This window comes from Mesorhizobium sp. B2-8-5, assembly GCF_006440675.2.
Lineage (GTDB): Bacteria > Pseudomonadota > Alphaproteobacteria > Rhizobiales > Rhizobiaceae > Mesorhizobium.
In genome coordinates this window covers 1,765,172-1,821,027 of record NZ_CP083951.1, presented here as the reverse complement: position 1 = coordinate 1,821,027, position 55,856 = coordinate 1,765,172, and the positions used below count along the sequence as shown (strand labels likewise).

At 64.2% G+C, this 55,856-nt stretch carries 52 protein-coding genes and 1 pseudogene (2 of these 53 running past the window's edge); 30 read left to right on the top strand and 23 right to left on the bottom strand.

Annotation, left to right across the window (positions count from 1 at the left end):
• The 3 genes from FJ430_RS08820 to FJ430_RS08810 all read right to left on the bottom strand — a co-directional run.
• Positions 1–774, bottom strand: the 5' portion of a protein-coding gene (locus FJ430_RS08820) for a carbohydrate ABC transporter permease (RefSeq protein ID WP_140709593.1). Its footprint begins 159 nt before the window's first position; 774 of the gene's 933 nt are visible here — the first part of the coding sequence; the start codon lies at positions 772–774; its stop codon lies off the left edge, out of view.
• Positions 767–1,660 carry a carbohydrate ABC transporter permease gene (locus FJ430_RS08815; protein ID WP_140709591.1) on the bottom strand — a complete coding sequence of 298 codons (894 nt, stop codon included), beginning with the start codon at positions 1,658–1,660 and terminating at the stop codon, positions 767–769. Before FJ430_RS08815 ends, FJ430_RS08820 begins: the two co-directional genes overlap by 8 nt.
• Before the next feature lie 79 nt (positions 1,661–1,739).
• Entirely contained in the window at positions 1,740–2,978 is a 1,239-nt protein-coding gene (locus tag FJ430_RS08810; RefSeq protein ID WP_140709589.1) for an ABC transporter substrate-binding protein, read from the bottom strand.
• A gap of 387 nt (positions 2,979–3,365) precedes the next feature.
• Between FJ430_RS08810 and FJ430_RS08805 the strand changes: the two genes are divergently transcribed.
• On the top strand, positions 3,366–4,412 hold the full coding sequence (locus FJ430_RS08805) for a LacI family transcriptional regulator (RefSeq protein WP_140709587.1): 1,047 nt from the start codon (positions 3,366–3,368) through the stop codon (positions 4,410–4,412).
• On the opposite strand, the gene gndA is transcribed toward FJ430_RS08805, so the two are convergent.
• From gndA to FJ430_RS08775, 6 genes are all read right to left on the bottom strand, one after another.
• On the bottom strand, positions 4,409–5,836 hold the full coding sequence (gndA, locus tag FJ430_RS08800; protein ID WP_140709585.1) for an NADP-dependent phosphogluconate dehydrogenase: 1,428 nt from the start codon (positions 5,834–5,836) through the stop codon (positions 4,409–4,411). The genes FJ430_RS08805 and gndA overlap by 4 nt on opposite strands.
• 121 nt (positions 5,837–5,957) lie before the next feature.
• Positions 5,958–7,595 (bottom strand): copper resistance CopC/CopD family protein, encoded by a 1,638-nt coding sequence (locus FJ430_RS08795; RefSeq protein WP_140709583.1) that lies wholly within the window; start codon positions 7,593–7,595, stop codon positions 5,958–5,960.
• Between the two features lie 52 nt (positions 7,596–7,647).
• A complete protein-coding gene (locus FJ430_RS08790) occupies positions 7,648–8,163 on the bottom strand; it encodes a YcnI family protein (RefSeq protein ID WP_140709581.1) in 516 nt (171 codons plus the stop codon).
• Positions 8,164–8,193: 30 nt separating this feature from the next.
• Positions 8,194–8,748, bottom strand: coding sequence for a copper chaperone PCu(A)C (locus FJ430_RS08785; protein ID WP_140709579.1), 555 nt, complete (start codon positions 8,746–8,748; stop codon positions 8,194–8,196).
• A 90-nt stretch (positions 8,749–8,838) separates the two neighbouring features.
• The gene (locus FJ430_RS08780) at positions 8,839–9,186 is read right to left on the bottom strand and encodes a hypothetical protein (RefSeq protein ID WP_140709576.1); all 348 of its coding nucleotides are present in this window, start codon (positions 9,184–9,186) and stop codon (positions 8,839–8,841) included.
• A gap of 296 nt (positions 9,187–9,482) precedes the next feature.
• Positions 9,483–10,385 carry a GntR family transcriptional regulator gene (locus FJ430_RS08775; protein WP_140709574.1) on the bottom strand — a complete coding sequence of 301 codons (903 nt, stop codon included), beginning with the start codon at positions 10,383–10,385 and terminating at the stop codon, positions 9,483–9,485.
• A 470-nt stretch (positions 10,386–10,855) separates the two neighbouring features.
• On the opposite strand from FJ430_RS08775, the gene FJ430_RS08770 reads away from it, so the two are divergent.
• From FJ430_RS08770 to FJ430_RS08750, 5 genes are all read left to right on the top strand, one after another.
• Positions 10,856–12,361: a UxaA family hydrolase gene (locus FJ430_RS08770; protein ID WP_140709572.1), complete on the top strand. Its 1,506-nt coding sequence runs from the start codon at positions 10,856–10,858 to the stop codon at positions 12,359–12,361.
• 337 nt (positions 12,362–12,698) lie between these two features.
• Positions 12,699–13,694 (top strand): ABC transporter substrate-binding protein, encoded by a 996-nt coding sequence (locus FJ430_RS08765; protein WP_140709570.1) that lies wholly within the window; start codon positions 12,699–12,701, stop codon positions 13,692–13,694.
• A gap of 159 nt (positions 13,695–13,853) precedes the next feature.
• Positions 13,854–15,407: a sugar ABC transporter ATP-binding protein gene (locus FJ430_RS08760; RefSeq protein WP_140644614.1), complete on the top strand. Its 1,554-nt coding sequence runs from the start codon at positions 13,854–13,856 to the stop codon at positions 15,405–15,407.
• Positions 15,404–16,369 (top strand): ABC transporter permease, encoded by a 966-nt coding sequence (locus FJ430_RS08755; protein WP_140644615.1) that lies wholly within the window; start codon positions 15,404–15,406, stop codon positions 16,367–16,369. Before FJ430_RS08760 ends, FJ430_RS08755 begins: the two co-directional genes overlap by 4 nt.
• Before the next feature lie 70 nt (positions 16,370–16,439).
• Positions 16,440–17,459, top strand: a complete 1,020-nt coding sequence (locus tag FJ430_RS08750; protein WP_140644616.1) for a zinc-binding alcohol dehydrogenase family protein — start codon at positions 16,440–16,442, stop codon at positions 17,457–17,459.
• Positions 17,460–17,754: 295 nt separating this feature from the next.
• Here the strand turns inward: FJ430_RS08750 and phnF are convergent, their stop codons facing one another.
• Positions 17,755–18,531, bottom strand: a complete 777-nt coding sequence (gene phnF / locus FJ430_RS08745; protein WP_140709568.1) for a phosphonate metabolism transcriptional regulator PhnF — start codon at positions 18,529–18,531, stop codon at positions 17,755–17,757.
• A 92-nt stretch (positions 18,532–18,623) separates the two neighbouring features.
• On the opposite strand from phnF, the gene phnG reads away from it, so the two are divergent.
• From phnG to phnE (FJ430_RS08685), 12 genes are all read left to right on the top strand, one after another.
• The gene (gene phnG, locus FJ430_RS08740; protein ID WP_140709566.1) at positions 18,624–19,085 is read left to right on the top strand and encodes a phosphonate C-P lyase system protein PhnG; all 462 of its coding nucleotides are present in this window, start codon (positions 18,624–18,626) and stop codon (positions 19,083–19,085) included.
• Positions 19,085–19,696: a phosphonate C-P lyase system protein PhnH gene (gene phnH / locus FJ430_RS08735; RefSeq protein WP_140709564.1), complete on the top strand. Its 612-nt coding sequence runs from the start codon at positions 19,085–19,087 to the stop codon at positions 19,694–19,696. The genes phnG and phnH overlap by 1 nt, the downstream gene beginning before the upstream one ends.
• A 1-nt stretch (position 19,697) precedes the next feature.
• The gene (locus FJ430_RS08730; protein ID WP_140709562.1) at positions 19,698–20,813 is read left to right on the top strand and encodes a carbon-phosphorus lyase complex subunit PhnI; all 1,116 of its coding nucleotides are present in this window, start codon (positions 19,698–19,700) and stop codon (positions 20,811–20,813) included.
• Between the two features lie 253 nt (positions 20,814–21,066).
• On the top strand, positions 21,067–21,966 hold the full coding sequence (locus FJ430_RS08725) for an alpha-D-ribose 1-methylphosphonate 5-phosphate C-P-lyase PhnJ (protein ID WP_140709559.1): 900 nt from the start codon (positions 21,067–21,069) through the stop codon (positions 21,964–21,966).
• Positions 21,963–22,739, top strand: coding sequence for a phosphonate C-P lyase system protein PhnK (phnK, locus tag FJ430_RS08720; RefSeq protein WP_140544515.1), 777 nt, complete (start codon positions 21,963–21,965; stop codon positions 22,737–22,739). Before FJ430_RS08725 ends, phnK begins: the two co-directional genes overlap by 4 nt.
• Before the next feature lie 68 nt (positions 22,740–22,807).
• Positions 22,808–23,515: a phosphonate C-P lyase system protein PhnL gene (phnL, locus tag FJ430_RS08715; RefSeq protein WP_140654423.1), complete on the top strand. Its 708-nt coding sequence runs from the start codon at positions 22,808–22,810 to the stop codon at positions 23,513–23,515.
• Positions 23,512–24,123: a DapH/DapD/GlmU-related protein gene (locus FJ430_RS08710; RefSeq protein ID WP_140709557.1), complete on the top strand. Its 612-nt coding sequence runs from the start codon at positions 23,512–23,514 to the stop codon at positions 24,121–24,123. Before phnL ends, FJ430_RS08710 begins: the two co-directional genes overlap by 4 nt.
• 115 nt (positions 24,124–24,238) lie before the next feature.
• Positions 24,239–24,949: a DUF1868 domain-containing protein gene (locus tag FJ430_RS08705; RefSeq protein ID WP_140709555.1), complete on the top strand. Its 711-nt coding sequence runs from the start codon at positions 24,239–24,241 to the stop codon at positions 24,947–24,949.
• A 116-nt stretch (positions 24,950–25,065) separates the two neighbouring features.
• Complete coding sequence (gene phnC, locus FJ430_RS08700; protein WP_140654418.1) at positions 25,066–25,923, top strand: phosphonate ABC transporter ATP-binding protein; 858 nt, start codon at positions 25,066–25,068, stop codon at positions 25,921–25,923.
• 140 nt (positions 25,924–26,063) lie between these two features.
• Entirely contained in the window at positions 26,064–26,972 is a 909-nt protein-coding gene (phnD, locus tag FJ430_RS08695; protein WP_140644626.1) for a phosphonate ABC transporter substrate-binding protein, read from the top strand.
• Between the two features lie 58 nt (positions 26,973–27,030).
• Positions 27,031–27,984, top strand: coding sequence for a phosphonate ABC transporter, permease protein PhnE (gene phnE / locus FJ430_RS08690; RefSeq protein WP_140709553.1), 954 nt, complete (start codon positions 27,031–27,033; stop codon positions 27,982–27,984).
• Positions 27,985–27,991: 7 nt separating this feature from the next.
• Positions 27,992–29,350, top strand: coding sequence for a phosphonate ABC transporter, permease protein PhnE (gene phnE / locus FJ430_RS08685; protein WP_413467867.1), 1,359 nt, complete (start codon positions 27,992–27,994; stop codon positions 29,348–29,350).
• Between the two features lie 288 nt (positions 29,351–29,638).
• Here the strand turns inward: phnE (FJ430_RS08685) and FJ430_RS08680 are convergent, their stop codons facing one another.
• From FJ430_RS08680 to FJ430_RS08670, 3 genes are all read right to left on the bottom strand, one after another.
• A complete protein-coding gene (locus tag FJ430_RS08680) occupies positions 29,639–30,490 on the bottom strand; it encodes a sugar phosphate isomerase/epimerase family protein (RefSeq protein ID WP_140709549.1) in 852 nt (283 codons plus the stop codon).
• 217 nt (positions 30,491–30,707) lie between these two features.
• The gene (locus FJ430_RS08675; protein ID WP_140709546.1) at positions 30,708–31,895 is read right to left on the bottom strand and encodes a Gfo/Idh/MocA family protein; all 1,188 of its coding nucleotides are present in this window, start codon (positions 31,893–31,895) and stop codon (positions 30,708–30,710) included.
• 145 nt (positions 31,896–32,040) lie between these two features.
• Positions 32,041–33,096, bottom strand: a complete 1,056-nt coding sequence (locus FJ430_RS08670) for a sugar phosphate isomerase/epimerase family protein (protein WP_140709544.1) — start codon at positions 33,094–33,096, stop codon at positions 32,041–32,043.
• A gap of 400 nt (positions 33,097–33,496) precedes the next feature.
• On the opposite strand from FJ430_RS08670, the gene FJ430_RS08665 reads away from it, so the two are divergent.
• The 4 genes from FJ430_RS08665 to FJ430_RS08650 all read left to right on the top strand — a co-directional run bounded on the left by FJ430_RS08665 (position 33,497) and on the right by FJ430_RS08650 (position 37,373).
• Complete coding sequence (locus FJ430_RS08665) at positions 33,497–34,384, top strand: sugar phosphate isomerase/epimerase family protein (RefSeq protein WP_140644632.1); 888 nt, start codon at positions 33,497–33,499, stop codon at positions 34,382–34,384.
• 57 nt (positions 34,385–34,441) lie between these two features.
• On the top strand, positions 34,442–35,611 hold the full coding sequence (locus FJ430_RS08660) for a mandelate racemase/muconate lactonizing enzyme family protein (RefSeq protein ID WP_140644633.1): 1,170 nt from the start codon (positions 34,442–34,444) through the stop codon (positions 35,609–35,611).
• A 2-nt stretch (positions 35,612–35,613) separates the two neighbouring features.
• Positions 35,614–36,330, top strand: a complete 717-nt coding sequence (locus FJ430_RS08655; protein ID WP_140709542.1) for a FadR/GntR family transcriptional regulator — start codon at positions 35,614–35,616, stop codon at positions 36,328–36,330.
• Between the two features lie 62 nt (positions 36,331–36,392).
• Positions 36,393–37,373 carry a hydroxyacid dehydrogenase gene (locus FJ430_RS08650; protein ID WP_140709540.1) on the top strand — a complete coding sequence of 327 codons (981 nt, stop codon included), beginning with the start codon at positions 36,393–36,395 and terminating at the stop codon, positions 37,371–37,373.
• 91 nt (positions 37,374–37,464) lie between these two features.
• Here FJ430_RS08650 and FJ430_RS08645 read toward each other — a convergent pair whose 3' ends face one another.
• On the bottom strand, positions 37,465–38,760 hold the full coding sequence (locus tag FJ430_RS08645) for an amidase (RefSeq protein ID WP_140709538.1): 1,296 nt from the start codon (positions 38,758–38,760) through the stop codon (positions 37,465–37,467).
• Between the two features lie 118 nt (positions 38,761–38,878).
• On the opposite strand from FJ430_RS08645, the gene FJ430_RS08640 reads away from it, so the two are divergent.
• The gene (locus FJ430_RS08640; protein WP_140709536.1) at positions 38,879–39,232 is read left to right on the top strand and encodes a GFA family protein; all 354 of its coding nucleotides are present in this window, start codon (positions 38,879–38,881) and stop codon (positions 39,230–39,232) included.
• A 63-nt stretch (positions 39,233–39,295) separates the two neighbouring features.
• Here the strand turns inward: FJ430_RS08640 and FJ430_RS08635 are convergent, their stop codons facing one another.
• On the bottom strand, positions 39,296–40,513 hold the full coding sequence (locus FJ430_RS08635; RefSeq protein WP_140709534.1) for an MFS transporter: 1,218 nt from the start codon (positions 40,511–40,513) through the stop codon (positions 39,296–39,298).
• A gap of 170 nt (positions 40,514–40,683) precedes the next feature.
• Between FJ430_RS08635 and FJ430_RS08630 the strand changes: the two genes are divergently transcribed.
• Both FJ430_RS08630 and FJ430_RS08625 read left to right on the top strand, forming a co-directional pair.
• Positions 40,684–41,652 carry an AraC family transcriptional regulator gene (locus FJ430_RS08630; protein WP_140644639.1) on the top strand — a complete coding sequence of 323 codons (969 nt, stop codon included), beginning with the start codon at positions 40,684–40,686 and terminating at the stop codon, positions 41,650–41,652.
• 104 nt (positions 41,653–41,756) lie between these two features.
• Positions 41,757–42,153: pseudogene (locus tag FJ430_RS08625) on the top strand (DUF4437 domain-containing protein).
• On the opposite strand, the gene FJ430_RS08620 reads toward FJ430_RS08625, so the two are convergent.
• From FJ430_RS08620 to FJ430_RS08590, 7 genes are all read right to left on the bottom strand, one after another.
• On the bottom strand, positions 42,131–43,234 hold the full coding sequence (locus FJ430_RS08620) for an ABC transporter ATP-binding protein (protein WP_140709531.1): 1,104 nt from the start codon (positions 43,232–43,234) through the stop codon (positions 42,131–42,133). The pseudogene FJ430_RS08625 and the gene FJ430_RS08620 sit on opposite strands and share 23 nt — an antisense overlap.
• The gene (locus FJ430_RS08615) at positions 43,234–44,337 is read right to left on the bottom strand and encodes an ABC transporter ATP-binding protein (RefSeq protein ID WP_140644641.1); all 1,104 of its coding nucleotides are present in this window, start codon (positions 44,335–44,337) and stop codon (positions 43,234–43,236) included. The genes FJ430_RS08620 and FJ430_RS08615 overlap by 1 nt, the downstream gene beginning before the upstream one ends.
• Complete coding sequence (locus FJ430_RS08610; protein WP_140644642.1) at positions 44,334–44,570, bottom strand: hypothetical protein; 237 nt, start codon at positions 44,568–44,570, stop codon at positions 44,334–44,336. Before FJ430_RS08610 ends, FJ430_RS08615 begins: the two co-directional genes overlap by 4 nt.
• A complete protein-coding gene (locus FJ430_RS08605; protein WP_140644643.1) occupies positions 44,567–45,526 on the bottom strand; it encodes a carbohydrate ABC transporter permease in 960 nt (319 codons plus the stop codon). Before FJ430_RS08605 ends, FJ430_RS08610 begins: the two co-directional genes overlap by 4 nt.
• Before the next feature lie 3 nt (positions 45,527–45,529).
• Positions 45,530–46,435 carry a carbohydrate ABC transporter permease gene (locus FJ430_RS08600; protein ID WP_140644644.1) on the bottom strand — a complete coding sequence of 302 codons (906 nt, stop codon included), beginning with the start codon at positions 46,433–46,435 and terminating at the stop codon, positions 45,530–45,532.
• A gap of 70 nt (positions 46,436–46,505) precedes the next feature.
• Positions 46,506–47,822 carry an ABC transporter substrate-binding protein gene (locus tag FJ430_RS08595; protein ID WP_140644645.1) on the bottom strand — a complete coding sequence of 439 codons (1,317 nt, stop codon included), beginning with the start codon at positions 47,820–47,822 and terminating at the stop codon, positions 46,506–46,508.
• A gap of 353 nt (positions 47,823–48,175) precedes the next feature.
• On the bottom strand, positions 48,176–48,859 hold the full coding sequence (locus FJ430_RS08590; RefSeq protein ID WP_140709529.1) for a TetR/AcrR family transcriptional regulator: 684 nt from the start codon (positions 48,857–48,859) through the stop codon (positions 48,176–48,178).
• 156 nt (positions 48,860–49,015) lie between these two features.
• On the opposite strand from FJ430_RS08590, the gene FJ430_RS08585 reads away from it, so the two are divergent.
• Genes FJ430_RS08585 through FJ430_RS08575 form a run of 3 tightly spaced genes read left to right on the top strand, consistent with a single transcriptional unit; the run spans position 49,016 to position 51,548 of the window.
• Positions 49,016–50,212: a Tm-1-like ATP-binding domain-containing protein gene (locus tag FJ430_RS08585; protein WP_140709527.1), complete on the top strand. Its 1,197-nt coding sequence runs from the start codon at positions 49,016–49,018 to the stop codon at positions 50,210–50,212.
• A gap of 12 nt (positions 50,213–50,224) precedes the next feature.
• Positions 50,225–51,127, top strand: a complete 903-nt coding sequence (locus FJ430_RS08580; protein ID WP_226892119.1) for a phosphoenolpyruvate hydrolase family protein — start codon at positions 50,225–50,227, stop codon at positions 51,125–51,127.
• 4 nt (positions 51,128–51,131) lie between these two features.
• The gene (locus FJ430_RS08575) at positions 51,132–51,548 is read left to right on the top strand and encodes a cupin domain-containing protein (protein WP_140709525.1); all 417 of its coding nucleotides are present in this window, start codon (positions 51,132–51,134) and stop codon (positions 51,546–51,548) included.
• A 127-nt stretch (positions 51,549–51,675) separates the two neighbouring features.
• Here the strand turns inward: FJ430_RS08575 and FJ430_RS08570 are convergent, their stop codons facing one another.
• Complete coding sequence (locus tag FJ430_RS08570; RefSeq protein ID WP_140709523.1) at positions 51,676–52,866, bottom strand: M24 family metallopeptidase; 1,191 nt, start codon at positions 52,864–52,866, stop codon at positions 51,676–51,678.
• Between the two features lie 333 nt (positions 52,867–53,199).
• Here FJ430_RS08570 and FJ430_RS08565 point away from each other — a divergent pair, with 333 nt between their 5' ends.
• Together FJ430_RS08565 and FJ430_RS08560 are read left to right on the top strand one after the other, a co-directional pair.
• On the top strand, positions 53,200–54,810 hold the full coding sequence (locus tag FJ430_RS08565) for an ABC transporter substrate-binding protein (protein ID WP_140709521.1): 1,611 nt from the start codon (positions 53,200–53,202) through the stop codon (positions 54,808–54,810).
• A 273-nt stretch (positions 54,811–55,083) separates the two neighbouring features.
• Positions 55,084–55,856, top strand: the 5' portion of a protein-coding gene (locus tag FJ430_RS08560) for an ABC transporter permease (RefSeq protein WP_140709519.1). Its footprint extends 214 nt past the window's final position; the window shows 773 of its 987 coding nt (coding positions 1–773); it begins with the start codon at positions 55,084–55,086; the stop codon falls past the right edge of the window.

The following is a 55,856-nucleotide window of genomic DNA, read 5'->3' as shown; positions in this document are numbered from 1 at the left end:
CGTCATCGGATAGGTGTCGGGGCGCGTGTAGACGACGCCGAACAGGAAGTCGTTCCAGATGCCGGTCACCTGCAGGATGATGGCGACCACGAAGATCGGCAGCGACATCGGCAGCATGATGCGCAGATAGATGCCCCAGAAACCGGCGCCGTCGACGCGCGCGGCGCGGAACAGTTCCTCCGGCATCGAGGTGAAATAGTTGCGGAAAAGCAGCGTCAGGATCGGCATGCCGAAGATCGAATGCACGATTACCAGGCCGGTCAGCGTGCCGTAGATGCCGATCTCGCGCAGGATGATGACGATCGGATAGATCATCACCTGGTAAGGGATGAAGGCGCCGACGATCAGGATGATGAAGAAGGTGTCGGCGCCCTTGAAGCGCCAGTTGGCCAGGGCATAGCCGTTCACCGAGGCGATCGCGATCGACAGGATCACCGACGGCACGGTGATGCGCACCGAGTTCCAGAAACCGCGCGAAAGCCCGTCGCAGTTGAGCCCCGTGCACGCTGTCGCCCAGGCTTTCACCCAGGGTTCGAAGGTGATTTCCACCGGCGGCGAGAAGATGTTGCCGAGGCGGATTTCCGGCATGCCCTTCAGCGACGTGACGATCATCACGTAGAGCGGCAAAAGGTAATAGAGCGCCACCACGATCAGCGTGCCGTAAAGGAAGATATTGCGGCGCGACAGCACGCGCCGCGGCTTGGGCCCGCTCGGGCCGATGGCATTGCGCCCGAGCGCTTCGGCACCGGTGGACAGGGAGGCGACGTCAGCCACGCTTCTTGCCTCCGAATTCGAGATAGGCCCATGGCACGATGACGATCACCACCGACAACAGCATCATGGTCGAGGCGGCGAAACCCTGGCCGAGATTCTGGGCGAAGAACATGTAGTCGTAGACATATTTCGCCGGCACTTCGGAGGCGATGCCGGGGCCGCCGCTGGTCTGCGCCACGACCAGGTCATAGACCTTGACGATACCGGCGGCGATGATCACCAGCGTGGTGATGAAGACCGGCCGCATCATCGGGATGACGATGAAGAGATAGGTCTTCCAGGCCGGAATGCCGTCCACCCTCGCCGCCTTCCAGATGTCCTCGTCAATGCCGCGCAGTCCGGCGAGCATCAGGCACATGATCAAGCCCGTGCCTTGCCAGAGCGCCGCGATCGAAATGCCGTAGATGACGATGCTGGAATTGTAGAGCGGATCGAAGCTGAAGCTCGTCCAGCCGAGGTCGCGCACGACGCGCTGGACGCCGAAATCCGGATTGAGCAGCCACTGCCAGACCAGCCCGGTGACGATGAAGGATAGCGCGAAGGGATAGAGGAAGATGGTGCGGAACGCGTCCTCGAAACGGATCTTCTGGTCGAGAAGGGCTGCAAGCAGGAAGCCGATGACCAGCGAGAACACCAGCGAGATCACGCCGTAGATCAAAAGGTTCTCGATCGACACCAGCCAGCGCGATGTCGACCACAGCCGGTGATACTGGTCGAGCCCGACGAAATTGAGCCGCGGCAACAGCTTCGAATTGGTGAAGGAGTAGAGCACCGTCCACGCCGTGCCGCCGACGAACACCACCAGCGCGGTGAGCACCATCGGGATCGATGCGACCTTGGCGTTCAGGTTGCGGAAAAGCTTACTCGGGCGTTCGCTGCTGCTCATCTCGGCCGGCCGGGCAATGAGGACATCGAGCTCCCGACCCCGATAGGCTGGGGTCGGAAGCCGGCGGGGGCGCCGGTCGTCAGTCCGCCGAGCCGATGATCTCGGCGAAGCGCTTCTGCGCCTCTTCGATTGTCATGTCGGGCTTGGCGAAGAATTCGGAGAACAGGTCTTCCTTCTGCTTCTGGGTGTCCTGCGAAAGCAGTTGGTCCGTCCACGGCATGACGGCGCCTTTGGCGAGAATGGCGAGGCCCTTCTTCATGCAGTCGTTCGCCGTATTGAGGTCGACGTCGCCGCGCACCGGCAGCGAACCCTTCTTGAGGTTGAAGGCGACCTGGGTCTTCGGATCGAGCAAGGTCTCGGCAAGCACCACCTGCGCCTTCGCCTTCGCCTCGTCCTTGAGCAGCGGGAAGTAGAAGGCGTCGCCGCCGGTGGCGATGACTTCGTTCAAGCCGAGGCCGGGCAGGCAGGTATAGTCCTTGCCGGCGGTCTTGCCGGCGACCTGGAACTCGCCCTGCGCCCAGTCGCCCATGATCTGGCCGCCGGCCTTGCCGGTGATGACCAGATTGGTCGCCTGGTTCCAGTCCTGCACATTGGTGTTCTTGGCCATCTTGCGGGCGTCGTCCGCCGCCTTGAACACCTTGGCGATCTCCGGGCCGGCCGCGAAGGTGGCGTCCTTGTCCTTGTAGACCTTGAGGAACGTGTCGGTGCCGCCGACAGCGGCCATCAGCACGTCGAAGGCGCCGGAGGCCTGCCAGGCCTGTCCGCCGACCGCGAGCGGAATGATGCCGGCCTTTTCCAGCGCCGGCGCATCCGCCACGAATTCATTCCAGTCCTTCGGCAGCGGCAGGCCGGCTTTCTGGAAGGCCTCGTTGGACAGCCACAGCCACTGCCAGGAATGGATGTTGACCGGCACGCAATAGATCTTGCCGTCGATGGTGCAGCTATCGAGCAGGCTCTTCGGCCGCACGATTTCCGTCCACTTGTCCTTGGTGGCGATATCGGTGAGGTCGCGCATCAGCCCGGCCTGCACCAGCTCCTCCGCCTGGCGGCCGTGGTTGAACTGGGTGGCGCCCATCGGGTCGCCGCCGGTGATGCGGCTGATCATGATCGGCCGGGCCGTGCCACCGGAGCCTGCAATGGCGCCGTCGACCCAGTGATTGCCTGTCGCGTCGAACGCCTTGGCAAGCTCGGACACCGCCGCCGCCTCGCCGCCGGAAGTCCACCAATGGGTGACTTCCAGGTCGGTCGCGGCCGCCGGACCGGCGAAGTTGAGCGCAACCGTCGCGGCGAAGGCGGCAGTCAGGAATTTATATCTCATTTCGGCTTCCTCCCAGAATCTGAAACGTTACAGATTTTCGATACGGCAAATGATCCGCATAGGCAACCCCTCGCCTTGAAGCCAATCAGGATTTTTTCGAGGCGCGAACAAAATCTTTCTTCCGAGGCGGCAATGCCCGCGCCGGAACAGTCGATTGGTGGCAAAAGTAGGCCTGGATCGATATTTCTTTGTGATTCCAGCGACTTTCGGTTCATCGCCGCACCCGCGATGCAAAGGGGCGCGACCTTGCCGGTCGATCACGAAGATTGGCAATCTGTAACGTTTCAGTATATTGAACCGAGCCACAAGCTGAAGGTCGCGCAAATGTCACCGCCGCACGATTGCCGGTCGGCCCTGCGGCTGCTATGCGCCTGACGGGCGGGACGAATGGATAGACGGGTAACGAAGACGGGCGACGACGCCGCGTCGGGCAAGGAACGGCCGACGCTGAAGACGCTTGCCTTCATGACCGGGCTCGGCGTCACGACGGTCTCGCGCGCGCTGAAGGATGCACCTGAGATCGGCGCCGAGACCAGGCGTCGCGTCCAGCTCGTCGCCAAGCAGATCGGCTACCGCCCGAACCGCGCCGGCGTCAGGCTGAGAACAGGCAAGACCAACGTCATCTCGCTTGTGCTGAACACCGAGCACGAGCTGATGAGCTTCGTCTCCGACATCATCTACGGCGTCACCGAGGTGATCGCCGACACGCCCTACCACCTGATCGTCACGCCCTATTCGCGCTCGCAGGATCCGCTGGATCCGGTGCGCTATCTGGTCGAGACGGGCTCTGCCGACGGCGTCATCATCTCGCGCACCCAGCCCAACGATCCGCGGGCGCGCTACATGCTGGAGCGCGGCATTCCCTTCGCCACGCATGGCCGCACCGACATGGGGCTGGTGCATCCCTATCACGACTTCGACAATTACGCCTTTGCCGGCGAAGCCGTGCGCTATCTCGCCGGCCGGGGCCGCAACCGGCTTGCCCTTGTGACGCCGCCGGTCGGCCTCACCTATTACGGCCATACGGTGAACGGCTTTGCCGATGCGCTGAGCGAGGTGGGCGTTAGCGAGGTGCCGTTCAACACCGTCTCCATCGACCAGTCGATCGAACAGATCAGGATGCGCACAGCGCAATTGATGCGTCGCAAGGACCGGCCCGACGGCTTCGTCAGCAGCGCCGCCGCAGCGACGCTCGCCATCGTGGCCGGCATCGAGGACGCCGGGCTGAAACTCGGCCGCGACGTCGACGTGGTGTCGAAACAGTCGTCGGAGCTGCTGCATCTGTTCCGGCACGAACTGCTGGTCGTCAACGAAAACTTCCGGCTGGCTGGCTCCGAGCTCGCCCGCGCGGTGCTCGGCTGGATCGGCGGTGCCGACCCCGGCTCGCTGCAATCGCTCAGTACCCCGGGCGAGGTTCTGCCCTATCGGGGTTAATGCCCCGCGCCGCTGCCCCACGGGCCATGAAACGCCCCCTGCTCGCCGATACGCTCGAAGCCGTGCGCGCCGAAGAAATCGCGCTGCGCCTGGATCAGGTTCGACGTGCCGCGCCCCTGCCGGTAGCTGTCGAAATAGGCAAGCGCCGACGACAGTGCCGGCACCGGCGACCCGGCCTCGGAGGCACGCGCCACGATGCGCCTGAGCGACGGATGCGCCTCCTTCATCAAGGCGATGAAGGCCGGCGCCATCAGCAGGTTGGTGGAAGCGCTGCCTGAACCGAACGCCTCGGCCATCGTGTCCAGCATCTGCGAGCGGATGATGCAGCCGGCGCGCCAGATCTTGGCGATGGTCGACATCGGCAGGTTCCAGTTGAATTCCTTCGAGGCGCCGCTCATCACCGCGAAGCCTTGCGCGTAAGCCGCGATCTTGCCGGCGAACAGCGCCAGCTCGAGATCCTTGAGCAACCCCGCCTTGTCGCCGGCAATCTTCTCGACACCGATATTGCCATAGGCCTTCTCGGCTGCCTGCCGCTCGTCCTTGATCGACGACAGAACGCGCGCCGCGACCGCCGCCTCGATCGCCGTCGCTGGAATGCCGAGCTGCTGCGCTTCGATGACCGACCATTTGCCGGTGCCCTTCTGTCCGGCGCGATCGAGGATGATATCGACCACCGGCTTGCCGGTCTTGGGATCGTCGGCGGCCAGCACCTTGGCGGTGATCTCGATCAGGTAGGAGTTGAGCCGACCCTTGTTCCAGCCGTCGAAGACCTTGCCGATCTCCTTTGGCGCCATGTCGAGCCCGTCGCGCAGGATGCCGTAGATCTCGGCGATCATCTGCATGTCGGCATACTCGATGCCGTTGTGGATGGTTTTCACGAAATGGCCGGCGCCGTCGGTGCCGAGCCAGGCGGCGCAAGGCTCGTCCTTGAACTTGGCCGAGATCGCGGTCAGCACCTTCTCGACGCGCTTCCAGGACTCCTCGGTGCCGCCGACCATGATCGACGGCCCATGGCGCGCGCCCTCCTCGCCGCCCGAAACGCCCATGCCGATGAAGGTCAGGCCCGAGCCGGACAATTCCGAGAAGCGGCGCATCGTGTCGCGGAAATTGGCGTTGCCGGCATCGATCACGATGTCGTTGGCCGACAGCACGCCGCGCAGCGCCGCGATCTGCTCGTCGACCGGTTTGCCGGCCAGCACCATGATGATGATCGGCCGCGGCGGCCGGATCGCCGCGGCGAGCTCCTCCAGGCTGTAGCAGGGAACGACCATGTTCTTCAGCGAACCGGCGCTCTCGATAAAGGCGTCTGTGCGCGACGGCGTGCGGTTGAAGACGGCGATGCGGTGCCCGTGCTCGGCGATGTTGAGCGCCAGGTTGGAGCCCATCGTGCCAAGGCCGATCAGGCCGATTTCGGCTTTTTCCATCGTTTCTTCCCTGCGTTCGGATGCTTGTTGAAGGCAGCGTCCTGGAGAACGCCTTTCCCAGATGAATGACGGGCCTTGGCGGCGGCGTCAACCGTCTCGCCGAATTGTGTCGGCGGGTTGGTTATTGCGCCCTGATCTCTATGGGAGCCTCGATCTTCACCACCTCGAAGTCCGAGACGAGGATGTCGAGCCGCGCATTCCAGCGGCCGGGCAGCGGGATGACGAGGTTGTCGACGCGCCATGTTCCGTCGCCCGGCTTGGTCGCTGGCCGCTTGATCGGCTCGATACCGGAATCCGGCTTCGACAGCACCAGCGTCACCGCCTTGGCATCGAGCAGTCCGAAATCGCCGGTCATGATCATCATCGAAGCGGCGACCTCGCCGGCATGCCCCGGCGTGATGCTGAGATCGGCCATCGCCTTCAGCGTGTGGATGTGGATCGACGCCGGCTGCGCCGCCGCGATCGCCAGCGCGCGCGGCGGCGGGGTGAAGCGCCAGCCGGCGGCGACGCCGAAGATGGCAAGCACGATGACCACCTCGATGCGGATGGAGCGCGCCAGCCGCCGCTGCACCTCGGTGTCGCCGGCCTCGGCGGGCGCCGTCAGCGTCCAGCGATTGACCGCTGCAAGCGTGAACAGGAAGAGCAGCAGAGCCAGCTTCAAGAGCAGCAGCCGGCCATAGGACGTGTCGATCAATGCTGCCGGCTGCTGCACCTGGATGATCGCCAGCACGATACCGCTTGCGGCAAGCAGGATGACGACCGGCAGGATCGCGCGGGAGAAGCGGCGCAGAAAGGCTTTCGCTTCCGCCGGCTGCCGCCGCAATGCCAGGCCGAGCGGCGTCAGCGAACCGGCCCAGAATGCGATTGCCGCGCCATGCAGGAACACCAGCGGCCGCGTCAGCCATTGCGGTTCGGCCGCACTGGCGTGGCCGCTCGCGGCAAGGGCGCCGCCGACGCAGAGCAGCGCCGCGCTTGCCGACAGCTTGCGAAGAGCCGAAGGTCCGGAAAGCGAAAGCAAAGCGAGACCAAGCGCAATCAGGCCGATCAGCACCGTCCAGACGAAGCTCGTTTCCAGCGCGGTCTTCCAGACGGCCGGTGTCGCAAACCGGGCGAGCGGGGCGCCAAGGCCGTCCAGCCCCTGCAAGCCGAGCGACAACGGCGCGCCGGCGAGGCCGAGAAGCAGTGCCGCGGCGACAAAGCGCTGGCCGCAGCGCCGGTCCTCGGCCAGCCAGGCGAGCGCGAACGCGCCGCCGACGCCGAGAAAGAGGCCGGCATACACAAACAGCCTGGCCGCCCAGATCGCCGCGCGCAACGTCCAGTCGACGGCTTCGCCCGCCACCGGCGCAGCGCTTGGCGCGCCGATGGAAAACAGCGCCGAGCCACCGACAGGATGACCATCGACCGACACCACCCGCCAACTCAGCACATGCGTGCCGGGTTTGAGCGTTTCGGGATTGTCGATCTCGACCGTCTGGTCGTTGAGACGGAAGGATGTCAGCGCAAGCTGCGAGCCGTCCGGCCGCACAAGCGTCAGAACCAGTGGCGAGACGGGCTCGCTGAAGCTCAGCGAGAATTGCGCCGGGCTTTGCGTCAGCACGGCGCCGTCGGACGGATCGGTCGCGACCAGCGCCGCATGCGCGAAGGCACGACTGGGCAGCGCCAACACCGATATAGCCACGAGCGAAACGAACAGCCAGGCAAGCAGGCCGATATGTCGGCCCGCGGTCCGGTTCGTCGACGAAGGCTGTGCTGCGTTCATGCCATCATGACAGGAAATGGTGGCGCGCCCCGATGGCGCGCGCCAACAGAGATCATTTCTTCGGCAGCAGTTTGATGCCGGGCGCCGGAGTTTCCAAGGCGTCCTCATCCTGGCCCGCCGCGGGGATCTCGATCCAGCGGTCGGTGGCGTCGCCGCATTCCTGCACCACCGGGAAATAGAGCATCTGGCCGGCCGGCAGATCGGCCGCCAGCGAGGCGCGGAAAACGAACTCGTCATAGAACTCGTCGGGCAAATTGCCGCCGCTCCAGTCCACTTCCTTGACGCCGGTGGTCAGCGTCTCGCCATAGAGCTGGTAGGATTTCTCGTACTTGCCCTTCTTGGTCTGCAGCGTCCAGCCCGGCTTGGGCATCGGCTTCACCGAGATCACGCCTTCGGGGATCTGCACGCGCACGGCGGTCGTCGCCTTGCCCTCGCAGCCATGCGGCACCCGAAAGACCGCCTTGTAGGTGGAGCCGACAGCCGCTTCCTGCGTTTCGAGCGTGATGTGGGCGAGCGCGGCATTGGTCCCGAGCGCGAACAGCGCGCCGGCAAAAAGATATGTCTTCATGAATTGTCCCTCTGATTTCGAATTGGCGGATTAATCGGCGTGGTCCATGTCCATATCGCCACTGGCCGTCTCGCCCATGCCTTCGACGGCAAACTCGACATTGACGCTGCCGGCCTTCTCGAAGGTCAGCGTCGCCGGGAATTTCTCGCCCTGCTTCGGCTGCCGCTTCAGCCCGGTGAACATCAGGTGGTAGGCGCCCGGCTTCAACGCGACCTTGCCGCCGGCCGGGATCTCCAGCCCACCCTCGACCGGCCGCATGGTCATGACGCCGTCCTTGACGCCCATCTCATGCAGTTCGGCCTTGTCGGAGATGTCGGAGGAAATCGACAGCAGCCGGTCCGGCGCGCTGCCCTTGTTGATCACGGTGAAGTAGCCGCCGGCTACCTTGGCGCCGGGCGGCGTCGCTCGCGACCAGGGGTGCTCGATCTCGAGATCGCCGACCTTGAACTCATGCGCGAGGGCGGCGGGAATGCAGGCCAAGAGAAGAAGAAGGCTGAGCACGGCAAGGCCAACACGCTGCTGGAGGTGGAACGGCGGCGCACCGCGAAGGGCATAGGTCCGAGCCCTGGGGAGAAGATTGGACATGGTTGCTCCATGAATGTGAGGATCGCGCCGCTTTGCGGCTGCGAACAGTCTGATCATTGGATGAATAGGCCCGCGAAAAGTTTCCGCGGATCAGACCATTGCCGGCGGCGCGCGTGGATTGGCCGGCGAGCGATCGCGGGCAAAGTCGAGATGCTGGAAGGCCGGAACCGCAAAAGCGACCGTCTCGAACGCCGTCGCTCTGTGAAGCGCGCCTGCTTCCGGCGGCGGCAGATGCACCGGCGAAACCATGCTGCAGCCGAGCGAGCAGCAGGCCGGCATACGCTGCTGGTGCGGATCGCCGCCGGGGAGCTTTACCGCGCCTTCATGCGTGCAGATGACGTTGCCGAAGACGTCGAGCTGCGAAGGCGCGCCGAACGCGAAAGCGCCGAGAGAGGACTGAAGCAACAGGAGCAGCGCCGCGACGAACGCGGCCGGCATGCTCCATCGTCTCAGCCGGATATCCAACGGAAAGCCTCTCCCGGAAACTTGATCGACACTAGAGCAATTCCAGGAAAAGTGTGAAACGGTTTTCCGTCCGGGATTGCGACCAATAAGGAAATAACACGGAGGATGTGGCTGGAAAATCGGCAAAACCGCGCTGCGGCAACGCGGCGCGACGCGCTTGTTTTTATGCATTGTCGTTATCCCAAAACCGCTGCGCGCTTCTGGGCGACATGCATTAGGGTCTGTTGAGATTCCAGGTCAGGCCGGCATCACCTGAATGTCGACAGACCCTAGGCAGGCTGCGCCTGGCGTCCTTCGGGAATCGAGCTCAGCAGCGTCTGGCGCGCCGACTTCAGGTGCTTGCGGCAGGCGGCGTCCACCTTGCCGGGATCGCGCGATTTCAGCGCCGCGATATAGGCAAGATGCTCCTGGACCGCGACCTCGTTGCGCTGGCGCTCCTCGGCCTTGTTCCACTGATAGTGGTAGTGGAAGATCATCGCGATGACATCGTAGAAGTCGACGATGAAGCGGTTGTGCGAGGCGCGGTGGATCAGCCGGTGGAAGCGCTCGTCGAGCTCGGAGAATTCGGTGAAGCGCGTGGCGATCTCGCTGGCGAGCTGGCGATGCTCGACCTCCAGCCGATCGAGATCGGCCCAGACCGCGCTATCCTCTGGCAGCGCGGCGAAAGCCGCCGCCGAACGCAACTCGAACATCTCGCGGATCTCGGTCAGCTCCAGCGCGAAGGCGCGCGTGAAACCCTTCAGCACCCAGTGGCTGTTGCGCCGCTTCTCGATCAGCCCGAAGCGCGAGAAGCGGATCAGGAATTCGCGCACGCTGGTGGTGCCGACGCCGATCTCGCGCGCCAGCTCCAGCTCGTTGATCTGCATGCCGGCTTCCGCGCCTTCCGCAAGCAGGCGCCGCATGAAGGAGCGCTCGATGATCTCGGCGAGCGAATCGGTCTCTTCCTCGGGGAAGAAATCCTCCGGCCGCGGCGCCCTGAGCACCGTCTTGTTGCGTTTGTTCCAGGCGATCAGCCCGGTTTCTTCCATGCGCGCAAGAATGCTGCGCACCGTGGTGCGGCTGACGCCGAGCAGCGTGCCGAGCTCAGGCTCCGACGGCAGGCTCTTGGTCTCGTCGAGTAGCCTGAGGCAGCGGTTGAAGGCGTCCTTGTAGACATTGTTGCTCTTCGACATGCCCCGTATCCCCCAACGCTTGCCGCGGCCTGCCGGAAGCGCGATATGATGGGTGTTCCTAGAGCAGTTCAGCGTTTCCCGGAATCGCCGAACTGCTCTAAATCCTTGTTTCTGCGCAATTCCGGACGGAAAACCGCTACGCACTTTTCCTGGAACTGCTCTAGAGCATGATGTCGAAAAGTGTGAAGCGGTTTTCGGGCGACATCATGCTCTATCTCTTTGATTTAGAGCCGGATTCAGATTTCAGATCAAACGGACCTGAAACCATCCGGCTCTAGCGCAAGCCTCCGAAAAGCGGAACGTTTTTCGCCGGCTTGCCAAACGGGTGGCGCGGGCGTCCAAAAGACGCGCGCCACCCAGGGTGAGAAAACAATTGACGCAGAATTGTTTTTTCCCGATAAAAGACATTACCTTTAAACGGGCGCAAGTCAATCCGCCCGCATTCCCAGGACCACCCAGGACAGCCGCACGTGACCATTGCAAACACCATCCTTCTCTCGCCCTCCGATAATGTCGCCGTCGCCAACGGACGCATCGAAATCGGAACGCCATTGCCGGGCGGCGCCGCCGCGACCGCCGTGATCGAGCCCGGCCACAAGGTGGCGATCAAGTCGATCGCCGCGGGCGAAGCGGTGGTGAAATACGCGCAGGCGATCGGCCGCGCCACGCAAGCCATCGCGGCAGGCGAGCATGTCCACTCGCACAATCTGGTCTTCGAGAGCGGCCGCTTGCCGGTGGTGCCGCCGAGCGAGGCCGAGCACGCCACCGAGGCCGACCGCAAGCGCACCTTCATGGGCTACCGCCGCGCCGACGGGCGAGCCGGCACGCGCAACTTCATCGGCATCATCGCCAGCGTCAATTGCTCGTCGACCGTCTGCCACGCCATCGCCGACGAGGCAAATCGCACGCTTCTGCCGAAATATCCCGGCATCGACGGCTTCGTGCCGATCGTCCATGGCCAGGGCTGCGGCATGAGCGCCACCGGCGACGGCATGATGGTCCTGCACCGCACTTTAGCCGGCTATGCGCGCCACCCGAATTTCGGCGGCATCCTGATGGTGGGGCTAGGCTGCGAGGTCAACCAGCTCACGCTTTACGGCCAGAAGGGCGTGGCCGCCGGAAAACGCCATTTCAACATCCAGGAAGCCGGCGGTTCGCGTAAATCGGTCGAGAGGGCGATGGGCGTGCTGGCCGAGATCGCCGATGAGGTCGGCCACTTGCAGCGCGAGCCGATCCCGGTCTCGGAGATCGTCGTCGGCCTGCAATGCGGCGGCTCGGACGGCATGTCCGGCATCACGGCAAATCCAGCGCTGGGCGCCGCCGTCGATATCCTGGCCGGTTGCGGCGGCATCGGCATCCTGTCGGAGACGACCGAAATCTACGGCGCCGAGCATCTGCTTGCCTATCGCGCCGCATCGCCCGAGATCGCCGCCAAGCTCGATGGCTATGTGAAATGGTGGGAGGACCATACCGCCAAGCACGGCGCCTCGATCGACAACAACCCCTCGCCAGGCAACAAACGCGGCGGCTTGACCACGATCCTCGAGAAATCGCTGGGCGCCGTCGCCAAGGGCGGCCAGACGCCGCTCAACGGCGTCTTCGGCTATGCCGAGAAGGTTTCGGGCAGCGGCCTGGTGTTCATGGACACGCCCGGCTACGACCCTGTCTCGGCCACCGGCCAGGTCGCGGGCGGCGCCAATGTCATCGTCTTCACCACCGGCCGCGGCTCCTGCTTCGGCTGCCGGCCGACGCCGTCGATCAAGGTCGCCACCAATTCGACCATGTATCACCAGATGGAAGAGGACATGGACGTCAATTGCGGCGTCATCGCCTCGGGCGAGAAGACAATCGCCGGCATGGGCCGCGAGATCTTCGAGATGATCATCGAGACGGCGTCCGGCCGCAAGACCAAGAGCGAGGCGTTCGGCTACGGCGACAACGAATTCGTGCCCTGGCATCTCGGCGCGACGCTTTAGTCGCAGGCCATTGTCGTGGAGGAAGCGCCGCCAGCAAGGAAGTCGGCCTTCACAATCGCGCGACCTCACGATGGAATGAATATTCCACATTGACAGTACCGTGAAATTATCGTTCCATATCCACAAGGAGGAACGGAAGCGCCGATGTGCTGCCAGGAGGGGCCGGACAAAGCTCATCCGGCATCACACAAACGGCACCAGACACCGCTTGCATCGACCATGGCGATGCATTATCAAAAACAGGCATCTGTTTTTTATTGATAAAGTTCTGTTCGGGCCGCGCCTATCCAGACGGAGCTTCCGCAACCTTCACCAGGCGACTTTAGGGAGGAACCTAATGAAATTCGTGACCAGCCTTCTCAACCGCCGTGCTTTCGTGGCCTTGGCCGCCGCGTCGATGCTCGCCGGCGCGATGCATTCCGCGCCCGCCTCGGCTGCCGACGCGACCATTCCGATCATCGTCAAGGATACCACCTCCTTCTACTGGCAGATCGTGCTGGCCGGCGCGCGCAAGGCTGGCAAGGACCTCGGCATCAACGTGCCGGAGCTCGGCGCCCAGGCTGAAACCGACGTCAACGGCCAGGTCTCGATCCTCGAGAACGCCGTCGCCAGCAATCCGGCGGCAATCGTGATCGCCCCGACCGAATTCAAGGCGCTTGGCAAGCCGATCGATGAAGCGGCCTCCAAGGTCAAGGTCATCGGCATCGACTCGGGCGCCGACTCCAAGGCCTTCACCTCCTTCCTGACCACCGATAACGTCCAGGGCGGCCGCGTCGCCGCAGACGGCCTCGCCGCCGCCATCGCCGCCGCCAATGGCGGCAAGATCGAGGGCGACGTCGCGCTGATCACCAACGCCCCCGGCGCCGGCTCGCTCGAACAGCGCAAGCAGGGCTTCACCGAACAGCTCAAGGCAAAATATCCGGGCCTGAAGCTGGTCGCCGACAAATACGCCGACGGCCAGGCCACCACCGGCCTCAACATCGCCACCGACCTGATAACCGCCAATCCGAACCTCAAGGGCATCTTCGCGTCCAACCTGATAATGGCGCAGGGCGTCGGTCAGGCTGTCGCCGAGAACAACCTTGGCGGCAAGCTTGCGTTGGTCGGCTTCGACAGCGACGAGAAGCTGATCAAGTTCCTCAATGATGGCGTCATTTCCGCGCTGGTCGTCCAGGATCCGTACCGGATGGGCTATGACGGCATCAAGACCGCTTTGGCCGCTTCCAAGGGCGAGAAGGTCGAGGCCAATGTCGACACCGGCGCCAATCTGGTGACCAAGGCCAACATGAAGGATCCCAAGATCGACGCGCTGCTCAACCCGAAGCTCAACTGAGCAACGTTGCTTGCAGTCGTTTCCGGGGCCTCGGCGCCCCGGAAACAGCCGTCACAGCGGCTTGGCAATTCGCCGGCTTGCTTTAGGCTCAGTCCTCAAGATGCGCGCCAGACGCATCGCTGTGTATCCAACGGTTAGGATCAATCTGGGAGGATTGTCATGACGTCGACGGCGCAGGACCTGCACCCCGCCCCCACGCTGGCGCCGGGCCGGACGATCCTCGAGCTCCACGGCCTGGAGAAGCGCTATCCCGGCACGCATGCGCTGAAGCCCGTGCATCTGGCGTTCAAGGCGGGCGAGATCCACGCCATCGTCGGCGAGAACGGCGCCGGCAAGTCGACCCTCATAAAGCTTCTCACCGGCGTCATGCCGCGCACCGCGGGCGATGTCATCTGGGAAGGCAAGCCGGCAGCCTTGGCCACACCGCATGAGGCGATGGCGCTCGGCATCAACGCCGTGCACCAGGAGGTCGTGCTTTGCCGTCACCTGACGGTCGCCGCCAACATGTTCCTTGGCGAAGAGGATTCGCGCTTCGGCATCCTCCAGCAGCGCGCCATGGTCAGGGAAGCGCAGAAGATCATCGACGATCTCGGCTTCGACCTGCCGGCGCATGTCGTGCTCGGCGACCTCACCATTGGTCAGCAGCAATTGATCGCCGCCGCCCGCGCCACCGTGCGCGGCACCAAATTCCTGATCTTCGACGAACCCACCGCCTACCTCACCCGCAAGGAAGCCGACCAGTTGTTCACGCTGATCCGACGGCTGAAGGGCGAAGGCGTCACCATCATCTACATCAGCCATCGCATGGAGGAAGTGTTCGAGCTCGCCGACCGTGTCTCGGTGCTGCGCGACGGCACGCTGGTCGGTACCCGCAACATCGCCGAGACCAACGACGCCGAACTGGTCAAGATGATGATCAATCGCTCGATTGAGCAGGTTTACCACAAGGAGCATTTCACGCCGGGCGCGACCATCGTCGAAGCACGGAACCTGTCCGGCAAGGGCTTCGAGAATATCTCGATGACCGTACGCGCCGGCGAGATCGTCGGCCTCTACGGCCTGATCGGCGCTGGCCGCAGCGAGTTCGTCACCACGCTGTACGGCCGCCACAGGAAGTCGGCCGGCCAGATCCTGTGGGAGGGCAAGGAGGTCCAGGTCAATTCCGAGCACGACGCGATCCGGCTCGGCATGGCACTGGCGCCGGAAAGCCGCCGCGATCAGGGCCTCTGCCTCAATTTGCCGGTCGGCATGAACCTCAACCTGCCGATCTACAAACGCATCTCCAGCAACCTTTTGATTTCCGGCGCCAAGGAGAAGGCCGAGGCCGATCGCCAGATCGCCGGCCTCAGGATCAAGACGCCGACGCGCGGCGCGCTGGCCTCCAGCCTGTCGGGCGGCAATCAGCAGAAGATCGTCATCGGCAAATGGCTGGCGCACGGCGCCAAGCTGTTCATCTTCGACGAGCCGACCGTCGGTGTCGATGTCGGCACCAAGGCCGAGATCTACCGCCTGTTCGGCGAGCTGCTGTCCAAGGGCGCGGGCATCATCCTGATCTCGTCCTACCTGCCGGAGGTCTACGAGCTGGCGGACACGCTGCATGTGTTCCGGCGCGGCAAGCTGGTCGCCACGCATGGTTTCCGCACCGCCGATCACGAGGACATTCTCACCCAGGCGCTCGCCGAGAAACAAGAGAAATTGGGAGGACAAAAATGAGCACCGAGGCGATCTCCGCCGAAAAGCCGAAGCGCAACTACAACGTCCTGTTCGGCCTGACGCTGCTGGCGCTGCTGGTGCTGCTCTGGATCGTCCTGTCGGTGGCGACGCCGAGCTTCGCTTCGGGCAACAACATCGCCAATCTGCTGCGCCAGGGTTCCATGATCGCCATCATGGCGGTCGGCCAGACCTTCGTCATCATCACCGGCGGCATCGACCTTTCCGTTGGCGCCGTGGTCGGCTTCGGCACAGTGGTCGTCGCCATGCTGATCAACGCCGGCGTCCCGATCTGGCTGGCCATTCTGGCCACCTTGCTGGTCGGTGTCGCCATCGGCATGTTTCATGGCTTCGGCATCGTCAGGATGGGCCTGCCGCCCTTCATCATCACGCTGGCGACGCTGACCTCGCTGCGCGGCATCGGCCTGCTGATGACCAACGGCAATTCGATCAACATCAACAGCGACAGCTTCACCGCCTTCTCCAGAAATTCCTTTATCGGCATTCCCAATCTGTTCTGGATGGTGATCCTGGTCGGCGTGCCCGCCTACATCTTCCTGCACCACAGCCGCTGGGGCCGCTACCTCTTCTCCGTCGGCTCCAATGCCGAGGCCTCGCGCCTGTCCGGCGTCAACGTCCAGCGCACCATCTACATGGCCTACACGCTGTCCGGCCTGTGCGCGGCCTTCGTCGGCGTGCTGCTTGCCGCCCGCATCGGCATCGGCAATCCGACCCAGGCCGAAGGCTGGGAACTGCAGGCGATCGCCTCTTCCGTCATCGGCGGCACCTCGCTGTTCGGGGCGGTCGGCTCGGTGCACGGACCGCTGCTTGGCGCCTTCATCCTCGCCACCATCAACAACGGCGCCAATCTGCTCAACGTCAACTCGTTCTGGCAGCGCATCATCACCGGCGTGCTGATCATCGTCATCGTCTACTTCGACGGCCTGCGCCGTCGCGGCAAATGAATCCTCCCTGACTTCCGCCGGCCTCGTTCGTACGAGGCCGGCGTTCTTTTTTGAATATTGGATTTGCGAAATGAAAGCCGTTGTCTGCCGCTCACCCGGCGAGCTTGTCCTCGAAGACCGCGCCGACCCTGGCGCGCCGCCGCCCGGTTGGGCGCGGGTTGCCGTCAGCCATGTCGGCATCTGCGGCACCGACTACCACATCTTCGAAGGCAAGCACCCGTTTCTGGCCTATCCGCGCATCATGGGCCATGAGGTCTCCGGCACCATCGTCGAGAAGGGCGAAGGCGTCGATCTCGCCGTCGGTGAGCCGGTCGTCATCAACCCCTATCTTTCATGCGGCAAATGCATCGCCTGCCGGCACGGCAAACCGAATTGCTGCGTGAAGATCGAAGTGCTCGGCGTCCATCGCGACGGCGCCATGTGCGACGAGATCCTGGTGCCGGTTGAGAATCTCTACCCGGCAAACGGCCTATCGCTGGCCGACGCCGCGGCGGTGGAATTCTTGGCCATCGGCGCGCATGCGGTGCGCCGTTCGCTCGGGCCTCCCGGCGCGCGCACGCTCGTCATCGGCGCTGGGCCGATCGGTCTCGGCACGGCGATCTTCGCGCGCATCGCCGGGCTGGATGTCAGCTTGCTCGACATGAGCGCCGAACGTCTCGGCTTCGCCGAAAAGGAACTCGGCTTTACCCCGCTGGACGGCTCGAAGGAGACGGCTGCCGAACTGGTCCGGCAAGCAACCTCCGGCGAGGGTTTCGACCTCGTGTTCGACGCGACCGGCAACACGCCGTCGGTGCAGTCCGCCTTCGCCCATGTGGCGCATGGCGGCACGCTGGTGCTGGTCAGCGTCGTCAAGGACGACATCGCCTTCTCCGATCCCGAATTCCACAAGCGCGAGATGACGCTGATCGGCAGCCGCAATGCGCTGAAGGCCGATTTCGACCATGTTGCGGCCTCGATCCGCAACGGCGCGGTGCCGCTGAACAAGCTCGTCACCCATCGCACGACGCTCGCCGCAACGCCGCGCGATCTGGCGCGATGGACGCATGAGAAATCAGGGCTGATCAAGGCGGTCATCGAGGTGGGGTCATAAACGGCAGCCGGTGAACCTGACCCGAATTGACGCCGCCGCGTAGGTCGACCCCCGCTCCGTCGAGCTTCGCTCGACACCTCTCCCCCGATCGACGGGGGAAGAGGAAAGGTGCGAGCTTATGCCGGCTGGCTCCCTTCCTCTCCCTCCGGAGGGGGGAGAGGTGGCGCCGCGAAGCGGCGACGGAGTGGGGGAAGGCGCTCCTCAAACGCGAAGACTCTGACAATTAAGCGGCCGAGCTGGGCTGACATCAGCGTGAGGCAGATCAATCACGGGTCTGAGACAAGGCCAGCATCTCCTACGACGCCGACAGCCTCAACTCCACCCGCTCCGCCGGGAACCGCGACTCCGCGAACTGGATCGGCTGGCCATCGAGCGTGACGTTCACCGCGACCGTGACCAGCACAATGGCGCCGGGCTGCAAATCAAGTGCAGCAAGGTCGTCGGCGTCGGCATGACGTGCCGACAGCACTGTCGAGTGCCGCAGATAATCGTTGATGCCGAAACGCTTCAGCGAGGCAGTGATCGACCCCGTTTCCGCCATAGCGGCCTCGATGCCGACGAAGCACTTGGCATCGAACCAGGTCGTCGCGCGCGACACCGGATGACCGTCGGCCTCGCCGCGCGTCTCCAGGCGGATAACGGCAGCACCCTTGGCAAGACCCAGCGCCTCGGCGATGCGCCGGCTGGCCGGCTCCGTCGATGACGACAACAGCGCGATATGCCGCTCGCTCGTCTGCCCTTGCAGTCCGGTCGAGAAGCGCGTGCGCGCGCCGATCGGATAGGACAGCCGTTTGCGCGACAAGACGAAGGTGCCGCGTCCCTGCTCGGCCTTCAGCACGCCTTCCTGCACAAGTGCGGCAATGGCGCTGCGCACTGTGTGGCGGTTGACGCCGTAACGTTCCGCCAGCGCGACTTCGGGCGGCAGCGCCGCGTTCTCCGCGAAATCGCCATTGGCGATCGCCTGCAGGATCCGATCGGCGATCTGCCGCCACAGCGACACGCCGTTACGCCTTTCGATACTAGCCGCCAGTCCGGTCACCCATCGCCCCCAAGCATTTTTGCCGGTTGTCATCCACCCGTCATGGACTCCCGTTACGAGATGAGTATAATTTGTATAGTTGTCTATATCAATAGACAAATTTTATGCATGTAAGGATCGATGCCATGCGAGGACAGGAAGCGCGCGAGCAGGCCGGGCGGAAGGCCTTGATGGCGACGCTGGCGCATGCCGCGGCCGATGAGATCTCCCGTCTGTGGAACGAAGCGGGCCTGCCGTCCGAGGCAGAGCTTTTGCGCGGCCCGGAGACCGGATTGGTGACGGTGCGCGGGCGGATCGGCGGCGGCGGCGCGCCGTTCAATGTCGGCGAGGCGACGGTCACCCGCGCCACGGTGCGGCTGCCATCCGGCAAGGTCGGCCACTCCTATGCGCTCGGCCGCGACAAGGGCAAGGCAAAGCTCGCGGCGATCGCCGACGCGCTCTGGCAGGACCCGGCGCATCGCGAGGCGGTCGAGACGAAGCTGGTCGCGCCCTTGCGCGCGGCGCTCGATGCGGCGCGCGAGACGCGGCGCGTCGAGACGGCGGCAACGAAAGTGGATTTCTTCACCATGGTGCGCGGAGAGGACTGATGGACATCGCCACGCAATCGATCGACGGCGGCTTCACCGAGCCGGTTTTCAACGCGCAGACCGTCTTCCGCGCCATCATGGACGCGATGGCGCGCCCCGGCACCGTCCAGGACCTGCCGCAACTCGCCCGCCCGCCGGTGCCATTGTCGGCGACGGCAGGCGCGGCGGCGCTGGCGCTCTGCGACAACGATACGCCAATCTGGCTCGATCCGCCCTTGCAGGCGGACGCCTCGGTCAAGGCCTGGCTCGGCTTCCACACCGGCGCGCCCTTGGCCAACACCCCGGCCGACGCGCATTTCGCCTTAATCGCCAATCCGAAAGAGATGGCGGCGCTCGACGGTTTTGCGCAGGGCACGCAAGAATATCCCGATCGCTCGACGACGCTGATCCTCCTGGTCGACGACCTCGCTTCAGGCCCGTCGCTGCTGCTCGACGGTCCTGGGATCGAAAAGACGTCGATGATCGCGCCTCCGGGCATGCCGCGCCATTTCGTCGAGCAGTGGAAGCAGAACAACCAGCGTTTCCCGCGCGGCGTCGACATCATCCTGGCGGCGCCCGGCAGCCTCGCCTGCCTGCCGCGCACCACCCGCATCAAGTCGATGGAGGCATGACATGTATGTCGCGGTGAAAGGCGGCGAGGCCGCAATTGCCAACGCCCATCGGCTGCTGGCCGACCGCCGCCGCGGTGACCGCTCGGTGCCGGCGCTGCGCCTCGACCAGATCGTCGAGCAGCTGGCGCTCGGTGTCGACCGGGTGATGAGCGAAGGCTCGCTCTATGATCGCGAGCTGGCGGCTCTCGCCGTCGTCCAGGCGCGCGGCGATATGATCGAGGCGATCTTCCTGGTGCGCGCCTATCGCACCACGCTGCCGCGCTTCGGCTACACCAACCCCGTCGATACCGGCACGATGCAGCTCGAGCGGCGCGTGTCGGCAACCTACAAGGACCTGCCCGGCGGCCAGGTGCTTGGTCCAACTTTCGACTACACCCACCGCCTGCTCGATCCCGAGCTTGCCGCCGGCGGCGAGGTCGAGACGCCGGCGCAGCGTCCGGTCGAACCGGAGGCCATGCCGCGCGTTTCGGCGATCCTCGCCCATGAAGGCCTGATCGAGGCCGATGGCGACATGCCGCTTGACCACGTGCCTGGCGATATCACGCGCGAGCCGCTGCAATTCCCGATGGCGCGCGACATCCGCTTGCAGGCGCTGTCACGCGGCGACGAGGGTTTTCTCCTGGCGCTCGGCTATTCGACGCAGCGCGGTTACGCCCGCAACCATCCCTTCGTGGGCGAGGTGCGCATCGGCGAGGTCGAGCTTGAACTCGACGTGCCGGAACTGCCCTTCGCCGTGCCGCTCGGCTCCATCCGCGTCACCGAATGCCAGATGGTCAACCAGTTCAAGGGCTCGGCCAAGGCGCCGCCGCAGTTCACCCGAGGCTACGGCCTGGTCTTCGGCCAGAGCGAGCGCAAGGCGATGGCCATGGCGCTGTGCGACCGGGCGCTGCGCGCCGGCGAGCTTGGCGAGGACGTCGTCGCCGCCGCGCAGGACGAGGAATTCGTCATCTCACATTCCGACAATGTCCAGGCCACAGGCTTCGTCGAGCACCTGAAGTTGCCGCATTATGTCGACTTCCAGGCCGAACTCGGCCTGGTTCGCCGCATGCGCGCCGAATACGAGGCGCGGGAAAACGAAGACAAGGCCGCCGAGGAAAAGCGGGAGGCGGCGGAATGAGTTCAGTGCCCGCTACCGGAATGTCCGCCGCCGCCACCAAACCAAGGGCCAGTAAAGCCACTGGCGCCCCCAACGGTCTCGCCGTGCGGGGGCTCTTTCGGCGTCGGAAGAACCATTTTGCGCAAAGCAAAGGCAGCGATGCCGGCAAACACCAACAGCAGCGCCCCAAGATGTATCCATCCGGTAGAAGTCATATGGCCGGGCTCCTTCGTTCTGGACATCAAATATATAGCTCAAAGCGGATGTGATCGCCATGACCGACATCGCCACCTACAACTTCGCCTATCTCGACGAGCAGACCAAGCGGATGATCCGCCGCGCCATTTTGAAGGGCATCGCCATTCCCGGTTACCAGGTGCCCTTCGCCTCGCGCGAGATGCCGATGCCTTATGGCTGGGGCACCGGCGGCGTGCAGGTCACCGCCTCGATCATCGGCCCGGATGACGTGTTGAAGGTCATCGACCAGGGCGCCGACGACACCACCAACGCCGTTTCGATCCGCGCCTTCTTCAAGAAGGTCGCCAAGGTCGCCGTCACCACCGAGACGGCTAAGGCCAGCATCATCCAGACCCGCCACCGCATTCCCGAGCAGCCGCTGACGGCCGGCCAGGTGCTGGTCTTCCAGGTGCCGATCCCCGAGCCGCTGCGCTTCCTCGAGCCGCGCGAGACCGAAACGCGAAAAATGCATGCGCTGGAGGAATACGGCCTCATGCATGTGAAGCTCTACGAGGACATCGCCAAGCACGGCCGCATCGCCACCACCTATGCGTACCCGGTCAAGGTCGAGGGCCGTTATGTGATGGATCCCTCGCCGACGCCCAAATTCGACAATCCGAAGATGCACCGCTCGCCAGCCCTGCAGTTGTTCGGCGCCGGCCGCGAAAAGCGCATTTATGCGGTGCCGCCCTTCACCGACGTCGTCAGCCTGGACTTCGAGGACCATCCCTTCGAGGTGCAGACCTTCGACCAGCCCTGCGCGCTCTGCGGCGCCGAGAATGTCTATCTCGACGAAGTCATCCTCGACGACCATGGCGGCCACATGTTCGTCTGCTCGGACACCGACCACTGCGAGAAGCGTCGCGAAGATGGCCATCACGGCCACCTTGCGCCGGAAACCCATCTCGCCCTTGAAACAAAGGAGCCGGCAGAATGACCGACGAACCGCTGCTGCGCGTTTCGGCGCTGTCCAAATTCTACGGCTCGCGCGTCGGCTGCGAGAACGTCACTTTCGACCTTTGGCCGGGCGAGGTCCTGGCGGTGGTCGGCGAGTCCGGCTCCGGCAAGACGACCCTGCTCAACTGCCTGTCGACCAGGCTGCTGCCCTCTTCCGGCACCGCGAGCTACCGCATGCGCGACGGCCAGTGGCGCGAGCTCTACCGCATGAGCGAGGCCGAGCGCCGCTTCCTGATGCGCACCGACTGGGGTTTCGTCCATCAGAACCCGGCCGATGGGTTGCGCATGACGGTGTCGGCGGGCGCCAATGTGGGCGAGCGGCTGATGGCGGTCGGCGACCGCCACTACGGCAAGATCCGCGCCACCGCCGTCGACTGGCTGTCGCGCGTCGAGATCGACGAGGACCGCATCGACGACGAGCCGCGCGCCTTTTCCGGCGGCATGCGCCAGCGCCTGCAGATCGCCCGCAATCTGGTGACCGGCCCGCGGCTCGTCTTCATGGACGAGCCGACCGGCGGCCTCGACGTCTCGGTGCAGGCGCGACTGCTCGACCTGTTGCGCGGGCTGGTCACCGACCTCGGGCTGGCCGCGATCGTCGTCACCCACGACCTCGCCGTGGCGCGGCTTTTGTCGCAGCGCATGATGGTGATGAAGGACGGCCGCGTGGTCGAAAGCGGCCTCACCGACCGCGTGCTCGACGACCCGCGCGCGCCGTATACCCAGCTTCTCGTTTCTTCCATCCTGCAGGTGTGACCGCGTGATCCCGAAAAGTGGAAGCCGGTTTTCGGATCAGATCATGCGGAAAAACGAAGGACTCTGATATGCCCACTCCTCTCGTCGTTTCCGATGTCGCCAAAAGCTTCACCATGCATCTGCGCGACGGCGTCACGCTGCCGGTGGTGGCAGGCGTCTCCTTCTCGATCCGCGCCGGCGAATGCGCCGTGCTCGGCGGCCCTTCCGGCGCCGGAAAAAGCTCGATCCTGAAGATGCTCTATGGCAACTACGCCGTGGATGAAGGCCAGATCATCGTCCAGCATGGCGGCGGCTTGATCGACCTCGCCTCCGCCAGCCCGCGCACCGTGCTTTCCGTGCGCCGCCACACCATAGGTTATGTCAGCCAGTTCCTGCGCACCGTGCCGCGCGTCTCCGCGCTCGATGTCGTCGCCGAACCGCTGGTCGAGCGCGGCGAGGATAGGGAAAGCGCACGGACGAGAGCGCGCGCCCTGTTGGCGCAGCTCAACCTGCCGGAAAAGCTCTGGGCACTGCCGCCGGCGACCTTCTCCGGCGGCGAGCAGCAGCGCGTCAACATCGCGCGCGGCTTCATCACCGAGCATCCGATCCTGCTGCTCGACGAGCCCACCGCCTCGCTCGACGCGAAGAACCGCGATGTCGTGGTCGAGCTCATCGCCGCTAAGAAGGCGGCGGGCGTTGCCTTGCTCGGCATCTTCCACGACCTCGACGTGCGCGACGCGGTGGCCGATCGCGTCATCGACGTCACCGCTTTCGCCGCCGGAAAGATCGCCGCATGAAGCTTTCGGAGACGCCACTGATCCACCCGACAGCGCAGGTCGAAAACTCGACGCTCGGCCGCTGGACCGAGATCGCCGAGCGCAGCCGCGTCGCCGAATGCGAGCTCGGCGACTATTCCTACATGATGCAGGACTGCGCCGTGTGGTGCGCGACCATCGGCAAGTTCTCCAACATCGCGGCGAGCGTGCGCCTCAATGCCACCAACCACCCGACATGGCGGCCGACGCTGCATCACTTCACCTATCGGGCGTCCGACTATTGGGACGACGCCGAACATGAAAGCGAGTTCTTCGCCGAGCGTCGCGCCAGGCGCGTCACCATCGGCCATGACACCTGGCTCGGCCATGGCTCGACCATCCTGCCCGGCGTGACCGTCGGCGACGGCGCGGCAGTCGGCGCCGGTGCCGTCGTCTCGAAAGATGTCGCGCCCTACACCATTGTCGGCGGCGTACCGGCAAAGCCGATCCGCGAGCGCTTCGACCGCCGCACCGCGGAGCGCTACCAGGCTTTAGCCTGGTGGGATTGGGACCACGCAAGGCTGCGCGCCGCCCTCGACGATTTCCGCGAGCTGGAGGCCGAGGCGTTCCTGGAGAAATATGGCGGCTAGGTGCGGTGAATGGCGAATGGCGGAAGACAAGGTCCCGGCCAGGGAAATTCTCTTCACCATTCACACCGTTGACACATGACTCGGACAGGACGCCATCTCCCCCAAGGAGATCGCGATGCTCGCCACAGTCAGACCTTCGCTCGCCGGATTTTTCGAAGGTACCAATCCGATGGCGCCAGTGCATCTCGGCACTCGTTACGACACGTCGGGCAATTTCCTCCTCGAGCCCGGCAACACGGTCGTCAGTCACCTCGTCGGCGGCTCTACTTCCGAAGCTGCAATCATCGAGGTGCGCAAGCGCATGCTGGCCATGCCCGACGCCGATCGGCTCGCCTTCACGCCGATCTCCAGCCTTCACATGACGCTCTTTCAGGGCATCATCGAATACCGGCGCCGCCTTCCCTACTGGCCATCGGACGTGGCGCTCGACACCGGCATCGACGACATGACCCGGCTCTATCTCGGTCGCCTGCAAGGCTTCGAGGGCCACGGCCCCTTCAAGGTCAAGATTGTCGAAGTCGTGCCGACCGGCCTCACCGTCGCCGGCGCCACCGACGAAGACCGCCGAGTCATGAAAGCGTGGCGCAATGCCCTTTCAGTGCCGTTCGGCTACCGCCATCCGGACCACGAGACTTATGCCTTCCACATCACCTTCGCCTACCAGATCCGCCGCCTCGCCGACGAGCGGGCCGAAGCCTGGCAGCACCTGTTCGATGACTGTCTGTCGTTCCTCGAGCGCGAGGCTCCCGTGATCGAGCTCAGGCCCCCGGCCCTCTGCAGCTTCAAGGACATGAAGCATTTCGAGGAATTGCTGGTGCTTGGTTGAATCTCCAAGCCTGTGGGACGTAACAAAACTGACATCAATCCGACACCCCAGCTTCATCGGCCTGCGCTAGCGAAGGTTAACAGACCTGCAAAAGCGCGACGGACTGGAGTTTTGGTATGTCAGCATCATCGGCCACGCTTGAAATCCGCGGCGTAACCCGACGATTTGGCAAGAACACCGCCGTCAGCGACATCAACATCTCGATCCCGCGCGGCCAGATGGTTGGTATCATCGGCCGTTCCGGCGCCGGCAAGTCGACGCTTTTGCGCATGATCAACCGTCTCATCGATCCCAGCCGGGGGTCGATTTTTTTTGACGGCGCCGAGGTCTCCAGCCTGCAGGGTCCGCCGTTGCGCCGCTGGCAGCGCGACTGCGCCATGATCTTCCAGCAATTCAACCTCGTGCCGCGCCTGGACGTCTTGACCAATGTGCTGCTCGGCCGCCTCAACCATCGCTCGACGGTTTCCAATCTGCTTGGCATGTTCACGCGCACTGAATGCGCCGAGGCGGTCGCCGCGCTCGAGCGCCTCGACATCGCCCGCACCGCGCTGCAGCCGGCCGGCACGCTGTCCGGCGGCCAGCAGCAGCGTGTCGCGATCGCCCGCGCCATGATGCAGCAGCCGAAAGTGCTGCTGGCCGACGAGCCGATCGCCTCGCTCGATCCGCTCAACGCCAAGGTGGTGATGGACTCGCTGCGCGACATCAATCTGCGCGAAGGCATCACCGTCGTCACCAACCTGCACACGCTGGACACCGCGCGCGCCTATTGCACCCGCATCATCGGCATGGCCGCCGGCAAGGTCGTCTTCGACGGCGCCCCGGAAGACCTCGACCGCGACGCCGTGCGCACGGTCTATGGCGCCGACGCCAGCGGCGCCGAGATCTCCGAAGCCATCACGTCGACCAGCGTGACCATCAAGCCGAAGATGACCGCATCCGCCGGACCGCTCGAACCAGCCTTCCCTGGCTACTGAGTCCACCGTCCCGGGCCCAGCCGGTGCGGGCAAATCGTGGATTTCAGCAGAGCAACCCGGATCGCCCGCCAGCGTCAAAGGCAAGACTTGAAAAATCAGAACGCAGCCGGCGCAGCCGGAACAACAGGAGAGAGATCGAAATGTTCAGGAAGATGGTTTTTGGGGCGGTTTCGCTGCTCGCCATGGCGGCAAGCGCCGCGCATGCCGCTGATATCAAGGAATTCCGCGTCGGCATCCTCGGCGGCGAGAACGAGACCGACCGCCTGCGCAATTACCAATGCCTCGCCGACCACCTGAAGTCGGAATTCGGCTTCGAGAAGGTCTCGCTGTTCCCCGCCGCCGACTATGACGGCGTCATCCAGGGCCTGCTCGGCGGCACGCTCGACTTCGCCGAACTCGGCGCGTCCGGTTATGCCAGCGTCTATCTCAAGGATCCGAAGGCTGTCACCCCGATCCTCACCACCAAGCAGACCGACGGGTCCACCGGTTATTATTCGATCGGCCTGGCGCTCAAGACTTCCGGCATCACCGATATCAAGTCGGCAAAGGGCAAGAAGCTCGGCTACGCCGATCCGGATTCGACCTCGGGCTATCTGATCCCGTTGACCCAGATTCCGAAGGACACCGGCGCCTCCAACGAGACCTACTTCGCCTCGACCCAGTTCAACGGCGGCCACGAGAACAACGTGCTGGCCGTGCGCGACGGCAAGGTCGACGTTGCCGTGGACGATTCCTCGGGTATCGGCGACTTCAAGAACGGCTACACCTCCGGCACCTTCCACAAGGAGGTCTCCAAGGGCGCCGTCGACCCGAACGACTTCGTCGAAGTGTGGCGCTCGGGCTTGATCCCGAACGGTCCGCTGGTCGTGCGCACCGCACTGGGCGACGACATGACCGCCAAGCTCACCGCCTTCTTCACCGCCCTGCCGGCCAAGGACAAGGCCTGCTTCGAAGGCGTCGAGGGTGGCGACTTCACCGGCTACGTCCCGGTGAAGCCGGAATTCTACAACGTCATCGTCGAAGCCCGCAAAGCCGCCATCGGCGGCTAATGGCAAGATCAGAAAGGGCGGTGTGCCTCCAGCACCGCCCTTTTTGCATGTCCCGATCATGACATCAGCGACACTCCATTCCGACGCCACCCGCCAGCAGGCCGACGCCTGGCGGCGCCAGACCTCGCTGCGCCGCTTCTACACCGCGCTGGGCGTCGGCCTGCTGCTTGTCGCCATGTGCGCCACCATGTGGTTCGCCGACGAGGCCAATGCCGGCCACTTCTTCGACCGGCTGCCGCATATCCTCGATTTCCTGAGCTGGCTGGTCCCGAAGGACTGGAACGACGTCTGGCGGGCGTTGTTCGACATCGCCTCACCCAACGACAAGGGCACGCAGGAATTCAACTTCCCGCTCGGCCGCGTCCATGTCTGGGGCGGTTTCTACATCCCTGAATATTTCGAGCTGATGCTGACCACGGTGAATGTGGCGCTGGTCTCGACCTTCATCGGTTTCGTCTTCGCCGTGCCCTTCTCCTTCATCGCCGCGCGCAACCTGACGCCGAACCCGATCCTGCGGCTCGTCGTCAAGCGCTTCATGGAACTGCTGCGTGCCTTCCCCGAGATCGTCATTGCCGGCCTGTTCGCGGCCATCGTCTCGATCGGCCCGGTCGCCGCCATCATCGCCATCGGCCTGCATTCGATCGGCGCGCTCGGCAAGCTGTTCTACGAGATCAACGAGAACATCGACATGCGCCCGGAGGAGGGCTTGCGCGCCGTCGGCGCCAACTGGTTCGAGCGCGTGCGCTTCGCCGACCTGCCGCAGGTGCTGCCCAATTTCATGTCGTACACGCTGCTCCGGATCGAGATCAACGTGCGCATCTCGACCATCATGGGCGCGGTCGGCGGCGGCGGTATCGGCGAAGAGCTGAAGCTTTCCATCTCGCGCGGCTTCGGCGCCAAGACGCTGGCGCTGGTGCTCCTGCTCTTCATCACCATCTTCCTCGTCGACCAGTTCTCCGCCTGGCTGCGCCGCAAGCTTGTCGGCGAGCAGGCTTTCCTGATGAGCGCTTGATATGGCTATGACCGCCGACGAACTAAGCGCCATCGAAAGCCGCTACCCGCAGGTGTTCCATCGTCCGGCCTACAAGCGTTTCTGGCCGTTGCTGCTGATCGCGGGCACGGTGCTCTATCTCGGCTATGCCTTGTGGTTCTTCAGCTTGCCGCAGGTGCTGCGCGAGTCGCACTGGGAGCGCCTGCCCCTCTTTCTGTCGCAATGGATCAGCTACGACCTGCAGCCGGAGTTCCGCCTCGACCAGCCACAGATCACGCCGAAATATCCGCGCTTTTCGGCGCTCGGCGAGAACCCCAATCCCGATTGGGTGGTCAGGAACCCCGACGGCATCTTCACGGTCCGGATCGACGGCGATGCGAAATCCGTCACCTTCGACAAGACCAGGGCGACGATCACGGCCAATGGCGTGACCGTGCCGATAGCGCTGACCGGCGGCAAGCCGGTGGTCACAGGCGCGGTGCCCGACTGGGTGACCGTCCATGACGACGAGATCGTCGCCAAGATGGGCTTCGCCGGCGAGGTGCGCGTCACCGTCGACCGCGTCAAGGTTCGCAAGCGCTTCCTCGGCTGGGCCAATTTCGTCTTCGACACGCGCTCGCCCTTCTTCGGCAAATCGGCCGGCGAGGTCATCTCGCTGATCGTCTCCGGGCCTGAGCTTCAGCCCGGCACGTCGAACCTCGCTTTGGCCGCCGACAACATCTGGAACAACGCGCAGTGGCAGCACGGCGATGTCTGGACGAAACTCCTGCAGACCATCGTTATGGCGTTCCTCGGCACCCTGCTCGGCGGTATCGTCGCCTTCCCGCTCGCCTTCTTCGCCGCCCGCAACATCACGCCGAGCGGCCTGCTCAGCCAGGTGCTGAAACGCTTCTTCGACTTCATGCGCTCGGTCGACATGCTGATCTGGGCACTGTTCTTCACCCGCGCCTTCGGCCCCGGACCGCTGGCCGGAAGTGCGGCGATCTTCTTCACCGAGATCGGCACATTGGGCAAAACCTATTCCGAAGCGCTTGAGAACATCGACGACAAGCCGCGCGAAGGCGTGCTCTCGACCGGCGCCAACGGCCTGCTCGTGCAGCGCTACGGCGTGATGCCGGAAGTGGTGCCGGTCTTCATCAGCCAGACGCTCTATCAGTGGGAATCCAACACCCGCGGCGCCACCATCATCGGCGCCGTCGGCGCCGGCGGCATCGGCCTGAAACTATGGGAAGCTATGCGCACCAACTCGAACTGGGCCAACGTCTTCTACATGGTGCTGCTGACGCTGCTCGTCGTCTTCATCTTCGACAACATCTCGAACTTCCTGCGCCGAAGGCTGAGCCGCACGCTGCATGATTACAACAGGCTGCAGGCCGAGCGGGGGTAGCCTTGTGGCGCGGAAGCGCGGGCATCGTATAGTGCCGCGCAAAGGGTCGACCCCCTCCGTCGAGCTTCGCTCGACACCTCTCCCCCGATCGACGGGGGAGAGGAAAGGCGCCAGACGAGCCGCGCCTGTCCTCGAGGCAGAGGCCTTCTTCCTCTCCCGGCGCCACCAAGCGCCCTTTCCTCTCCCTCCGGAGGGGGGAGAGGTGGCTCGGCGAAGCCGAGACGGAGTGGGGGAACCACTTGGCAACCGTTGCCAACGCAAATAGAAAATGGATCAGGCGCAGGGCCCCTAAGCCGCCTTCTTCCACCCGTCCCTGATATGCTTATACCCCTCGCGATAAACCGCCTCCGGGCTCTCCGCGAAATCGCGCCACACCTTCGTCGCCGCAGCCAGGTCCTTCAGCGAGCGTCCGAACGACTCGATCGTCAGCCAGTCGTCGTATCCGGTCCGGCGGATCGCCGCGAAAGTCTCCTTCCAGGGGATGTTGCCGCGCCCCGGTACGCCGCGGTCATTCTCCGAAATGTGGATATGGACGACGTTTCGGCGATGCTTCGTATAGGCGCCGATCGGATCGGCCTCCTCGATATTGGCGTGGAAGGTGTCGTACATCGCCTTGATGTGCGGCCGGTCGATCGCGTCGATATGCTCCGACAGGTCGGCCATGGTGTTGACGAGGTAGCATTCGAAGCGGTTGAGCGCTTCGAGCCCGATGGTCACGCCCTTCTTGCCGGCATGGTCGCCGATGGCGCGCTGCGAGGCGACCGAGCGCTTCTTCTCGGCTGCGGTCGGCCCGCTGCCGGAAAAGGCGCCCAGCGTCGAATGCAGCGGCCCGCTGAGGGTGTCCGCGCCGACGGCTGCGCTGCAGTCGATCGCCCATTTCATGTAGTCGATGCCGGCCTTGCGGGTCGCCGCATCCGGCGAGATCAGGTTCATCGCCGGATCGCCCATCGCCGAGACCGCGGTGCGCTCAAGGCCGATGCGGTCGAGCATTTCGCCGAGCTTTCTGTAGTCGTCGGGCGCCCCGACGAAGACCGGTATCTCGACGCCGTCGAAGCCGGTCGCCTTGATGTCCTTCAGCAGCGCCTCGTGCTTCTTCGAGACGCTGGTCGTCCACAAGAACATGCACATGCCGATTTTCATCGACGCCCCCTCCCCGCTAGCGGCCAACCCTTTGCGTTGGCCGGCCACACTCCCCCTCATCCGGTCGCTTCGCCGCCACCTTCTCCCCGAGGGGAGGTCGGCGCCGGCGTCGCTTGTCTCCTCTCCCCTCGGGAAGAGGTCGGATTGCCCCGAATTGCTCTTCGCAATTCGGCTGGCAATCCGGGTGAGGGGGACTCCCTTGGACGACGCAGCCGTCCTACAGTTTCGTCCACGCCCCATTCTTCTTCGACGACTTCACGCAGGCCTCGACGAAGGCCATGCCTTCGACGCCGTCCGCGATCGTCGGGAAGACGACGTCCTTGCCTGGCTTGCCGCCCTTCCGGCGCGCCGCGCGGATGGCCCTTGCGGCCTCCTGGTAGATATTGGCAAAACCTTCGAGATAGCCCTCCGGATGGCCGGACGGCACACGGCTGACGCGGGCCGCGACCGGCATCGCGCCGGCGCCGGCCCGGGTGAGCAACTGCTTCGGCTGGCCGAACGGCGTGTACCAGAGATAGTTCGGGTCGGCCTGCACCCATTCCAGCCCACCCTTGGAGCCATAGATGCGCAGCTTCAGCCCATTCTCGTGGCCGGGTGCCACCTGGCTTGCCCAGATCATGCCCTTGGCCGGATGCTTGTTGCCGACCGGCTTGAAGCGCAGCATGACGTTGACATTGTCGTCGAGCTGGCGCCCCGGCACGAACGCATCGAGATCGGCCGAAAGTGAATCTAGCTCCAGCCCGGACACGAAGCGGGCGAGATTGTAGGCATGCGTGCCGATGTCGCCCAGCGCGCCGCCGGCGCCTGCCTGCTTGGGGTCGGAGCGCCACGAGGCCTGCTTCTGGCCGGTAGCGGCGAGGTCCTCGGTCAGCCAGTCCTGCGGATATTCCGACTGCACGATGCGGATGTCGCCGAGTTGGCCCTTGGCCACCATCTCGCGCGCCTGCCGGATCATCGGGTAGGCGGTGTAGTTGTGCGTGAGCACGAACACCTTGCCGGTCTTCTCGACCAGGGCGGCAAGCTTCTTCGCCTCGGCCAGAGAGGTCGCCAGCGGCTTGTCACAGATGACATGGATGCCGGCCTCGAGGAAGGCCTTGGCCGCCGGCACATGGACATTGTTGGGCGTCACGATCGCCACCGCCTCGATGCCGTCGGGGCGCTTGGCCTCGGCCTTCGCCATCTCGGCGTAGGAGCTGTAGCTGCGCGCGGGATCGAGTCCGAGTTCTTCGGCCGATGCCTTCGCCCGCGCCGGATCCGACGACAGCGCGCCGGCCACCAGCACGAAGTCGTTGTCCATGCGCGCCGCGATGCGATGCACCGCGCCGATGAAGGCACCCTGCCCGCCGCCAACCATGCCATAGCGGATCGGGCCGCCTCCCGCTTCCGACTTCGATGCGCCGACCATTTCTTGTCCTCTCTTTAGCTCCTCACCCTCCCCCTTGCGGGAAGGGTCGACGCGCAGCGTCGGGGTTGGGGTATAGAGTCCGCTGCGACTTGGGATTCAACCCACCCGGACCTGTGGCCGAATCTCCTCAAGCAGAGTTCGTAGGTCAAATCCCCATCATCGCCCGCAACAGCTTCTTGTCGCTGGTGCCGCCGGCGAAATCGTCGAAGGCTTTCTCCGTGACCCGGATGATGTGATGCTGGATGAAGGGCGCGCCTTCGGCCGCCCCGTCCTCGGGATGCTTCAGGCAGCATTCCCACTCCAGCACCGCCCAGGAATCGTAGTTGTACTGGGTAAGCTTCGAGAAGATGCCGCCGAAATCCACCTGCCCGTCTCCCAGCGAACGGAAGCGGCCCGCCCGGTTCACCCAGCCCTGGTAGCCGGAATAGACGCCTTGCCGCCCGGTCGGATTGAACTCGGCGTCCTTGACGTGGAACGCCTTGATCCGCTCGTGGTAGATGTCGATGAACTCGAGATAATCGAGCTGCTGCAGCAGGAAATGCGACGGATCGTAATTGATGTTGCAGCGCTTGTGGCCGCCGACCGCGTCGAGGAACATCTCGAAGGTGGCGCCGTCGAACACGTCCTCGGAAGGGTGGATCTCATAACCGACATCGACGCCATTGTCCTCGTAGACATCGAGGATCGGCTTCCAGCGCTTGCCGAGTTCGGAGAAGGCCTCCTCGATCAGCCCGGCCGGCCGCTGCGGGAACGGATAAAGGTAGGGGAAAGCCAGCGAGCCGGTGAACGACACCGAAGCATTCAGCCCGAGATTCCTCGATGCCTTGGCGCCGAACTTCATCTGCTCGACCGCCCATTTTTGGCGCGCCTTGGGGTTGTTGTGCACCTCGGCCGGCGCAAAGCCGTCGAACTGCGCGTCATAGGCTGGATGAACGGCGACCAGTTGGCCCTGCAGATGCGTCGACAATTCCGTGATCTCGACGCCGGCATCGGCGCAGATGCCTTTCACCTCGTCACAATAGGCCTTCGACGACGCCGCCTTCTTGAGGTCGAACAGGCGCCCGTCCCAGGTCGGGATCTGCACGCCCTTGTAGCCGAGCCCGGCCGCCCATTTGGTGATCGAAGCCAGCGAATTGAACGGCGCGGCATCGCCCGCGAACTGCGCCAGAAACAGGCCGGGGCCCTTCATCGTCGTCGGCATCGGCATCCTCCCTCATTGTTTTCGCGACCAAGCATAGCGCCGATTGAAGTGAGGGCCAGCCTGTTTGGTCAATACTGTCGGCGTCTATGCGTCGCGCCATTCTGGTATTACCAAATCCCGTAATTCGGTCAAGCGGTCCAAATCGACGAGGACAGCTCGGGATTTCGAACAAATGAGCGAAATTACCTTATAAAATCAGACCATTGACTGATTGATTTGGTGTCATCCACCCACTTCTTGCCGTGCATGAAAATTTGCTGTAGAGGTCATGGAAGGCCCAATTGGTCGAACCAGTTTCAGGAAAAATGCTGGCAACGCCTTGGGGAGGAAACGTGCGACCGCTTCTATCGGAGCCGTCGCGGGGTAAAACGTGACAGGCGAATTCTGGGAAGGATAGACCATGCATCTTTCGACGCACAATTGGATGCGGGCGGAGCCGCTGGAGGTGACGCTCAAGCGCATCAAGAAATTCGGCTACGAATCGATCGAGATTTCCGGCGAGCCCGAGCAGTACAAGACCAAGGAGACGCGTGCGCTTCTCAAGGAGCACGGCATCCGCTGCTGGGGTTCGGTGACGCTGATGCTAGGCGAGCGCAACCTCGCCGCCAAGGACCAGGGCCAGCGCGAGCGCTCGGTCCAATATGTCAAGGACGTGCTCACCATGGTGAGCGAGCTCGACGGCGAGATCATCACGCTGGTGCCCGCGACTGTCGGCAAGGTCGTGCCGGACGGCACCGAGGCGGAGGAATGGGGCTGGGTGGTCGACGCCACGCGCGAGTGTTTCACCCATGCCAAGAAGGTCGGCGTCAGGATCGCCGTCGAGCCGCTCAACCGCTTCGAGACCTATCTCTTCAACCGCGGCGCCCAGGCGCTGGCGCTCGCCGATGCGGTGAGTCCCGAATGCGGCGTCTGCCTCGACGCCTACCATATCCATATGGAGGAATTTAACGTCTATGACGCGATCCGCCAGGTCGGCAAACGCCTGTTCGATTTCCATGTCGCCGACAACAACCGCTTCGCCGCCGGCCTTGGCCAGATCGACTGGCCGAAGATCGTGCGCACGCTGAAGGAAGTCGGCTATGACGGCGCGCTGACCAACGAGTTCGTCGCGCCCGTCGACCGCACGCCGGCGGCGCCCTATCCGGAGATGGTCGAGCGCAATCCGGTCGACATCTCGCCCGAGCAGCTCAAGTTCATCCAGGACCACGGCTCCAGCGTGCTCACGGAAAAATTCTACACCGACCAGATGCGCATCACCGCCGAAACGCTGCTGCCGCTGATCAAGTAGGCCTCCGATTGAAACCTATCCCTTCCACCCGGCGGGCGGAGGGGCCGAAGGGAAAACATGCGCATCAAACGCGTCCAGGCCTGGTGGGTTCGTATCCCGATCGAAGTCGCGAAGCAGCATCGCAGCGACTTCGGTCAGGTGACGACGTTCGACGCCGCCATTTTGCGCATCGAGACCGATGACGGCCTGGTCGGCTGGGGCGAGGGCAAGAACGCCGCCGGCAGCGCCGGCAGCTATGGCGCGCTCGTCCATATGCTCAACCACGAGATCGGCCCGCAGCTCATCGGCCGCGATCCGGCCGACATCGGCATCATCTGGGAAATGCTCTACAACGGTGTGCGGTACGAGACAGCGGCGCATGCCGGCCATGCCATGCCGCAGCTGGCGCGGCGCGGCATGAGCGTCGCGGCGATCAGCGCCGTCGACATCGCGCTCTGGGACATTCTCGGCAAATCGCTGGGGCAGCCGGTATGGCGGCTGCTTGGCGGTCGCAAGGTCGAGCGGATGCAGGCCTACGCCTCGGGCGGCTGGGCCGCTGCCGACGCCATCGGCGAGCAGTTGAAATCCTATATCGCCAAGGGCGGCTTCAAGGCGCTGAAGATGCGCGTCGGCGCCATGGACGGCGCCCCGCATGTCTCGGCCGCGCGCGTGCGCGCCGCAAGGCAGGCGATCGGGCCGGATGTCGATCTGATGGTCGATGCGCATGGCACCTACACCGTCGCCGAGGCCAAGCGCTTCATCAAGCTAACCGCCGATCTCGACCTTGCCTGGTTCGAGGAACCGGTGATCGCCGACGATAAGCCGGGCATGGCCGAAGTGCGCGCCTCGGGCGCGATGCCGATCGCGACAGGCGAAAGCGAGGCGACGCGCTACGCCTTCCGCGATCTGGCGGTGCTGAAATCGGCCGACATCTTCCAGCCGGATCCGGCGTTTTGCGGCGGCATCAGCGAGGCGATGAAGATCGGCACCATCGCCAGCGCCTTCAACCTGCGCTTCGCGCCGCACCTGTGGGCCGGCGCGCCCTGCTTCTTTGCCGGGCTGCATGTCTGTGCCGCCTCGCCCGCCAGCTTCATCATCGAATATTCGCTCGGCGCTAACCCGATGATCCACGACCTTGTCGAGGAGACTGTCGAAGCGAAGGACGGTATGATAGCGATCCCTGAAAAGCCTGGATTGGGTTTCACCATCTCCGAGCGATTCCTGGAGGCGCACGCGCAACGTATTTGACGATGAAAGAAAAGAACCTTCTCGCGGAACTTGCCGCCTACCTCTTCGCCAACTCGGACAAGGAGTCCGGCCGCACGCCCTCGGAGCGCGAGCTGGCGGAGCATTTCGGCGTCAGCCGTGGCCAGATCCGCGAAGCGCTGGCCATCCTGGAAGCCATGCGCATCGTCGAGCGACGCGCCAAGTCCGGCATCTATATCGACACCAAGCAGGCGAGCGTGGAAGCGCTGGCGCTTTTCGCCCGTGCGGGCCTGCCGCTCGATCCGGTGCAGATCTACGAGACCGTCGAGTTGCGCAAGATCCACGAGATCAAGGCGGCCGAGCTTGCCTGCTCTCGCGCAACGGAAGAAAACTTCGAACGCCTGCGCGAGATCCTGAAAGCCTCCGAAGAGCGCATCGCCGCCGGCGAAGGCCTCGCCAAGGAGGACCGCGAGTTCCACCTCGAGATCGTGCGCGCGACCAAGAACAGCGTCTTCCACAACATCTGCAGCGTCTACTACCTGATGGGCGAGCAGCGCCTGCCGATCTATTTCAACGATCCCGAACGCAGCGTGCGCTCACATGCCGAGCATATCCAGATCTACGAAGCGCTGTTGCGCCGCGACGGCAATCTCGCCCAGGCCCTGATGAATGCCCATTTGCAGGGAGCCGAGAGCTACTGGAAGGGGATCATCGAAGGCCGCGGAATGGAGCCGAAAAGCGCGGCGCTCGAAAAGGCCTAGAGCATTTTGCAGCCAAGCGTTATCGCTTGGCGTGGCGGAAATGCGGAGAAAAACAAAACCTCATGCGCAAGATCCTGTCGACGCATCCGCTGCATCCTCGCGCCACGGCCATGCTGGCGGGCGCCGGGCGGCTGGCCGTCGCTTCCGCGCTCGATGCCAAAACTCTGACCGCCGAAGCGAGCGATGCCGACATCGTCATCGTGCGCGCGCCGCTGCCGCCGGAGCTGTTTGCGGGTGCTTCGAACCTGCGCGCCGCGATCCGCCACGGCGCCGGGCTGGACATGATCCCGGTCGAGGCCGCGACCGCCGCCGGCGTGCTGGTGGCGAACGTGCCCGCCGTCAATGCCCGCTCGGTCGCCGAGCATGTGATGTTCGTGGCCCTTGCGCTGCTGCGGCGCTTCCGAACGATGGACCGCGACCTGCGCGCCAAGGGCTGGCTTGCCGGGCGCGAGCATGCCAACTCGACCAGCGAGCTTGCCGGCAAGACCATCGGCATCGTCGGCCTCGGCGCGGTCGGCCAGGCCGTCGGCCATATCGCCGCGCACGGCTTCGACCTCAATGTCGTGGCGACCACGCGAAGCCTGCGTCCGGCGCCCGAACGTGTCGGCTTCCTGTCGATCGACGCGCTGGTCGAGCAGAGCGATATCATCGTGCTCTGCTGTCCGCTGACGGACGAGACACGCGGCCTGATCGGCCGCGAGCGCATCGCCCGCATGAAGCCCAACGCGCTGCTGATCAATGTCTCGCGCGGCCCGGTGGTCGACGACGAGGCGCTGATCGAAGCGTTGCGAGCGGGCCGCATCGGCGGCGCCGCGCTGGACGTTTTTTCCACGCAGCCGCTGCCGCCCAACCATCCTTATTTCGGCTTCGACAATGTCATCGTCACCCCGCATATGGCCGGCATCACCGAGGAATCGATGATGCGCATGGGGGTCGGCGCCGCCGGCGAGGCATTGCTGGTGCTCGCCGGCAAATTGCCGGTCAATCTGCGCAATCCGGAAGTCGTCGAACACTACCGGGGGCGCTTTCCGGCCGACGGTTAGTTCCCGACGACCATCGCGACGATGCAGCCAGAGATGACAGCGAGACAGCGAATTCCCGGGCGCCGAATTTGCGTCGGTTCGCCGCGCCCTATCAACGGCCAAGCAAAGTCTCGACCGCGGCGGCAATACGCAGCAGATGACTGTCGTACCCGTGCTTGCCCACCAGCATCAAACCAGCCGGCAGCTTTATGCCGGGCATCGGCAGCGAGATCGCGCAGAGATCGAACTGGTTGGCGACCTGCGTGTTGCGCAAGAGCAGCCCTTCCGTCTTGTCGCGCAGCGCTTCGTCGCCAGCCATGGCGGCAATGGAGGGCGCGACCATCGGCACGGTCGGCAATACCAGCACATCGATCGTCTCCAGCCGTTCCGCCGTGGCTGCCACAAGCTCGCCGCGACGGCGGATCGTGCGGATATAGGCTGAAGCGGGAACGGCCAGCGCGCGGGACAACGGCCCGGTGACATGCGGATCGACCGGTACCGAGGCGCCGCCCGCCAGCCAATCGGCATTCACTTCCGCGCCTTCCATGGAGGCGATCGTGCCGCGTTTGGAGGCGGCGCGCATCTCGGCAATGAGATCGTCGATGGACAAATCGGCAGCGCGGGCGCCGGCTAGCCCGATCCGGTCGATGCAGCCCTCGAAAGCCGCGGCGACCTCCGCTTGCGTCTCGCCGAACAAGTCGCCGCGCGGAATGCCGACGCGCAGGCCGGCGAGCGAGACCGGCTGGAGACTAATGGGCTCTTGTCCCGCCATGATCGCATCGGTGATCGCGCAATCGGCGACGCTGCGGGCAAGCGGGCCGATCGAATCGAGCGTCATCGACAGCGGAAAGGCGCCGGTCAATGGCACCCGCCCCGCCGTCGGTTTGAAGCCGACAACGCCGTTGAGCGAGGCCGGGATGCGCACCGAGCCGCCGGTGTCCGAACCGATCGAGATGTCGCTCGTGCCCTCGCCTACCGCAACGCCCGCCCCCGATGACGACCCGCCCGGGATCAGGCTTGCATCGGCGGCATTGCCCGGCGTGCCGTAATGCGGATTGTCGCCGATCGCGGTGAAGGCGAACTCGGTCATGTTGGTCTTGCCGAGGATGACGGCTCCCGCCTGGCGCAGCCTCCGCACGATCGCCGCGTCCTGCGTCGCCGGCGCGGCGCCGGCGCGGATCAGCGACCCCGCCGTCGTCGGCTCCCCGGCGACATCGAACAGGTCCTTGATCGAGACGATGCGCCCGTCGAGCGGTCCGAGGCTCACACCGGCCTTGCGGCGGGCATCGGCCGCATCGGCGGCTGCACGCGCCGCCTCGGCGTAGAGCTTCGTGTAGACCTTCTCGTCGGCCGCGCGATTGGCAAGACGTGACAGGATGATTTCAAGACGGTCGCGAACGGATTGCATTTTCGATGTCGGGCCCTGCAAAGTTGCAACGTCTTTTAGGCACGGCCTGATGTTGGGCCAGCCAAGAGATAACCCGGCAAGCGTGCCTTTGCACCCTGCCAGCGATGGGAAGATGCTGATGCTATACAAAGGCAGCTGCCACTGCGGCAAGGTGGCGTTCGAGGTCGAGGGCGAGCTTGGCATGGCCGTGCGCTGCAATTGCTCGATCTGCCGGCGCAAGGGCGCGCTGTTGTGGGCCGTGCCGCATGAGAAGCTCAATCTGGTCGCCTGGGGCGACGACCTCGGCCGCTACACATTCGGCAAGGGCGCGATCGCGCATCGTTTCTGCCGCACCTGCGGCATGCACCCTTTCGCCGAGGATGTAAGCGAGGGCAACGAACGATCCGCCTATGTCAACATCAACTGCCTGGAAGACGTCGACCTGGCGACCATCGAAGTTTTCGAGTTCGACGGCGGCGCGGCCCGAAGCTAAAAATTATCGGCCCGACGCCCGTGAGAGCCGCCGGGCCGATGCCTGGGAGGCAAGCAGTCTTAGCTACTCGGCAGCCTGCTTCGGTCCCATCAGGAAGGCCACCAGCGCCGCGAGCAACGTCGCCACGCCGCTATAGGCGAAGGCGGTGGCGACACCGGCATGATCGACCAGAAGGCCGCCGACGACGGCGCCAAGCGCGATCGCCACCTGGAAGGTCGCGACCATCAGGCCGCCGGCGCTCTCGGCCTGGTCAGGCGCGGCGCGCACCAGCCAGGTCTGCAGGCCGACCGGAACGGCGCCGAAGGCAAAGCCCCAGGCGGTGACCGCGACAGCCGCCGTTATCGGCGAGGCGCCGAGCACGAGCAGCGCCGCCGCCGACAAGGCGATCAGCAGCGGCGCCAGGCCGACCGCCATCTTCAGGTTGCGCTCGGCCAGGAAGGCGCCGGCGAAATTGCCGAAGAAGCCGCCGATGCCATAGGCGAGCAGCACCAGCGAGACGGTTTCGATCGGCATCGCCGGCACCGTCTCCAGGAACGGCCGCACATAGGTGAAGCCGGCAAACTGTCCGGACGCGACCAGGAGAACGACCAGCAGCGCGATGCGGATCATCGGCCGCTTCAGCACCTCGGCCAGCGTGCGGAAGCTCGCGACCGCCGTCGGCGGCAGGCTTGGCAGGGTGGCGAGTTGCACCAGCAGCGCCAGCCCGCCGACGACCGCCGCGATCATGAAGGCGGTGCGCCAGCCCCAGATATCGCCGACATAGGCGCCGACCGGAGCCGCCGTGACCGTGGCGACCGAGACGCCGGTCAGGATGATCGACATGGCGCGCGGCATCAGCCGCATCGGCACAAGCCGCAGCGCCATGGCCGCCGACATCGACCAGAAACCGCCAAGCGCAACGCCCAGCACGACGCGGGCAAGAAGCAGCATGGTGAGCGAGGACGCGAAGGCGGCGACGAGGTTGGAGACGATCAAAAGGACGGAGAGTATCCACATGACCAGTCGGCGGTCGAGCCGCTTGGTGACGATCGCCATGGTCGGCGCCGCGATCGCGCCGACGACGGCCGTCGCCGTCACCGCCTGGCCGGCGGCGCCTTCGCTGACGCCGAGGTCCTGCGCCAGCCGCGTCAACAGGCTGGCGGGCAGGAATTCGGCGGTCACCAAGCCGAAAACGCCGAGCGCCAGCGAGACCACCGCCGCCCAGGCCGGTTCGGTTCGTTCGTCCTGTTCGCCTGCGTCGAGAATAGTGGCGTCGACGGCGCCCGTTGCGGGTTCGGTCATGGCAAAATCTCCGATCTGTTTGTGGCGCTACGCAAGAGATGACCAGATCGGACTCCACCCGTTACATGCCGGCGGGCGGCTCTGTCAGTTCGATTTGGTTGCGGCGCAGCATTTGGCTGAGCGCAACATAGGGAGTGACTGGCTGGAGTTTCCATGCTAAAAACGCCGAAATGAATTACAATTCGTCCAAAACCATTCTGCAGGCTTCCGGCGACCCGCTGACCGACATGTTGCGCGGCCTGCGCCTTGACGGCGTCGATTACGGCCGCTGCGTGCTTGGCGAACCGTGGGCCGTTTCCTTCCCCGCGCAGAAGGCGGCGCGCTTCCATTTCATCGGACAGCGAGGCTGCTGGCTGTTCTCGCCGGCCAAGGAATGGATAAAGCTCTCGGTGGGCGACGCGCTGCTGATCCCGCGCGGCGACGAGCATGTGCTGGCGAGCGCGCCCGGCGTGCCGCCGGTGCCGATCGGCCGCTACACGATCGAGCCGGTGTGCGAGAACATCTACGACGTCTCGAACGGCTGCGACGGCTGCAAGACCTTGCTGTTTTGCGGCAGCATGCATTTCAACCTCGACGGCTCGCATCCGCTGCTGGAGATGATGCCCGACCTGATGCAGGCGCATAAGCTGATGGCCAACGCGCCCGGCATCCAGCATCTGCTCGACGCGATGGCGGGCGAGGTGACGATGGACCGCGTCGGCTCCGGCGGCATCCTCGCCCGCCTGGCCGACGTGCTCGCGGCCACCATCATCCGCTCCTGGGTGGAGAATGGCTGCGGCGACGCCACCGGATGGATCGCCGCCGTGCGCAACCCGGATGTCGGCAAGGTGCTCGCCGCTATCCACCTGCAGCCGGAGCGCGACTGGACGGTCGAGGCGCTGGCCAGGATGATGGGCGCCTCACGCTCCGCCTTTGCGCAGCGCTTCGCCACCGTGGTCGGTGAGACGCCGGCCAAATATGTGCTGCGTGTGCGCATGCACCAGGCCCGGCAATGGCTCACCCGCGACGGCATGCGGGTTTCGGTGGCGGCATCGAGGCTGGGTTACGATTCGGAAGCCTCCTTCAGCCGCGCCTTCAAGCGGGTGATGGGCGTGGCGCCGAGTCATTTCCGTCACACCGGCGCCGACGAACAATCCTGATCACAAGCAGCCGGTTGCCAGGCTGGAGGAATTGCCAAGTCCTTTGGACACCGCGTCATTCCCGCCGGCCGAGGCGGCATAAGCTGGCTGATGGAGGAAACAGCATGCCCAATCATCTTGCATCGCTTGCGCTTGCCGCGCTCGCCATCCTGCCAAGCCCGGCTTTCGCGCTCGAGGACAGCTACCTGCCGTCGAAGCGCCGGGCCAGCCACAGCGCCTTGGCCCGCTATGGGGCGAACGAACGAAAGGCCCGGCCGGCACGCTGCTGAAGGTTCCCCGCAACTGGCGCGCGCCCGTCCAAGCCCACACCGCCGATTACCGCGCCGTGGTCATCAAGGGCCCCTGGGCGCATTGGCAGATGCAGGGCGGCGAAGCCAACAGGGTCGAGTTGCAGCCGGCTCCTACTGGACCCGGAAGGCCGACGAAATGCATGACGATGCCTGCCTGTCGGACACCGAACGCGTGATCCTGCTGACCGCTATCCGACGTGCCGCAGGCTGACGCCGCTGCCCTTGTCGAACAGCACCACCTTGTCCGGGTTCCAGGCAAAGCGCACCGGCTGTTCGATCGCGACATCGGTCCTGGCCGGCACGGTTGCCCGCAGCATCGTTTCGCCGACCCTGAGCGTCAGGATCTTCTCCACACCGTGGTTCTCGACGTCGTGGACGTGCGCCTCGACCGGCGCGCCGCTCTCCAGGTAGACGTCCTCCGGACGGATGCCGAAGACGAGTGGCCGACCGTCGGTCGCGCCACTCGTCCTGCCCCCGCCAAAAGTCTTGGCCCCAACCGTCAGCGGCAGCTCGAAATTCATCGGCGCCATCACGGCGCGGTCGTTGACCAGCCTGCCGTCGATGAGGTTCATCGGCGGCGAACCGACGAAGCTCGCGACATAGGTGTCGCGAGGATTGTTGTAGATCTCATGCGGCGTGCCCGTCTGGACGATGCGACCATGGTTGAGCACGCCGACCTTGTCGCCCATCGACATGGCTTCGATCTGGTCATGCGTGACGAACAGGAATGTGGCGCCAAGCTGCATCTGCAGGTTCTTCAATTCCGTGCGCAGCGCCTCGCGCAGCTTGGCGTCGAGCGCCGACAGCGGCTCGTCCATCAGGAACACGCGCGGCTTGCGCACGATCGCCCGGCCGATCGACACGCGCTGCATCTCGCCGCCGGAAAGCCGGTCCGTCTTGCGGTCGAGAAGATGCTCGATCCTGAGCGTGCGGGCCGCGCGCGCCACGCGGTCCTTGATCTCGGCATCCGGCAGCCGGCGGATCTTCGGCTTTAGCGGAAATTCGAGGTTCTGCCGCACCGTGTAGCGCGGATAGAGCGAATATTGCTGCAGCACCAGCGCCACGTCGCGTTCGGCAGCGCCCCAGTCGGCGACGTCGACGCCGTCGATGAAGACCTGGCCCTCGGTCGGCTTCTCAAGGCCCGCGACCATCCTCAGCGTCGTCGTCTTGCCGGCGCCCGTCTCGCCGAGCAGCACAAAGAATTCGCCGTCGGCGATGTCGAGATCGAGATTGGACAGAGCCGTGTGGGTGCCGAACGTCTTGGAGATGTTCTTCAGCTGGATATGGGCCATTACAATCTCACTCCGAGCGACTTGCCGCTCGCGGCGTCGAAGAAATGCGCCTGCGAAGGATCGATCCGCGCATAGACCTTTTCGCCCGCACCGCCGATGAAGCCGCTCTTGGTGCGGGCGCGCAGCATCTTGGAGCCGACCTTGAGATCGACGATATCGAAGGATCCCAGCGGCTCGACGATCTGCGTTTCGACTGGCAGGAAGCCGTCCGTCGCCTCGCGGCGCACCAGCACGCCTTCCGGCCGGATGCCGAGCGTCAGCTGGCCGCCGGCATGGCCGTTGAGCTTGGAAAGCAGCGCGCGCGGAAACTCGAAGCCGGTGGCCGCGCCGCCGACGGAGACGGAAGCTGCCGACGCATTCTCGGCGACCGTCGCCTCAGCCACGTTCATCACCGGGCTGCCGACGAACTGCGCGACGAACAGATTGGCCGGATGCGAATAGACCTCGTCCGGCGTGCCGACCTGCTGCAGCACGCCCTCATGCATGATGACGATGCGGTCGGCGAGGCTCATCGCCTCGATCTGGTCGTGCGTGACATAGATGCTGGTCGAGCCTTGCTTGATATGCAGCCGCTTGATCTCGGCGCGCATTTCCTCGCGCAGCTTGGCATCGAGCGCGCCGATCGGCTCGTCCATCAGCATCGCCTTCGGGCGCCGCACCAGCGCCCGGCCGATGGCCACGCGCTGCATGTCGCCGCCCGACAGCGCCGAGGGCTTCTTGTTGAGAAGATCGCTGATCTGCAGCGTCTTGGCTACCGAGCGCACCTCGGTGTCGATCTCGCTCCTGCTCTTGCGCGTCGCGCGCAGCGGAAAGGCGATGTTCTCGTAGACGTTCATATGCGGATAGAGCGAGAACGACTGGAACACCATGGCGATGTCGCGGTCGGCAGCCTTCAGGTGCTGCACCGGCTTGCCGTCGATCAATATGTCGCCCTGGTCGATTGTCTCCAGCCCGGCGATGGCGCGCAGCGTCGTCGTCTTGCCGCAGCCCGACTGTCCGAGCAGCACGATGAACTCGTTGTCGTCGATCTTGAGGTTCAGGTCCTTGATGACCTGGACGGCGCCGAAGAATTTCTGGACGCCGCGAAGCTCGATCTGGGTCAATGCTGTGCCCCCGCGTTGCGCGCCTGCTGGTCGGCTCCGTGCCCGGTGCCGGCCTGCTCCTCGCGTGGGATCTTGGAGGTGACGTTGAAGCCGATCAGGCCGATCAGGATGATCGTCACGCCGTAGGTGTGGAGCGGCATGTTCCAGGGTTGGCAGAGCGCGACGATGCCGAGCACCATCAGGATCTGCGATCCAGGCTCCAGATATTTCTCGTTGATCGCGCGAAAGCTCATTTGCGGATCGCTCCGAAGGACATGCCGCGCAACAGATGGTTGCGGAGTAGGAAGGTGAAGATCGCGACCGGCAGCAGGAACAGGAACGTGCCGGCGGCGATCACCGTCCAGTCGGGCAGGCCGGAGCCGACCTGGCTCGGGATGAAGGGCGGCGCGGTCTGGGCGCGGCGGTTGGTCATGATCAGCGCGAAGGCATATTCGTTCCACGCCGTGATGAAGCAGAACACGGCGGTGGCGGCGATGCCGGTGGCGGCCTCCGGCAGCACGATCTTGAAGAAGGCTTCCATGCGCGTGTAGCCGTCGACGAGCGCCGCCTCCTCATATTCCTTCGGGATCTCGTCGATGAACCCTTTCATCAGCCAGACCGAGAAGGAAAGGTTGAAGGCGGTGTAGAGGATGATCAGGCCGAGATGGGAATCGTTCAGCCCCACGGCCCGGTACATCAGGAACATCGGGATCGCGACCACCACCGGCGGCAGCATGCGCGTCGACAAGATGAAGAAGAGCAGGTCCGCCTCTCCCTTCACCTTGAAGCGCGAGAAGCCGTAGGCTGTGAACGTGCCCATGCCGACTGCGAGCACGGTCGAGGTGATCGCCACGATCAGCGAGTTCAGGAAGCGGCTCGGATAGCCCGACCACTGCACCTCACCCTTGCCGTCGCGCACGATCTTTTCGCCGCCGTCGAAGACGACGCGCTCCCACCATGGGGCGGCCGCATATTCTTCCGGCGTCGGCGGATTGCGCATCTGGGACCGCTTGGTGAACAGCTTCACGAAGGGCGATATCTCCGGCTGGAAGATGACCGTCGGCGGGATGGTGGTGGCGAGGGCGCGCGGCTTGAATGCCGTCGAGGCGATCCAGTAGATTGGCGCCAGGAAAATGATCGTCACCAGCAGAACGATGACGATGGCGATGCGGTTGAAGGTGATTTCTGAAGAAGTGCGGACGGCGGCCATCTGTCAGCGCTCCTTCACTTTGTTGAGGTATTTGACGTAGATGTTGGTGATCGCCAGCACCATGATCAGCACGATGTAGGCCATGGCGCAGGAGCGCCCCGTCTGCCATTCCTGGAAAGCCATCTTGTAGAGCCGGATCGAGATAAGTTCGGCCGTCGGCTGGCTGGTCAGGATGTAGGCGAGATCGAAGGTCTTGAACGCTTCCATGGTGCGGAAAATGACCGCGATCATCAGGATCGGCGCGACCAGCGGCAGAGTGATGCGGAAGAAGGTGTAGAATGGGCCGGCGCGGTCGATCGCCGCGGCCTCGTAGAGATGTTTCGGCACCGCCGAGAGGCCGGCCAGCGACAGCAGCATGACGAAGGGCGACCACATCCAGATATCGGTCAAGGCGACCGCATAGAGCGCCATTTTCGGGTCTGCCAGCCACTCGAAATTGCCGAGCCCGAGCGCATAGTTGATGACGCCCCATGAAGGGTCATAAAGCAGTTTCCAGAACAGGCCGACGACGGCCATCGACAGCATCATCGGCAGTAACAGCAGCGTAGTGATAAGGCCCTTGAGCGGAATATCCCGGTTGAGCAGCATCGCCACGCCAAAGCCGACAAGCAGTTGTCCGACGACCGAGACAATCACGTATTTCGCGGTGATGGCGAAGTTCGACCAGACATAGGGGTCGTTGAGCAGATCGCGATAGTTCTGCAATCCGACGAAATTAGCCGGCGCGTTGGTCGACGCGCGGAAATCGGTGAAGGAATAGCCGAGCGAATAGATCAACGGAAAGATGTTGAAGACGATCAGGAACAGGATCGTCGGGATAATGAAGAGATTGCGGATCGAAATGTCGCTGAGGCCGCGCGCTGCGGCCCGCGAGGACCTGTCCAGCGTAGTGATCATCGTGCTCGCCAAAACCCTGCTCCGGATTCTCAAAAAAGCAAACGGAGGAGGCATGAGAAGCCTCCTCCGTGAGGCATGTCGGTTACTTCACGCGGCCGTATTTCTTGAAGGTCGCGTTCCAGTCAGCGGCAAGCGCGTCCAGCGTTTCCTTGGCGGTGCCCGAGCCGCCGATCATGTAGGGATAGACGCGCTGGTTGAGCTGCTGCAGCAGTTCGGCATATTCCGGCACAGCCCAGAAGTCCTTCACCTTGAACATGGTCTCGTAGAAGGCCTTGTTATACGGCGTTGCACTCTGGAATTCCGGCGATTTCAGCACCGCGGCGCTGCAGGTATAGCCGCCGAGAGCCGCCCATTTCTTCTGGGTGTCGTCCTTGATGAACCATTCCAGGAACTTCATCGCCTCGTCCTGCTTCTGCGAATAGGAGACGATGGAGATGCCCTGGCCGCCGAGAGCCGCGAACTGGTCGCCATTCGGTCCCGGAGGATTGGCGAAGAAACCGGTGTTCTTGGCGTTCGGATTTGACGACTCGTTGATCAGCGAGGGGAAGAAGGCGAAGTAGTTCATGCTCATCGCCGCGAGGTTCTCGGTGATCGCCTGGTTGTCCTCGACGAAGAACGACTTGGCCCAGCCCGGAGGCGTGAACTTGTAGAGTTCCTTGTAGGCATCCAGTGCCGCGACGGCCTTGTCGGAGTTGACGATACCGTCGACCTTGTACGTGGAGTAGTCGCCGAGCTCGCCGCCGTAGGAGAACAGGGCGTTCTCGAAGCCCATCGCCATCGCGTCATAGGAATTGTCGGTGTAGATGGCGATGCCGTATTTCTTCTGGTCCGGCCGGTAGAAGAATTCAGCGATGTCGCGCAGCGCCTTGAAATCCTTCGGCACGTCGAGGTCGTAGCCATACTTGGCCTTGAAGGCTTCCTTTTCCTTCGGGTCCTCGAACCAGTCCTTGCGATAGGACCAGCCGACGGCGTCGCCCTCGAGCGGGATTGCCCAGTACTTGCCGCTGTTGCCGGGATATTCAGCGTAGTATTTGACCGTCGCCGGCGCCATGACTTCTTTGAGGTTGTACTTGTTGAAGAAGTCGGTCAGGTCGACATAGTGGCCGCCGGTCGAGCCCGCGCCGAGCCACTGCGAGTCGCCCACCACGAGGTCATAGGCGTCGCCATGGGCGTTGAACTCGGTGAATGCCTTGGTCTGGAAGTCGGACCACGGCGTGGTTTCAACCGTGATCTTGACGCCGGTTTCCTTCTCATACTCGTTGCCGAGTTCCTGCAGGTAGTTGGCCGGATCCCATTCCGCCCAGAAGATGGTGAGCGACTTTTCCTGCGCGTGCACGGATGTCCCGCAGGCAAGCGCCAGGCCGACACCAGCAAGCACGCTGGTCACTAACTTGCGCATAGTTTTCCTCCCTTGTGCGCATTCTACCGTCTCATGCGGGCTGGCAGCGAAAGCCGGCCCTGGTAGTTCCTCCTGTGATGGCGCCTCTCCGGTTCCAGGCCTCGTCGCCCTGCCGGAAATGGATCGCAGCCTTCACTTTTGATCCGCTTTATCTGTCTTGATCTGGTATTACCAATTCCGGCTTGGCGTCAAGCGCTTTCTTGAGCGGCCAGCAGTAGCCGAAAAAGCGAAACATTACGATATCCGCCTGTTTTCCTTTGCTTTTCCTACTCCTTGATATGCAGGGCCCTTGCCACAGGCTGCCCATCACAATTAACATTCCAAACTGTCCCCTTAATCTGGTCGAACCAGATTTAGGCCGTTGTTGCCTTGGACATCGCCGATTCCGCCTCCGATTCCGCCATCGCGGCACGCACCAGCGCGCCCGCCGCCCATTGCGCGACCGACATCATCTCGGCGCTGTCCAGCCCCCATATATCCTTCAACACCGTGACCACCTCGACGCCGAACACCAGCGACAGCGCCTGGGCAAGGCGCTTGAGCTGGCGCGGCTTCAAGCGCCCCTTAAGCGGCGCGATCGCATCCTTCAGCAAGTCGACGCGATGGCCGCGCTTTAAGGCCGGTTCCGATCCGAGCGTCCCCGCCTCGCGCCGCGCCCATTGATCGAGGGACAGTTTCAGCGCCGCCTTGAAGGTCGCCTCGAAGGCTTCGATGCGCGGCATCGCGGTGGCGAAGAGATCCGCCACGCGCCGCTCGGCATCGTCGGACGCCGACTTCCAGGTCAGGATCGGGCCGAGCCCTTCGTCGACCACGGCCTGCACCAGCGCCGCCTGGCTCGGGAAATAGCGGTAGGCGGTCGCGCGCGACACCTCCGCCGCCTCCGCGACCTCGCTGACCGACGGGGTCATGCCGGACTGCATCAGCCTCGTCGCCGTCTCCAGCATCAGTCGCCTCGTGCGGGCGCGCGGCCCCTTCTCGACGGCCGGCGCCTGGGCGGCATCATCGTTGGCGGCGGCTTGTTGACGTGAGACATCCATATCAATACGATACGCGCGTCTCAAAAATTTGCAATGGCGCAACGCCAGGCGATAATGGGGTCCCTACCAGCGACGAGGCTTTTGCCGAGGAGCTTAAGGGTGGGGCAAAAGAGGCGGACGGCGATGCCGGACATGCCGGATGACGGGGAACCACCGATGGGGCGCATCTATGTGGTCGGCACCGCCGACACCAAGGGTGAGGAACTCGCCTTCCTGGCCGATGCCGTCGCCAAGGCCGGCGGCGCGGTCATGCGTGTCGATATCGGCACGCGCGGCGCGACTGTCCCGGTCGACATCCCCGCAAGCCAGGTCGCCACGCATCATGCCAAGGGAGCCGGCGCGGTTCTCGGCCTCGATGACCGCGGCGCCGCGGTCGCCGGCATGGGCGCCGCCTTCGTCAATTTCATCCGGTCGCGCAACGACATCGCCGGCATCATCGGCATCGGCGGCGGCGGCGGCACGTCGATCGTCACCGCCGGCATGCGCGCGCTGCCGCTCGGCCTGCCGAAGCTCATGGTTTCGACGCTGGCCTCCGGCGATACCGCCCCTTACGTCGACGTCTCCGACATCGTCATGATGCCGTCGGTGACCGACATGGCGGGACTGAACAGGCTCTCCCGCACGGTGCTGCACAATGCCGCTCAGGCTATCGCCGGCATGGCCGCGAAGCCCGCCCCGGCCGCCGCCGGCAAGCCGGCGCTGGGGCTCACCATGTTCGGTGTCACCACGCCCTGCGTGACCGCGATCGTCGACCGATTGCGCGCCGACTATGACTGCATGGTCTTCCACGCCACCGGCACCGGCGGCCGCTCGATGGAGAAGCTCGCCGACAGCGGTCTGCTGGCCGGCGTCCTCGACATCACCACGACCGAAGTCTGCGACTTCCTGTTCGGCGGCGTGCTGCCCGCGACCGAGGATCGCTTCGGCGCGATTGCCCGCGCGAAGCTGCCCTATGTCGGCTCGGTCGGCGCCCTCGACATGGTGAATTTCCGGGCGCCGGCCACGATCCCCGATCGTTATCGCGGACGCTTGTTCTACGAGCACAACCCCAACGTCACGCTGATGCGCACTACGGCCGAGGAATGCCGCAAGATCGGTGAATGGATCGGCGGCCGCCTCGCCCGCTGCGACGGCCCGGTCCGTTTCCTGATCCCGGAAAGGGGCGTGTCGGCGCTGGATATAAAAGGCGGCGCCTTCTTCGATCCGGACGCCGACGCGGCACTGTTCGACGCCATCGAGCATACGATCCGACCGACCACGGACCGCATCGTCACACGCCTGCCGCTGCACATCAATGACCCCGCATTCGCCAAGGCCGCCGCCGAGGCGTTCCTCGACATCGCTCAAAACTGAGAGACGACAAGCATGGCCGCCATTCCCCGCAAAACGATCCTGGAAAAATTCCGCAACATGATCGCCGACGGCGTGCCGATCGTCGGAGGCGGCGCCGGCACCGGCCTGTCGGCCAAGGCCGAGGAAGCCGGCGGCATCGACCTTATCATCATCTACAATTCCGGTCGCTACCGCATGGCCGGGCGCGGCTCGGCCGCCGGCCTGCTCGCCTATGGCAACGCCAACGAGATCGTCAAGGAGATGGCCTATGAAGTGCTGCCGGTGGTGAAGAAGACGCCGGTGCTGGCCGGAGTCAACGGCACCGACCCCTTCGTCATCATGCCGCTGCTTTTGGCCGAACTGAAGACGATGGGTTTTTCCGGCGTGCAGAATTTTCCGACCGTAGGCCTGTTCGACGGCACCATGCGCCAAAGCTTCGAGGAGACCGGCATGGGCTTCGGCCTCGAGGTCGACATGATCGCCGAGGCGCACAAGCTCGATCTCCTGACCACGCCCTACGTCTTCAATCCGGACGAAGCGCGCGCCATGACGCGAGCCGGCGCCGACATTGTCGTCGCCCATATGGGCGTCACGACCGGCGGCTCGATCGGCGCCACCTCGGCGAAAACGCTCGACGCCTGCGTCAAGGAGATCGACGCCATCGCCGACGCCGCGCGCTCGGTGCGCGAGGACGTCATCCTGCTTTGCCATGGCGGGCCGATCTCGATGCCCGACGACGCGCGCTATATCCTCGAGCGCTGCGAGGGGCTGCACGGCTTCTATGGCGCGAGCTCGATGGAGCGGCTGCCGGCCGAGGCAGCAATCGCCAGGCAGACGGCGGACTTCAAGGCGGTCGCGCTGGGGCATCGGACCCAAAAGTGGAAGCCGGTTTTGGGGAAATCCGATGCCCCGACAAAAACGAAAAGGAAGGGATGAGGCAATGGCCGACAAGAGCAAGGTGTTCGTCTACCCGAAGGATGTCAGCGCCTTCGGCTTCGACTGGGGCAAGCTGTCGCTGACCGTGGCGCCGGAAGTGAACGGCGCCGCCCGCTTTTCCGGCGGCGTCGTCGACCTGCCGCCGGGCAAGGGTCACACCCGCCACAACCATCCAGGCGCCGAAGAAATCATCTTCGTCATCTCCGGCAATGGCGAGCAGATGGTCGAGGACGAGAACGGCAATCCGGTGGTGGCCAAGGTCGGCCCCGGCTGCACCATCTACGTGCCGGAAAGCCGCTTTCACTCGACGCTCAACACCGGCGACCAGCCGATGCAGCTTTTCGTCGTCTATTCCCCAGCCGGACCGGAACTCGCGCTACGCGACCTGCCGGACTTCAAGCTGCTGCCGGCGGGGGAGTGACGAACTTTCCTTCTCCCCGTTCCACGGGGAGTTGAGGAGTGGTCCGCGTAGCGGACGAAAAGCCAATTGCTTGGCTTTCGAAGGACGAAAGCCCGGCAGACGGATGAGGGGCAGCGCCGATCTTTGGCTACGAAGCCCCGCCCCTATTCCACCCACGCCCGCGGTCGCCGAACATCACATAACCGCTGTCGGTCACCGCAACCGTATCCTCCAGCTTGATGAAGCCGCGCGACGGATGGAGCATGGTGGTCTCGACCGACAGCACCATGTTCCTTTCCAGCGGCTTCGCCGCATAGGTGCCTTCATAAGCGACCGGATGATTGGTCATCAGGAACGGCGCCTCATGAGTGATCAGCCCCATGCCGTGGGCGAAGAAATCCGTGTAGGCCGCGACCTTGGAGGCCTTCAGCACGCTCTCCGCATGCGCGATCATGTCGCCGCCCAGTATACCTGCCTTGACCTTGGAAAAGGCCGCCTGCTGCACCGCTTCGACTTCGGCCAGAAGATCCTCCAGCTCGGCATCCGGCTCGCCGAGCACGCCCATGCGGCACAGGTCGCCGATATAGCCGTGATAGTTGCCGCCGGAATCGATCGACATCACCTCACCCTTCTTCCACGCCTGGCTGGACGCGGCGCGGTTGTGGCTGGAGCCCAGCGTCAGCAGGCAATATTCGAAATGCGCGCCGCGATTGGTTTCCTCGCGCCTGAGCTGCTCGATGATGTCGGTCTTGCTCGTGCCTTCCCGCGCCCAGGCAATCGTCGCCAGCATGGAGTCGGTGATCAGCTCGGAGGCGATGCGCAGTTGCTCCAGCTCTGCCTCGGTCTTGATGGCGCGCATGCGTTCCAGCATGTCGGTCGCATCGACCAGCTTGGCATCCGGCAACGCCTTGCGGATCAGCATATAGGCGTCGGAGGGCAGGAAACCCGGTTCGATGCCGATGCGGGCCGCCGACCTGCCGATCTGGCGCAGATGCTCCACCGCCAGATTGGCGGCATCGAGCGTGCCCCAGCAGGCCGCGTGCAAGGTCGGCGTCCAGAACGGATGGTTCTGGTGCTCGCCGCCCTCCATCTTGTTGCCGATATAGGCGGCATGTTCCGGCCCGCCCTTCTCGTAAAGGACGATCGGCAAATAGCGGCTGTGGCCGATCGCATCCATCGCCGCGAAGAAGATGAACTTGTAGCCGCCGAGCAGATATTGGGTGTTGTGCTTGGAGGTGGCGAAGAGCACGTCGATGCCGGCCTCGTCCATCAGCCGGTCCACCCGCGCCTGGTCGAACGGAACGCTGCTGACCTCGGTTTTGCCCGGAGCGATGTTCATCTGCCTCTCCCTGTTTTTCATCGGCCGCAGGAGCGCCGAACGTCATGATTTATGGCTGTCGGCCAAATCTGCATCATTTTGACCACTCTGGTCCAGCCAGAATTGATCACTTTCGCGCTAAAGGCGGTTTCTGCCCGAATCTTGATCCTGCTTCTCTATAATGTGGTCCTACCAGATAGGGGATGAGAGCCTCTTTCGGCCGGCTGGTCCAGCGGACGGAAATTTCAAAGCCAAGCCATGATGCGCCAAATCCGTCTCTGGCGAAACCTTTGCCAAGGGCCATAATCACCGGATTGCCGCGCCTGCCACGGCGCGAAGAGGGGAGTTTGAGCGATGTCCGAATTGACGATTTCACGCCGCGGCCTGCTGGCCGGCTCGGCGCTGCTTCTGGCCTCGACCGCATTGCCGACGATCGGCTTCGCGCAGACGCCAAAGAAGGGCGGCCGGCTGATCCTCGCCGCCGATTCCGAGCCGCGCAACCTCAATCCCGCGATCGTCGCCTCCAACGGTGTCTTCTTCATCTCGAGCAAGATCGTCGAGACGCTGGCCGAAGCCTCCTTCGACGGCAAGGACGGGCTCGAACCGCGCCTGGCGCTTTCCTGGGAAGGTGCCGCCGACGGCCTGTCGGTGACCTTCAAGTTGCGCGATGGCGTCAAATGGCATGACGGCAAGCCGTTCACCTCCGCCGACGTCGCCTTCTCGGCGCTGCAGATCTGGAAGCCGCTGCAAAATCTCGGCCGTACCGTGTTCAAGGACCTGGAGGCCGTGGACACGCCGGACGCGCTGACGGCGGTCTTCAAATTCGCCAAGCCGACGCCGTTCCAGCTGATCCGTAACGCGCTGCCGGCGCTGTCGAGCGTCGTGCCGAAGCACCTTTATGAGGTGGGCAAGATCGAGGACAATCCGGCCAACAACGCGCCAGTCGGCACCGGCCCGTTCAAGTTCGCCGAATACAAGGCCGGGCAATATTACCGTCTGGCCAGGAACGACGCCTATTGGGGCAAGGACGAACCCTATCTCGACGAGATCGTCTACCAGGTGCTCCCCGATCGCACCTCGGCCGCCGCTGCGCTCGAGGCGGAAGAGATCCAGCTTGCCGCCTTCTCCGCCGTGCCGCTCGCCGACCTCGACCGCATTTCCAAGGTGCCGGGTCTCAAGGTCATCACCAAGGGCTATGAGGGGCTGACCTACCAGCTCGTCGTCGAGATCAACCACCGCCGCAAGGAACTGGCCGACCTGAAAGTGCGGCAGGCGATCGCGCATGCCATCGACAAGGATTTCGTCGTCAAGACGATCTTCCTCGGCTACGCCGCGACCGCCACCGGCCCGGTGCCGAAAAACGATCCGCAATTCTACACCGCCGACGTGCAGACCTATGCTTTCGACGTCGCCAAGGCCAATGCGCTGCTGGACGAGGCCGGCTACAGGCGCGCCGACGACGGCAAGCGCTTTGCGCTGAAGCTGCTGCCGGCGCCCTACTTCAACGAGACGAAGCAGTTCGGCGACTATCTGCGCCAGGCGCTCGCGGCAATCGGCATCGACGCCGAGATCGTCAACAACGACTCGGCGGCCCATATCAAGGCGGTCTACACCGACCATGCCTTCGACCTTGCCGTTGGTCCGCCGGTGTTCCGCGGCGACCCGGCGATTTCCACCACCATCCTGGTGCAGAGCGGCATTCCGGACGGCGTGCCCTTCTCCAACCAGGGCGGCTACAAGAATGCCGACCTCGACGCGCTGATCGCCAAGGCTTCGGAGACGCTCGATACGCCAGCCCGCACCGAGCTCTACAAGGAGTTCCAGAAGAAGGTGGCGGCCGATTTGCCGCTGATCAACGTCGCCGAATGGAGCTTCATCTCCGTCGCGCGCGATACGGTCGGCAACATCGCCAACAACCCGCGCTGGGCGGTGTCGAACTGGGCGGACACTTATTTGGAATCGTGACACACTCGCGCGGATGAGAATTCGCGAGAGAATGGGAACTTGGGCAAAGACCGAGTTCCCGCCAACCCCCCTCTGTCCTGCCGGACATCTCCCCCGCAAGGGGGGAGATCAGCAGCTTGTCCGTCCCGCCAGTTCTGCAAAGTTGGAGATTGGCGAAGCCGTCGATGACAGCCAATCTCCCCGCTTGCGGGGGAGATGTCCGGCAGGACAGAGGGGGGTGCCTGGGCTCGGCGTTTCTTATAGCGAGCCTTTCTCCAAACCTTCGAGGCGCGCATGACCCGCGCCCTCACGCTTCTCCGCCGCCGTCTCGTCGGCAGCGTCTTCGTGCTGCTGATCGTCGTCATCGGCAGCTTCCTGCTGCTCGAAGCCGCCCCCGGCGACGCGGTCGACGCCTATATCGTCTCGACCGGTGGCGATGCCGGTATGATCGAATTGCTGCGCCACCGCTGGGGCCTGGACCAGTCGGAACTGACGCGGCTAGCCAACTACCTCTGGGCGCTGCTGCATCTCGACCTTGGCCAGTCCGTCACCTTCTCGCGGCCGATCCGCGATGTCATCCTCGAACGCCTGCCGACCACGCTGGTCCTGATGGGCAGCGCCACCGCGCTTTCCTTCGGCCTGGGCTCGGCGCTTGGCATCTATGCCGGCGCCCGGCCCGGCAGCTTTCGCGACCGCTTCCTGTCGATCGGCTCGCTGGCGCTCTATGCCGTGCCCGGCTTCTGGCTCGGCCTTGTGCTCATCGTCGTCTTCGCCGTCGACCTGCGCTGGCTGCCGATCGGCGGCATCGAGACCATCGCCTCCGGCAAGACCGGGTTGGCGCGGGCCGCCGACATCGCCACCCATCTCGTGCTGCCGGTCTCGGCCCTCGGTTTCATCTATCTTGCGCTTTATCTGCGCATGATGCGCGCCGGCATGGCCGAGGCCTGGCGGCAGGATTTCGTGCTTGCCGCTCGTGCGCGAGGCTTGCCGCGCCACCGCATCGTGCTTGCCCACGTCGCCCGCAACGCGCTGCTGCCGCTCATCACCATGCTCGGCCTGCAATCGGC

What these genes read in the sequence shown, in the direction of transcription:
- FJ430_RS08815 (WP_140709591.1), bottom strand. Translation starts at nt 1,660, where the DNA reads ATGAGCAGCAGCGAACGCCCGAGTAAGCTTTTCCGCAACCTGAACGCC.
- FJ430_RS08810 (WP_140709589.1), bottom strand. Translation starts at nt 2,978, where the DNA reads ATGAGATATAAATTCCTGACTGCCGCCTTCGCCGCGACGGTTGCGCTC.
- FJ430_RS08805 (WP_140709587.1), top strand. Translation starts at nt 3,366, where the DNA reads ATGGATAGACGGGTAACGAAGACGGGCGACGACGCCGCGTCGGGCAAG.
- gndA (WP_140709585.1), bottom strand. Translation starts at nt 5,836, where the DNA reads ATGGAAAAAGCCGAAATCGGCCTGATCGGCCTTGGCACGATGGGCTCC.
- FJ430_RS08795 (WP_140709583.1), bottom strand. Translation starts at nt 7,595, where the DNA reads ATGAACGCAGCACAGCCTTCGTCGACGAACCGGACCGCGGGCCGACAT.
- FJ430_RS08790 (WP_140709581.1), bottom strand. Translation starts at nt 8,163, where the DNA reads ATGAAGACATATCTTTTTGCCGGCGCGCTGTTCGCGCTCGGGACCAAT.
- FJ430_RS08785 (WP_140709579.1), bottom strand. Translation starts at nt 8,748, where the DNA reads ATGTCCAATCTTCTCCCCAGGGCTCGGACCTATGCCCTTCGCGGTGCG.
- FJ430_RS08780 (WP_140709576.1), bottom strand. Translation starts at nt 9,186, where the DNA reads ATGCCGGCCGCGTTCGTCGCGGCGCTGCTCCTGTTGCTTCAGTCCTCT.
- FJ430_RS08775 (WP_140709574.1), bottom strand. Translation starts at nt 10,385, where the DNA reads ATGTCGAAGAGCAACAATGTCTACAAGGACGCCTTCAACCGCTGCCTC.
- FJ430_RS08765 (WP_140709570.1), top strand. Translation starts at nt 12,699, where the DNA reads ATGAAATTCGTGACCAGCCTTCTCAACCGCCGTGCTTTCGTGGCCTTG.
- FJ430_RS08760 (WP_140644614.1), top strand. Translation starts at nt 13,854, where the DNA reads ATGACGTCGACGGCGCAGGACCTGCACCCCGCCCCCACGCTGGCGCCG.
- FJ430_RS08755 (WP_140644615.1), top strand. Translation starts at nt 15,404, where the DNA reads ATGAGCACCGAGGCGATCTCCGCCGAAAAGCCGAAGCGCAACTACAAC.
- FJ430_RS08750 (WP_140644616.1), top strand. Translation starts at nt 16,440, where the DNA reads ATGAAAGCCGTTGTCTGCCGCTCACCCGGCGAGCTTGTCCTCGAAGAC.
- phnF (WP_140709568.1), bottom strand. Translation starts at nt 18,531, where the DNA reads ATGACAACCGGCAAAAATGCTTGGGGGCGATGGGTGACCGGACTGGCG.
- phnG (WP_140709566.1), top strand. Translation starts at nt 18,624, where the DNA reads ATGCGAGGACAGGAAGCGCGCGAGCAGGCCGGGCGGAAGGCCTTGATG.
- phnH (WP_140709564.1), top strand. Translation starts at nt 19,085, where the DNA reads ATGGACATCGCCACGCAATCGATCGACGGCGGCTTCACCGAGCCGGTT.
- FJ430_RS08730 (WP_140709562.1), top strand. Translation starts at nt 19,698, where the DNA reads ATGTATGTCGCGGTGAAAGGCGGCGAGGCCGCAATTGCCAACGCCCAT.
- FJ430_RS08725 (WP_140709559.1), top strand. Translation starts at nt 21,067, where the DNA reads ATGACCGACATCGCCACCTACAACTTCGCCTATCTCGACGAGCAGACC.
- phnK (WP_140544515.1), top strand. Translation starts at nt 21,963, where the DNA reads ATGACCGACGAACCGCTGCTGCGCGTTTCGGCGCTGTCCAAATTCTAC.
- phnL (WP_140654423.1), top strand. Translation starts at nt 22,808, where the DNA reads ATGCCCACTCCTCTCGTCGTTTCCGATGTCGCCAAAAGCTTCACCATG.
- FJ430_RS08710 (WP_140709557.1), top strand. Translation starts at nt 23,512, where the DNA reads ATGAAGCTTTCGGAGACGCCACTGATCCACCCGACAGCGCAGGTCGAA.
- FJ430_RS08705 (WP_140709555.1), top strand. Translation starts at nt 24,239, where the DNA reads ATGCTCGCCACAGTCAGACCTTCGCTCGCCGGATTTTTCGAAGGTACC.
- phnC (WP_140654418.1), top strand. Translation starts at nt 25,066, where the DNA reads ATGTCAGCATCATCGGCCACGCTTGAAATCCGCGGCGTAACCCGACGA.
- phnD (WP_140644626.1), top strand. Translation starts at nt 26,064, where the DNA reads ATGTTCAGGAAGATGGTTTTTGGGGCGGTTTCGCTGCTCGCCATGGCG.
- phnE (WP_140709553.1), top strand. Translation starts at nt 27,031, where the DNA reads ATGACATCAGCGACACTCCATTCCGACGCCACCCGCCAGCAGGCCGAC.
- phnE (WP_413467867.1), top strand. Translation starts at nt 27,992, where the DNA reads ATGACCGCCGACGAACTAAGCGCCATCGAAAGCCGCTACCCGCAGGTG.
- FJ430_RS08680 (WP_140709549.1), bottom strand. Translation starts at nt 30,490, where the DNA reads ATGAAAATCGGCATGTGCATGTTCTTGTGGACGACCAGCGTCTCGAAG.
- FJ430_RS08675 (WP_140709546.1), bottom strand. Translation starts at nt 31,895, where the DNA reads ATGGTCGGCGCATCGAAGTCGGAAGCGGGAGGCGGCCCGATCCGCTAT.
- FJ430_RS08670 (WP_140709544.1), bottom strand. Translation starts at nt 33,096, where the DNA reads ATGCCGACGACGATGAAGGGCCCCGGCCTGTTTCTGGCGCAGTTCGCG.
- FJ430_RS08665 (WP_140644632.1), top strand. Translation starts at nt 33,497, where the DNA reads ATGCATCTTTCGACGCACAATTGGATGCGGGCGGAGCCGCTGGAGGTG.
- FJ430_RS08660 (WP_140644633.1), top strand. Translation starts at nt 34,442, where the DNA reads ATGCGCATCAAACGCGTCCAGGCCTGGTGGGTTCGTATCCCGATCGAA.
- FJ430_RS08655 (WP_140709542.1), top strand. Translation starts at nt 35,614, where the DNA reads ATGAAAGAAAAGAACCTTCTCGCGGAACTTGCCGCCTACCTCTTCGCC.
- FJ430_RS08650 (WP_140709540.1), top strand. Translation starts at nt 36,393, where the DNA reads ATGCGCAAGATCCTGTCGACGCATCCGCTGCATCCTCGCGCCACGGCC.
- FJ430_RS08645 (WP_140709538.1), bottom strand. Translation starts at nt 38,760, where the DNA reads ATGCAATCCGTTCGCGACCGTCTTGAAATCATCCTGTCACGTCTTGCC.
- FJ430_RS08640 (WP_140709536.1), top strand. Translation starts at nt 38,879, where the DNA reads ATGCTATACAAAGGCAGCTGCCACTGCGGCAAGGTGGCGTTCGAGGTC.
- FJ430_RS08635 (WP_140709534.1), bottom strand. Translation starts at nt 40,513, where the DNA reads ATGACCGAACCCGCAACGGGCGCCGTCGACGCCACTATTCTCGACGCA.
- FJ430_RS08630 (WP_140644639.1), top strand. Translation starts at nt 40,684, where the DNA reads ATGAATTACAATTCGTCCAAAACCATTCTGCAGGCTTCCGGCGACCCG.
- FJ430_RS08620 (WP_140709531.1), bottom strand. Translation starts at nt 43,234, where the DNA reads ATGGCCCATATCCAGCTGAAGAACATCTCCAAGACGTTCGGCACCCAC.
- FJ430_RS08610 (WP_140644642.1), bottom strand. Translation starts at nt 44,570, where the DNA reads ATGAGCTTTCGCGCGATCAACGAGAAATATCTGGAGCCTGGATCGCAG.
- FJ430_RS08605 (WP_140644643.1), bottom strand. Translation starts at nt 45,526, where the DNA reads ATGGCCGCCGTCCGCACTTCTTCAGAAATCACCTTCAACCGCATCGCC.
- FJ430_RS08595 (WP_140644645.1), bottom strand. Translation starts at nt 47,822, where the DNA reads ATGCGCAAGTTAGTGACCAGCGTGCTTGCTGGTGTCGGCCTGGCGCTT.
- FJ430_RS08590 (WP_140709529.1), bottom strand. Translation starts at nt 48,859, where the DNA reads ATGGATGTCTCACGTCAACAAGCCGCCGCCAACGATGATGCCGCCCAG.
- FJ430_RS08585 (WP_140709527.1), top strand. Translation starts at nt 49,016, where the DNA reads ATGGGGCGCATCTATGTGGTCGGCACCGCCGACACCAAGGGTGAGGAA.
- FJ430_RS08580 (WP_226892119.1), top strand. Translation starts at nt 50,225, where the DNA reads ATGGCCGCCATTCCCCGCAAAACGATCCTGGAAAAATTCCGCAACATG.
- FJ430_RS08575 (WP_140709525.1), top strand. Translation starts at nt 51,132, where the DNA reads ATGGCCGACAAGAGCAAGGTGTTCGTCTACCCGAAGGATGTCAGCGCC.
- FJ430_RS08570 (WP_140709523.1), bottom strand. Translation starts at nt 52,866, where the DNA reads ATGAACATCGCTCCGGGCAAAACCGAGGTCAGCAGCGTTCCGTTCGAC.
- FJ430_RS08565 (WP_140709521.1), top strand. Translation starts at nt 53,200, where the DNA reads ATGTCCGAATTGACGATTTCACGCCGCGGCCTGCTGGCCGGCTCGGCG.